Source organism: Brevibacterium gallinarum, from assembly GCF_014836885.1.
GTDB lineage: Bacteria > Actinomycetota > Actinomycetes > Actinomycetales > Brevibacteriaceae > Brevibacterium > Brevibacterium gallinarum.
The window spans coordinates 1-57,525 of record NZ_JACSPY010000006.1 but is presented as its reverse complement, the minus strand read 5'-3'; the positions used below and the strand labels follow the sequence as shown (position 1 = coordinate 57,525).

Annotated in this window: 48 protein-coding genes and 1 pseudogene (1 of these 49 only partly in view); 17 read left to right on the top strand and 32 right to left on the bottom strand. The window is 67.1% G+C overall.

Annotated elements, in window-relative coordinates; genetic code table 11:
- Positions 1-374 carry the 3' portion of a mycothiol transferase gene (locus H9634_RS07585; RefSeq protein WP_191726099.1) on the top strand. It extends 235 nt beyond the left edge of the window, so only the last 374 of its 609 coding nucleotides appear in the window; its start codon lies off the left edge, out of view; its stop codon occupies positions 372-374.
- A 52-nt stretch (positions 375-426) separates the two neighbouring features.
- On the top strand, positions 427-1,659 hold the full coding sequence (locus H9634_RS07580) for a molybdopterin molybdotransferase MoeA (RefSeq protein ID WP_191726098.1): 1,233 nt from the start codon (positions 427-429) through the stop codon (positions 1,657-1,659).
- A gap of 19 nt (positions 1,660-1,678) precedes the next feature.
- On the opposite strand, the gene H9634_RS07575 is transcribed toward H9634_RS07580, so the two are convergent.
- The 9 genes from H9634_RS07575 to H9634_RS07535 all read right to left on the bottom strand — a co-directional run bounded on the left by H9634_RS07575 (position 1,679) and on the right by H9634_RS07535 (position 12,047).
- Positions 1,679-2,494, bottom strand: coding sequence for an SDR family oxidoreductase (locus H9634_RS07575; protein WP_191726097.1), 816 nt, complete (start codon positions 2,492-2,494; stop codon positions 1,679-1,681).
- Between the two features lie 155 nt (positions 2,495-2,649).
- Entirely contained in the window at positions 2,650-3,255 is a 606-nt protein-coding gene (locus tag H9634_RS07570) for a M23 family metallopeptidase (RefSeq protein WP_191726096.1), read from the bottom strand.
- Between the two features lie 47 nt (positions 3,256-3,302).
- On the bottom strand, positions 3,303-4,178 hold the full coding sequence (locus H9634_RS07565; protein WP_191726095.1) for a peptidoglycan-binding protein: 876 nt from the start codon (positions 4,176-4,178) through the stop codon (positions 3,303-3,305).
- Between the two features lie 244 nt (positions 4,179-4,422).
- Positions 4,423-5,169, bottom strand: coding sequence for an IclR family transcriptional regulator (locus H9634_RS07560; RefSeq protein ID WP_191726094.1), 747 nt, complete (start codon positions 5,167-5,169; stop codon positions 4,423-4,425).
- Position 5,170: 1 nt separating this feature from the next.
- Entirely contained in the window at positions 5,171-6,562 is a 1,392-nt protein-coding gene (locus tag H9634_RS07555) for a formimidoylglutamate deiminase (RefSeq protein WP_191726093.1), read from the bottom strand.
- A complete protein-coding gene (locus H9634_RS07550; protein WP_191726092.1) occupies positions 6,559-7,824 on the bottom strand; it encodes an allantoate amidohydrolase in 1,266 nt (421 codons plus the stop codon). Before H9634_RS07550 ends, H9634_RS07555 begins: the two co-directional genes overlap by 4 nt.
- On the bottom strand, positions 7,821-9,410 hold the full coding sequence (hutH, locus tag H9634_RS07545) for a histidine ammonia-lyase (RefSeq protein WP_191726091.1): 1,590 nt from the start codon (positions 9,408-9,410) through the stop codon (positions 7,821-7,823). The genes H9634_RS07550 and hutH overlap by 4 nt, the downstream gene beginning before the upstream one ends.
- 11 nt (positions 9,411-9,421) lie before the next feature.
- The gene (gene hutI / locus H9634_RS07540; protein ID WP_191726205.1) at positions 9,422-10,639 is read right to left on the bottom strand and encodes an imidazolonepropionase; all 1,218 of its coding nucleotides are present in this window, start codon (positions 10,637-10,639) and stop codon (positions 9,422-9,424) included.
- A gap of 226 nt (positions 10,640-10,865) precedes the next feature.
- On the bottom strand, positions 10,866-12,047 hold the full coding sequence (locus H9634_RS07535) for a hypothetical protein (protein ID WP_191726090.1): 1,182 nt from the start codon (positions 12,045-12,047) through the stop codon (positions 10,866-10,868).
- A 310-nt stretch (positions 12,048-12,357) separates the two neighbouring features.
- On the opposite strand from H9634_RS07535, the gene H9634_RS07530 reads away from it, so the two are divergent.
- The 4 genes from H9634_RS07530 to ribA are packed head-to-tail and all read left to right on the top strand — an operon-like array spanning position 12,358 to position 15,800.
- A complete protein-coding gene (locus H9634_RS07530) occupies positions 12,358-13,212 on the top strand; it encodes an LPXTG cell wall anchor domain-containing protein (protein ID WP_191726089.1) in 855 nt (284 codons plus the stop codon).
- 32 nt (positions 13,213-13,244) lie between these two features.
- Positions 13,245-13,724, top strand: a complete 480-nt coding sequence (locus H9634_RS07525) for an SRPBCC family protein (protein WP_191726088.1) — start codon at positions 13,245-13,247, stop codon at positions 13,722-13,724.
- Positions 13,724-14,434: a CDP-alcohol phosphatidyltransferase family protein gene (locus H9634_RS07520; RefSeq protein ID WP_318245046.1), complete on the top strand. Its 711-nt coding sequence runs from the start codon at positions 13,724-13,726 to the stop codon at positions 14,432-14,434. Before H9634_RS07525 ends, H9634_RS07520 begins: the two co-directional genes overlap by 1 nt.
- A 10-nt stretch (positions 14,435-14,444) precedes the next feature.
- Positions 14,445-15,800 carry a GTP cyclohydrolase II gene (gene ribA, locus H9634_RS07515; protein WP_191726086.1) on the top strand — a complete coding sequence of 452 codons (1,356 nt, stop codon included), beginning with the start codon at positions 14,445-14,447 and terminating at the stop codon, positions 15,798-15,800.
- 1 nt (position 15,801) lies between these two features.
- On the opposite strand, the gene H9634_RS07510 is transcribed toward ribA, so the two are convergent.
- From H9634_RS07510 to H9634_RS07495, 4 genes are read right to left on the bottom strand one after another with little or no spacing between them, the layout of a single operon-like run.
- Positions 15,802-16,707, bottom strand: coding sequence for a lysylphosphatidylglycerol synthase domain-containing protein (locus H9634_RS07510; protein ID WP_191726085.1), 906 nt, complete (start codon positions 16,705-16,707; stop codon positions 15,802-15,804).
- Positions 16,704-18,542 (bottom strand): glycosyltransferase family 4 protein, encoded by a 1,839-nt coding sequence (locus H9634_RS07505; protein WP_191726084.1) that lies wholly within the window; start codon positions 18,540-18,542, stop codon positions 16,704-16,706. The genes H9634_RS07510 and H9634_RS07505 overlap by 4 nt, the downstream gene beginning before the upstream one ends.
- The gene (locus H9634_RS07500; protein ID WP_191726083.1) at positions 18,539-18,958 is read right to left on the bottom strand and encodes a 6-pyruvoyl trahydropterin synthase family protein; all 420 of its coding nucleotides are present in this window, start codon (positions 18,956-18,958) and stop codon (positions 18,539-18,541) included. Before H9634_RS07500 ends, H9634_RS07505 begins: the two co-directional genes overlap by 4 nt.
- Before the next feature lie 10 nt (positions 18,959-18,968).
- A complete protein-coding gene (locus H9634_RS07495) occupies positions 18,969-19,943 on the bottom strand; it encodes a zinc-dependent alcohol dehydrogenase (RefSeq protein WP_191726082.1) in 975 nt (324 codons plus the stop codon).
- 240 nt (positions 19,944-20,183) lie between these two features.
- On the opposite strand from H9634_RS07495, the gene H9634_RS07490 reads away from it, so the two are divergent.
- Positions 20,184-20,576 carry a hypothetical protein gene (locus H9634_RS07490; RefSeq protein WP_191726081.1) on the top strand — a complete coding sequence of 131 codons (393 nt, stop codon included), beginning with the start codon at positions 20,184-20,186 and terminating at the stop codon, positions 20,574-20,576.
- A 9-nt stretch (positions 20,577-20,585) separates the two neighbouring features.
- On the opposite strand, the gene H9634_RS14875 is transcribed toward H9634_RS07490, so the two are convergent.
- On the bottom strand, positions 20,586-22,319 hold the full coding sequence (locus H9634_RS14875) for an ATP-binding protein (protein WP_191726080.1): 1,734 nt from the start codon (positions 22,317-22,319) through the stop codon (positions 20,586-20,588).
- 298 nt (positions 22,320-22,617) lie between these two features.
- A complete protein-coding gene (gene hutU / locus H9634_RS07480) occupies positions 22,618-24,384 on the bottom strand; it encodes a urocanate hydratase (protein WP_191726079.1) in 1,767 nt (588 codons plus the stop codon).
- A gap of 618 nt (positions 24,385-25,002) precedes the next feature.
- Between hutU and H9634_RS07475 the strand changes: the two genes are divergently transcribed.
- Positions 25,003-25,167 carry a hypothetical protein gene (locus tag H9634_RS07475; protein ID WP_191726078.1) on the top strand — a complete coding sequence of 55 codons (165 nt, stop codon included), beginning with the start codon at positions 25,003-25,005 and terminating at the stop codon, positions 25,165-25,167.
- A gap of 236 nt (positions 25,168-25,403) precedes the next feature.
- Here the strand turns inward: H9634_RS07475 and H9634_RS07470 are convergent.
- From H9634_RS07470 to H9634_RS07450, 5 genes and pseudogenes are all read right to left on the bottom strand, one after another.
- Positions 25,404-25,580, bottom strand: a pseudogene (locus tag H9634_RS07470) (LUD domain-containing protein); the annotation flags it as partial.
- Positions 25,581-25,728: 148 nt separating this feature from the next.
- Positions 25,729-27,168, bottom strand: a complete 1,440-nt coding sequence (locus H9634_RS07465; RefSeq protein ID WP_191726076.1) for a hypothetical protein — start codon at positions 27,166-27,168, stop codon at positions 25,729-25,731.
- A gap of 372 nt (positions 27,169-27,540) precedes the next feature.
- On the bottom strand, positions 27,541-28,182 hold the full coding sequence (locus H9634_RS07460; protein WP_191726075.1) for a LutC/YkgG family protein: 642 nt from the start codon (positions 28,180-28,182) through the stop codon (positions 27,541-27,543).
- The gene (locus H9634_RS07455) at positions 28,179-30,056 is read right to left on the bottom strand and encodes a lactate utilization protein B (RefSeq protein ID WP_191726074.1); all 1,878 of its coding nucleotides are present in this window, start codon (positions 30,054-30,056) and stop codon (positions 28,179-28,181) included. The genes H9634_RS07460 and H9634_RS07455 overlap by 4 nt, the downstream gene beginning before the upstream one ends.
- Positions 30,053-30,859 carry a (Fe-S)-binding protein gene (locus H9634_RS07450; RefSeq protein ID WP_191726204.1) on the bottom strand — a complete coding sequence of 269 codons (807 nt, stop codon included), beginning with the start codon at positions 30,857-30,859 and terminating at the stop codon, positions 30,053-30,055. The genes H9634_RS07455 and H9634_RS07450 overlap by 4 nt, the downstream gene beginning before the upstream one ends.
- A gap of 416 nt (positions 30,860-31,275) precedes the next feature.
- Here H9634_RS07450 and H9634_RS07445 point away from each other — a divergent pair, with 416 nt between their 5' ends.
- The 6 genes from H9634_RS07445 to H9634_RS07420 all read left to right on the top strand — a co-directional run bounded on the left by H9634_RS07445 (position 31,276) and on the right by H9634_RS07420 (position 40,543).
- A complete protein-coding gene (locus H9634_RS07445) occupies positions 31,276-32,940 on the top strand; it encodes an L-lactate permease (RefSeq protein WP_191726073.1) in 1,665 nt (554 codons plus the stop codon).
- Between the two features lie 10 nt (positions 32,941-32,950).
- Positions 32,951-33,691, top strand: a complete 741-nt coding sequence (locus tag H9634_RS07440; protein ID WP_191726072.1) for a FadR/GntR family transcriptional regulator — start codon at positions 32,951-32,953, stop codon at positions 33,689-33,691.
- A 73-nt stretch (positions 33,692-33,764) separates the two neighbouring features.
- Positions 33,765-35,303, top strand: a complete 1,539-nt coding sequence (locus H9634_RS07435; protein WP_191726071.1) for a DUF3375 domain-containing protein — start codon at positions 33,765-33,767, stop codon at positions 35,301-35,303.
- The gene (locus tag H9634_RS07430; protein WP_191726070.1) at positions 35,290-35,988 is read left to right on the top strand and encodes a DUF4194 domain-containing protein; all 699 of its coding nucleotides are present in this window, start codon (positions 35,290-35,292) and stop codon (positions 35,986-35,988) included. The genes H9634_RS07435 and H9634_RS07430 overlap by 14 nt, the downstream gene beginning before the upstream one ends.
- Positions 35,985-39,341, top strand: coding sequence for an ATP-binding protein (locus H9634_RS07425; protein WP_191726069.1), 3,357 nt, complete (start codon positions 35,985-35,987; stop codon positions 39,339-39,341). The genes H9634_RS07430 and H9634_RS07425 overlap by 4 nt, the downstream gene beginning before the upstream one ends.
- Positions 39,338-40,543 (top strand): Wadjet anti-phage system protein JetD domain-containing protein, encoded by a 1,206-nt coding sequence (locus tag H9634_RS07420; RefSeq protein WP_191726068.1) that lies wholly within the window; start codon positions 39,338-39,340, stop codon positions 40,541-40,543. The genes H9634_RS07425 and H9634_RS07420 overlap by 4 nt, the downstream gene beginning before the upstream one ends.
- Positions 40,544-40,547: 4 nt before the next feature.
- On the opposite strand, the gene H9634_RS07415 is transcribed toward H9634_RS07420, so the two are convergent.
- Both H9634_RS07415 and H9634_RS07410 read right to left on the bottom strand, forming a co-directional pair.
- A complete protein-coding gene (locus H9634_RS07415; protein ID WP_191726067.1) occupies positions 40,548-40,784 on the bottom strand; it encodes a hypothetical protein in 237 nt (78 codons plus the stop codon).
- 71 nt (positions 40,785-40,855) lie between these two features.
- Complete coding sequence (locus H9634_RS07410) at positions 40,856-41,512, bottom strand: C39 family peptidase (RefSeq protein WP_191726066.1); 657 nt, start codon at positions 41,510-41,512, stop codon at positions 40,856-40,858.
- A gap of 338 nt (positions 41,513-41,850) precedes the next feature.
- Between H9634_RS07410 and H9634_RS07405 the strand changes: the two genes are divergently transcribed.
- Positions 41,851-42,444 carry a Panacea domain-containing protein gene (locus H9634_RS07405; protein ID WP_191726065.1) on the top strand — a complete coding sequence of 198 codons (594 nt, stop codon included), beginning with the start codon at positions 41,851-41,853 and terminating at the stop codon, positions 42,442-42,444.
- A gap of 13 nt (positions 42,445-42,457) precedes the next feature.
- On the opposite strand, the gene H9634_RS07400 is transcribed toward H9634_RS07405, so the two are convergent.
- The 10 genes from H9634_RS07400 to H9634_RS07355 all read right to left on the bottom strand — a co-directional run bounded on the left by H9634_RS07400 (position 42,458) and on the right by H9634_RS07355 (position 53,497).
- Positions 42,458-43,669 (bottom strand): type II toxin-antitoxin system HipA family toxin, encoded by a 1,212-nt coding sequence (locus H9634_RS07400; protein WP_191726064.1) that lies wholly within the window; start codon positions 43,667-43,669, stop codon positions 42,458-42,460.
- Positions 43,653-43,895, bottom strand: coding sequence for a helix-turn-helix domain-containing protein (locus H9634_RS07395; RefSeq protein ID WP_191726063.1), 243 nt, complete (start codon positions 43,893-43,895; stop codon positions 43,653-43,655). The genes H9634_RS07400 and H9634_RS07395 overlap by 17 nt, the downstream gene beginning before the upstream one ends.
- Before the next feature lie 115 nt (positions 43,896-44,010).
- Positions 44,011-45,606, bottom strand: a complete 1,596-nt coding sequence (locus tag H9634_RS07390) for an N-acyl-D-amino-acid deacylase family protein (protein WP_191726062.1) — start codon at positions 45,604-45,606, stop codon at positions 44,011-44,013.
- Positions 45,607-45,659: 53 nt separating this feature from the next.
- On the bottom strand, positions 45,660-47,216 hold the full coding sequence (locus H9634_RS07385) for an ABC transporter substrate-binding protein (protein WP_191726061.1): 1,557 nt from the start codon (positions 47,214-47,216) through the stop codon (positions 45,660-45,662).
- A complete protein-coding gene (locus H9634_RS07380; protein ID WP_191726060.1) occupies positions 47,213-48,070 on the bottom strand; it encodes an ABC transporter ATP-binding protein in 858 nt (285 codons plus the stop codon). The genes H9634_RS07385 and H9634_RS07380 overlap by 4 nt, the downstream gene beginning before the upstream one ends.
- Positions 48,067-49,176 (bottom strand): ABC transporter ATP-binding protein, encoded by a 1,110-nt coding sequence (locus tag H9634_RS07375; protein WP_191726059.1) that lies wholly within the window; start codon positions 49,174-49,176, stop codon positions 48,067-48,069. Before H9634_RS07375 ends, H9634_RS07380 begins: the two co-directional genes overlap by 4 nt.
- Entirely contained in the window at positions 49,173-50,171 is a 999-nt protein-coding gene (locus H9634_RS07370; RefSeq protein WP_225210714.1) for an ABC transporter permease, read from the bottom strand. Before H9634_RS07370 ends, H9634_RS07375 begins: the two co-directional genes overlap by 4 nt.
- Positions 50,168-51,112 carry an ABC transporter permease gene (locus tag H9634_RS07365; RefSeq protein WP_191726058.1) on the bottom strand — a complete coding sequence of 315 codons (945 nt, stop codon included), beginning with the start codon at positions 51,110-51,112 and terminating at the stop codon, positions 50,168-50,170. Before H9634_RS07365 ends, H9634_RS07370 begins: the two co-directional genes overlap by 4 nt.
- A gap of 100 nt (positions 51,113-51,212) precedes the next feature.
- Positions 51,213-52,793 (bottom strand): N-acyl-D-amino-acid deacylase family protein, encoded by a 1,581-nt coding sequence (locus H9634_RS07360; protein ID WP_191726057.1) that lies wholly within the window; start codon positions 52,791-52,793, stop codon positions 51,213-51,215.
- Between the two features lie 545 nt (positions 52,794-53,338).
- Positions 53,339-53,497 (bottom strand): hypothetical protein, encoded by a 159-nt coding sequence (locus H9634_RS07355; RefSeq protein ID WP_191726056.1) that lies wholly within the window; start codon positions 53,495-53,497, stop codon positions 53,339-53,341.
- Positions 53,498-53,511: 14 nt separating this feature from the next.
- On the opposite strand from H9634_RS07355, the gene H9634_RS07350 reads away from it, so the two are divergent.
- Both H9634_RS07350 and H9634_RS07345 read left to right on the top strand, forming a co-directional pair.
- Positions 53,512-53,733 carry a hypothetical protein gene (locus H9634_RS07350; protein ID WP_191726055.1) on the top strand — a complete coding sequence of 74 codons (222 nt, stop codon included), beginning with the start codon at positions 53,512-53,514 and terminating at the stop codon, positions 53,731-53,733.
- 114 nt (positions 53,734-53,847) lie between these two features.
- Complete coding sequence (locus H9634_RS07345) at positions 53,848-57,324, top strand: DEAD/DEAH box helicase (protein WP_191726054.1); 3,477 nt, start codon at positions 53,848-53,850, stop codon at positions 57,322-57,324.
- Positions 57,325-57,525 lie beyond the last annotated feature (201 nt).

Here is a 57,525-nt window from a genome sequence, read left to right as displayed (position 1 = left end):
ACCCGCAGATCGGCGCGCAGATCGGCCTGTCGATGATGCACACCGGAGCCGAGGTGCCGGCTGAGCCGGATCTGCAGCGGCTGCTGGGCATCGTCGACGGGCGCATCGATGAGATCGCCGAGGTCGTCTCCGAGCTCGATCTCGACGCCCGCGTGCCGAATCCGCACCCGGCCTATCTGCCTGACGTCGACTCATTCAGCAACCGCTGGGTGATCCACCACATCATCACCGAGATCGCCCGGCACGCCGGGCACGCCGATCTCATCCGTGAGGCGATCGACGGCAGGATCGCCTACGAGCTGAACTTCTACGCCGACGGCGGCACCGTCGAGCAGTGGCAGCAGCAGGCGGCACAATGGGGGCTGCCCGGCTGAGGCGCTGGCCGGGATCATGTGCGGCCGGCCGGGGTCATGTGAGAATGACACCATGACCCACCCCGACTGGGCCGAGGCGATCACCATCGCCGCCAGTGCCGGTGCCTCGACACTCCAGCCGACCGCAGCGCAGCCGCTGCCTGCGTGCCTGGGCCGGGTGCTCGCTCACACGCTGACAGCCGGCCGCGCGATCCCGCATTTCGACTCCTCGGCGATGGACGGTTTCGCCGTGTCCGGCCCACCTCCTTGGCAGCTCGAGGCGAGCACCGCCTCGGGAGCGGATGCCCACGCCGCATCCGGCGCCCGTCCGCTGACGGCTGGGTGGGCGCGGCCGATCCTCACCGGCGGCGCGGTGCCGGCAGGCACCACGAGCATCGTGCGCTGCGAACACGCCGAGGCGATGGGAGCCGACGCGGCCGGACAGACCGGGCTGCGGCTGCGCGCTGATGCCCCGGCAACGGATCTGGCGCCGGCGCGCAACATCCGGCGAGCCGGCCGGGAGACCCGCGCCGGTGAGGTGCTGCTGGAAGGCGGGCGGGTGCTCTCACCGGCCGATCTGGCCTATGCGGCCGTTGCCGGACTCGATGCGCTGCCGGTGCGCAGGCGGCCGCGGGTGGCGCTGCTGATGACCGGAGACGAGGTCATCACCGCAGGTCAGCCAGCACCCGGGCAGGTGCGCGACACCTTCGGACCGGCGCTGCCGGGACTCGTGGCAGGCCTGGGCGGAGACGTGATCGACGTGCGGCGGATCGCTGACGATGCGCAGGCGACCCGGGTCGCCCTCCGCGAGGCGCTGGCGGCCGCGGATGTCGTGCTCACCACCGGCGGGACCGGACATTCGGATGCCGACCACGTCAGGCGGGAGTCAGCACGCTTGGCCAGTGAGCTGCTGTTCCCGGAGCTGGCGATGCGGCCAGGACATCCGACGACGTTCGCGCAGCTCGGTGGGCACCCGGGGGCCTGGCATGTCGGGCTGCCGGGCAATCCGCTGGCGGCGATGACGGCGATGCGCGTCGTCGTCGAACCGCTGCTGTGCGGGATGCTCGGCAGCCCGCTGCGCCCGGCGCGTTCGGTGGAGGCTGCCGTCGAGGTGCGGCCGGTGCGCGTGAGCACACTCATGCCGGCCCGCCAGCGTGACGGCGGCCGTTGGGAGCCCTGCGATGCCCGCGGGTCGAACATGCTGCGCGGACTCACCGAGGCTGACGGGTTCCTCACCGTGCCGACTGCGGGTCTGTGCGCCGGCGAGCAGGCTCAGGTGCTCGACCTGCCGTGGCCGCAGCGGTGAGGGTTCGGCTTCGCTGCCCTCAGCGCTGGGACTGCGGGTCGTTCCACGACCAGATGTCATCACCGCGCAGCACCGCATCGGCACCGCCGTCGCAGTAGACCGTCTGCCCGGTCGTGTGGGTCGTCGCGGGGCTGGCGAGGAACAGCAGCAGGGTGGCCACCGACTCCGGCGGCTGATGGTAGTTCAGCGGCATCGGCACAGACTGGTCGACGAACGCGCGGCTCTCCTCGGTGGCCAGCAGCTCCTTCGTCATCGGGGTGAGCACGGTTCCGGGCGCCACCGCGTTGAGCGGGATCCCGGCCCCTGCCCACTCGTCGGTGACAGAGGCGCGGCGCAGCCACCGCGACAGGGCGCGCTTCGATGCCGGGTAGACGGCGTAGGCGGTCTGCTGATCCTGGCTGGTGTAGGCCTCGGCCCGTTCGAGGGCGAGCGCCTCGTCGCCGGCGAGCAGCGCCTCGACGAGCTCGGCAGGCGCTGGCTGCAGCGAGGCCATCGAGCTGACCGCGACGACGCGCGGCGCTGCGGATTCCGCCAGGGTCGGGCGGAGGGCTTGGAGGAGTTCGACGACGCCGAAGTAGTTGATCGACAGCGTCTTGGGAATCGGTGCGGCGATGCCGGCGCAGGCGATGACGGCGTCGATGCGTCCGTCAGCTGCCGCGACCGCCTGTTCGGCAGCCTGGGTCCGGCCCTCCGGCGTGCTGAGATCCGCGATGACATCGGCATCGCGCAGATCGACGCCGATGACCCGGTCCCCCTGCTCGCGCGCCAGCTGCGCTGTCGCGGCTCCGATTCCTGAGGCTGATCCGGTGATGACGACGGTGCGCTGCGTGCTCATGGCTCTCCTTGTGAGCTGGTGGGGGTGGTATCTGTCACGCTATCGAGCCGGCACCTGTCCGGCAATGCGCGCAGGCCGGGGCGATACTTCTGCGCCCGCACAGCGGACAGCGCCCCGGCTTCGCAGCCGGGGCGCTGACGCGGATTCAGCAGCGGTCACTGCTGGCCGGGGTCCGAGGGGCACTGGTCGGTGCGCTCGAGGCTCTTCTTGCCGTATGGGTAGATCGGCTTGCCGCTGGCGAAGTTCGACTCCTGCACAGCGCCGTTGTGCTTCTGCTCGTAGTGCAGGTGGGCGCCCTGCGAGCCGCCGGTGTTGCCAACGCGGCCGATGAACGTCTTCGCATCGACGGTGTCGCCTTCGGAGACCTCGAAGGACTTCAGGTGCGCGTACAGGGTCTTCCAGCCGTTGCCGTGGTCGATCTCGATGTACTTGCCGTACGAGGTGTTGCCCAGATCGCGGACCTTGCTCACGGTGCCCTTGGCGGAGGCGAACACCTTCCAGCCCTCGGCCGGGCTGTGCTGGAAGTCGACCGACTTGGCCGGGTTGTGTCCCTTCCACGTCGCGGCCGTCCACGACTCGCCGCAGGGGAACGGGACCTGGAAGCTCGGTCCGGCGGCCACCGCCTCGGGCGCGGCGTCCGGGGCTGCCTGCGCGGCTGGGGCCAAGCCGCCGAACATGGCGGCGGCAGCGGCGAGTGCGCCGGTGCCGAGCGCGAGGCGGCGGGTCAGCGGGATGCGGGTGTGCTGGGTGCGGGGATTCATCAGGTGTCTCCTTCGAGATCAGAGTTCGGTGTCGGGGTGCGTGCTGGTCAGCTGCTGCGCTGGTACTCCTCCCAGGTCTGCTTGGCGACGTTCGGTCCGTTGTCCGGGCCGTGCTTGGTCAGCCCGTCCATACCGTTGTAGTAGTCGAAGATCTGCCGGTTGCGGTCCTTCTTCCACACCGAGGAGTCGAGGTCGGTGTCGGAGATCGCGACGGCGTGGATGTGCGGGTCGAAGGTGCCGACGCCGGTGCGGTCCCAGGCGGCGAAGCCGACCTGGCGCAGCGCCGTGACGGCCTTGGCGCGGTCGTCTGTCGACAGGTTCTTCGTCGCGGCGTCGAGCGCACCCCCGCCGTCATGCGTGCCGGCGGACGCGTCGGCGCCGTCGGCCTCGTAGGAGCCCTGGGTCAGGTGCAGGTCGACGCCGGAGATCTTCTCGGCTTCGGCCAGCATGTCGGCGGTGCGCTGGTTGAGCGTCTGCCCGTCGACGGTGGTGCGCTTGCCGAGGTCGATGGTGTTCGTGACGGCGAATCCGCCCTTCTCACCGAGCTTCTTCATAGTGCCGGTGCCGGGCAGCCCGTTGGCGGCCTCCCCGGAGGCGCCCTGGGACTTCTGCCAGGCGGAGTAGGCGGTGACGGTCGCCGAGCCGAAGTGCCCGTCGACGTGCTTGGCGTCGAGGTGCTTGGCATCGGCGAGCGCCTGTTCGACGGCCTTGACCGAGGCGGCGGCCCCGTCGGTCGGGTCGGTGCCGTTCTTGGCGGGGTCGAGCTGGGCTGCCAGCACGACCTTCTCCATGTCGACGGTGGTGGCGGCCGTTGCCGGCTGCGAGGCGGTCGCGGCGAGTCCGGCTCCGAGGAGCACGGCTGCGGCGGTGCCAGCTGCAGCGGCGATGGGTGTGCGGTGGGTGCGTGCTGCATGAGCTCGCATCGGGAAACAGCTCCTTGAGGGGTGGGGGATCAGCTGTGCGCGCCGAACTGGGGAACCCGGGTTCGCGGCCCGGGGTGTCCGACGTCTCACACGCTAAGCACGCGCCTGCTGTCAGCTCCACCCGGAAGCGGGGTCTCTGAGCGTCTTCACACGGTTCGCCAACGCCACCTTAGGCCAACCGAGAATCGGAATGAACACGCGTCCGCCCTGGTCAGCAGGTGACGCCGGCCCTGCAGTCGGCGTGTCAGCGCAGCCGTGAGGTGATCGTATCGGCTGCGGCCTTGACACGGTCGGTGACCTCGCGTAACCGCGCATCGCTCTGCTCATCATCCGGGATGCTGACCCCGACGCCGGCGACCGGCCGGTCGAGCACATCGAATACCGGCGCGGCGATCGTGCACACGCCCGGGGTGATCTCCCCGCGTTCGAGCGCAAAGCCCTGCTGGCGGGTCTGGGCGAGCTGGCCGAGCAGCTGCCGCATCGAGGTGGGCCCGGCACCGGTGCGGGAGACGAAGACGTCCTCGCCGCTCAGCAGCGCGAGCACATCGCGTTTGGGCAGCGCGGACATGATCGCCCGGCCGGTGGCGGTCAGGTAGGCCGGCATCCGCACGCCGGTGGCGGTGATGACGGCCACGGATTCGACCGACTGCTCCTTGAGCACGTAGACGGTCTCCCAGCCGCGCAGCACCGCCAGCTGCGCAGTCCCGCGGGTCGCCTCGGCCAGCTGGCGCACGATCGGGGCCGACAGCCGCTGCAGCGGATTGGCCCGCACATAGGCGCTGCCGAGTTCGGACACGCCGGCGCCGAGCATGTACCCGCCGCCGGTCTTCGTCACCAGCCCGAGCTCTTCGAGCACCGAGAGGATCTCGTAGATCGACGAGCGCGGGATCGACAGCGAGCGCGCCATCGCACCTGCGGTGACCGGCCGGTTCGATCCGGCCAGCGCGCGCAGGATTGCGACCGCGCGGCGCAGGGCTGGGACTTCGGCCATCTCAGTCCCCGAAGTCGAAGGCCCGGTAGGCCTCCCGGTAGAGCTCACCGACCGGCCCGAGGCTTGCGTGCACGCCGTGCTCTGCGACGAGCCGGCCGGCGGAGAACACGTGGGTGACATCGGCGGCGGTGCCTGCGAGCATGATCTGCTCGCCTGCGGATCCGTAGGTGCGCGGGGTGTCGGCGGCGATGACGGCGATGTCGGCCGGCTGGCCTGTGGCCAGGCCCGCGCCCGAGGCGGTGGTGGCCGCGGCGTTCGAGTCGCCTAAGTGCAGGGACCGGCTGCCGCCGGAGGTGAGTGCGGCGAGCAGTTCGGCGGGGCTGAAGCGGCCGCGCTGACCGGAGCCGAGCCGTTCACCGGCTTCGAGGCCGCGCAGTTCCAGCAGCGGATCGAGGGTGACGTGCTGGTCGGAGCCGAGGCTGATGACCGCGCCGGCGTCGGCGAGTGCGCGGGCTGGGCCGATGCCGTCTGCCAGATCGGCTTCGGTTGTCGGACACATGACGATCGTGGAGGCGGCCTGGCCGAGCAGCTCGATGTCCGCATCGGTCAGGTGGGTGGCGTGAACGGCTGAGAGCCGGTCGGTCACAACCCCGGCGTCGGCGAGCAGCTGCGTGGGGGTCTTCCCGTAGGCCATCCGGCAGGCGTCGTTCTCGGCCGGCTGTTCGGACAGGTGGACGTGCAGCGGGCCGTCGAGTGCGGTGAAGGCCGGCAGGGCTGCGGCGGGCACAGCGCGCACCGAGTGGATCGCAGCACCGAGGGTCACCCCGCCGGTGACATGGGCGGGGAAGTCGGCGGCCAGGGTCTCAGCCAGGGCGGTGTGGCGCTGCAGGTAGCCGTCGATCGTGCCGTCGCCGAAGCGCTGCTGCTCGGCACCGAGCTCCTCGCCGATCGCACCGGTGAGGTAGCAGGTGTCGAGGAGGACGAGCCGGATCCCGGCATCACAGGCGGCCTGGGCGAGTGCGCGCTCCATGGCGTGCGGCTCGGCATAGGGTGTGCCGCCGGGGGCGTAGTGGACGTAGTGGAACTCGCCGACTGCCGTATAGCCGGCGGTGACCATCTCGGCGTAGATGGCACGCGCGGCCCGGTAGTAGTTCTCCGGGTCGAGCTGGCCGGCCACCCGGTACATCACCTCGCGCCACGTCCAGAAGGTTCCACCGTCGCCGTGGGTGCGGCCGCGCAGCAGCCGGTGGAAGGCATGCGAATGGGCGTTGACGGCGCCGGGGATCGCGAACCCTGCCAGCTTCTGGTTCACCTCGGGTCCGGCAGCCGCGCCAGGGTCGGCACCCTCCTCGATGGCGGTGATGATGCCGGTGTCGTCGATGCTGACCCGCACGTCGCGGGCGTACCGGCCAGGTGCCAGCCAGGCGGCTTCGAAGTGCAGCGAGCGGGTCATGACGCCGTGCCGGTGTCGAGGCCGTGGAGGAGTTCGGCGGCGAGCACATCGGCCAGTGCCTGGGCACCGGCGCGGGCATCGTCGTCTTCGCAGGCTTCCTCCGGGGCGTGGGAGACGCCGGTGGGGTTGCGCACGAACAGCATCGCCGAGGGCACGTGTGCGGCGAGGATGCCGGCGTCGTGGCCGGCGCCGGTCGGCAGCAGCGGCGCATCTGGCAGGACGGCGCGCAGCCGGTCGTTGAGTTCGCGGTGGAAGTACGTCGTCGGTGAGTAGGATTCGCGGCTGACGTCGAGGCCGACCTCGACGCCGTTCTCCCGCGCACCGGGGCCGGCGGCCTCGGCGGCACGCTCCTTGCCGCGGGTGGTGATGGCGTCGAGGACTTCGGAGACGACGTCGTCGGAGTCATGGCGGATGTCGAGCCAGAAGTCCATCGCCGAGGCGATGACGTTCGTGCCGCCGGGGTGGATGGAGGTGCGTCCGACGGTTGCGACGGCCTCGTCGAAGCCGTCGGCCAGTGCCGGGATGTCGCCGATGAGGCGGCTGGCGGCGGCGACGGGGTCGGCGCGGTGGGCCATCGGGGTGGTGCCGGCGTGGTTGCCCTGGCCGGTGAAGCGGAAGTGCCAGCGGCCGTGGCCGACGATCGAGGAGCCGATCGCCACCGGCTGGTCGGTGTTGATGAGGCCGACGCCCTGTTCGACGTGCAGTTCGATGAACGAGCCGATCTGGGCGACGCGGTCCCGGTCGGCGCCCATGCGCTGCGGGTCGAGGTCGTAGCGGGTGACGATGTCAGCCAGCGTGTCGCCGTTCTGGTCGGTCAGCGCCAGGGCATCATCGGCGGCGACGGCGCCGGTCAGCAGCCGGGATCCGAGGCAGGCGAGCCCGAAGCGGGAGCCCTCCTCTTCGGGGAACACCGCGAGGGCGAACGGCCGGGTGGGCCGGTCGAAGGTGCCGCGGGCCTTGAGTTCGTCGTAGGCGGCCAGCGCCGAGGCGACGCCGAGCGGGCCGTCGAACTGGCCGCCGCCGGGCACCGAATCCAGATGCGAGCCGGTGACGACGGCGTTCTCACCCGGGGCGGTCGCCCAGGCCCAGACGATGCCGTTGGCGTCGATCTCGACATCGAGGCTGCGGCGCTCGGCTTCGGCTGTGAACCAGTCGCGCAGCTCGCGTTCGATCGGCGAGTAGCCCGGCCGCAGGTAACCGGGCCCCCGCGGGTCGGTGCCGATCGATTCGATCTGGCCCATGAGGCCGGTGACGTCGGTCATGACTGTTCACTCCGTCCATTCAGCACGGTGCCATCGGTGTCGGTGAGGGTATGCGTCAGGCCGGCCACCGCCTCGGCGGCGGCGCTGACCTGGCCGGAGGCGACGAGCTCGATCGCATCGGCGAGCTCCGGTGAGAGGAACCGGTCCGGGCCGGGGCCGGGGACGGTCTGGCGCAGCAGGCTGATGACCGCGCCGGTGACGGCGGCCGGGTCGGCCTCGCGCAGGTCGGTGGCACGGGCGGCGGCGTAGAGTTCGATGCCGAGCACGGAGGCGAAGTTCGTCACCGCGGTGCGCAGCTTCCGGGCGGCCGACCAGCCCATCGAGACGTGATCCTCCTGCATGGCAGATGAGGGGATCGAGTCGACGCTGGCAGGGGTGGCCAGGCGCTTGAGCTCGGAGACGAGGGCGGCCTGCGTGTAGTGGGCGATCATGAGCCCGGAGTCGACACCGGCGTCGTCGGCGAGGAAGGGCGGCAGGCCCTCGTTGCGGGCGACGTCCATCATCCGGTCGGTGCGGCGTTCGGCGATGTTGGCGGCATCGGCGACGGCGATGGCGAGGAAGTCGAGCGCGTGGGCCAGCGGTGCGCCGTGGAAGTTGCCGTTCGAGGACACCGAACCGTCAGGCAGCACGACGGGGTTGTCGATGGCTGAGCGCAGTTCACGGGCGGCGACCTGGGCGGCGTAGGCGGCGGCATCGCGAGCGGCACCGGTGACCTGCGGGGTGCAGCGCAGCGAGTAGGCGTCCTGGACGAGGTGGGTCGAGTCGCGGTGGCTGGCGACGATCGGCGAGCCCTCAAGCGCAGTGAGCATGTTCGCTGCCGAGGCGGCCTGGCCGGGGTGGGGGCGCAGCGGCTCGTGCAGATCGGGCATGAACACCCGGTCGGTGCCCAGCTGCGCTTCAACGCTCATCGCGGCGGTCAGGTCTGCGGTCGTGAGCAGGTTCTCGATGTCGTGCAGGGCGAGGATGAGCATGCCGAGCATCCCGTCGGTGCCGTTGACGAGCGCCAGGCCCTCCTTCTCGGCGAGTTCGAGCGGTTCGATGCCGGCTTCGGCGAGGGCGTCCGCGGCCGAGGCGGTGGTGCCGTCGGGTCCGTGGACCTCGCCTTCACCCATTGCCACCAGTGCGCAGGCCGACAGGGGCGCGAGGTCACCCGAGCAGCCCAGCGACCCGTATTCGTAGACGACCGGGGTGATGCCGGCGTTGAGGATCGCGACGTAGGTCTGGAGGGTCTCCAGGCGCACACCGGTGCGACCGGTGGCCAGGGTGCGGGCACGCAGCAGCATGAGCGCGCGCACGACCTCGCGTTCGACCGGGGTGCCGACGCCAGCGGCGTGCGAGCGGATGAGGGACTTCTGCAGCTGCGCGCGCAGATCGTGGGCGATGTGGCGCTGGGCGAGCGCACCGAAACCGGTGGAGACACCGTAGACCGGGCGCGGCGCCTCGGCCAGCGCCTCGACTGCGGCACGGTTGGCGGCCACGGTCTCAGCCACCGCCTCGGGCACGGTGACCTGCGCGTCATGGCGGGCGACAGCGACGACGTCGGCGAAGGTCAGCGCATTGGGTTCGAGGGCGACAGAAGCAGTCATGTGGGTGCCTTTCAGGATGGGTTGACGGCGATCGGGCGGCCGGCGCGGTGGACTTCGGCGATGAGGTTGACGCCGGGCCGGTAGGCCAGGTGCCGGTAGCTGGGGGCGGTGAGGATGGAGAAGTCGGCGCGGGCGCCGGGGCTCAGCCGGCCGATGTCGGAGCGTTCGAGTGCGGCGGCGCCGCCGGCGGTGGCCGACCAGACGGCCTGTTCGACGGTGAAGTGCATGTCGCGCACGGCCAGGGCGATGCAGAAGGGGATCGAGCTGGTGAAGCACGAGCCGGGGTTGCAGTCACTGGCGATGGCGACGGTGACGCCGGCGGCGTGGAAGCGGCGGGCGTCGGGGTAGGGCTGGCGGGTGGAGAACTCGACGCCGGGCAGCAGGGTGGCCACGGTGCCGGCCTCAGCGAGGGCGGCAAGGTCCGCGTCCGAGGCGAAGGTCGCGTGATCGGCCGAGGCGCAGCTGTGTGCGGCGGCCAGTTGCAGCGCCCCGCCTGCGGTGAGCTGGTTGGCGTGCAGGCGCGGGCGCATGCCGGCGGCGACGCCGGCGTCGAGGATGCGGGCGGTCTGGTCTTCGGTGAAGGCGCCCTCTTCGCAGAACACGTCGATCCACTTCGCTTTGCCGGCGGCGGCCGGGATGATCTCATCGATGACGAGATCGACGTAGCCCTCGGGGTCGTCCTTGTACTCCGGCGGGACGACGTGGGCGGCGATGAGGGTGGACTCATCGGTGTGGCGGTTGATGATGTCGAGCTGGCGGATCTCGTCGTCAAGCGTGAGCCCGTAGCCGGTCTTGATCTCGAAGGTCGTGGTCCCGGAGTGCTCGGCCTGGCGCATGAGCATCGTGAGGTTGTCTTCGAGTTCGGCGTCGCTGGCCGCGCGGGTTGCGGCGACCGTGGTGGCGATGCCGCCGGCGGAGTACTTCTGGCCGGCCATCCGGGCGGCGAACTCAGCGGAGCGGTCACCGGCGAAGACGAGGTGGTTGTGGCTGTCGACGAAGCCGGGGATGACCGCGCCGCCCTTGGCGGAGATCGTCGTGTCACCGGCAGGGGCGTCAGCAGCTGGGCCGACCCAGCTGACGGTGTCGCCGTCGATGAGCATCGCGGCGTCGGTGATGACGCCGAGGCGTTCGTAGCCCTCCGGCGCCGAGGTGGTGGCTGGGTCTGCGGTGGCGGCTGACGGGTCGTTGGTCACGAGCTCCGAAATGTCGGTCACGAGGATGGTGCCCATGGTTTCCCTTCTGCGCTGGCCGGCGGCGTCATCGCCGTGGTCGTTCGGCGTCTGGCCGCGTGGATGGCGCGCACACGGCAGTCGTCTCCAGAGTGCCACCGCGAGAGGTTTCCAGGCACCGGACTCACTCCATTATCGTCCGGTATTTCGGATTCGGGAACCAGGCGCTGGGCCCCGGTGGATCTCCGGGGCCCAGCGCTTCAGGGCCACGTCAGGGTCTGGCGGTTCAGGCTCGGCGGCGGCGCCCGGCCAGTGCTGCGGCGGTGCCGATGCCGACGAGCGCGATCCCGAGACCCAAACCGAGGGCGACATCGGAACCGGTGCGCGGCAGTGGCTTCCGGTCATCGTCGCGCGGTGGGCCGGGCCGGTCGTCATCGCGCGGCGGGCCCGGCTGATCCGTCGGCTCGCCGGTCGGCCGGGGCACATCGGACTCCGTGGCAGTGGCCGTCGGAGTCGGAACCTCGGTCTGCGTCGGCGTCGGCGAAGGAGTCTCCGTGTCCGTGGGGGATGGTGACGGAGTATCAGTCTCTGTCACCGACGGGCTCGGCGACGGGGTCTCCGTTTCGGTCGGTGATGGCGAAGGAGTATCAGTGTCCGTCGGCGACGGTGATGGAGTCTCGGTGTCTGTCGGAGTCGGTGATGGAGTCTCCGTCACAGTCGGTGACGGTGACGGAGTTTCAGTTTCAGTTGCGGTCGGTGACGGGGACGGCGTCTCAGTCTCTGTTGCCGTTGGCGATGGGGACGGGGTCTCGGTTTCAGTTGCCGTCGGGCTCGGCGACGGCGTTTCCGTGTCAGTGGGCGCGGGTGACGGAGTGTCCGTTGCGGTCGGAGTGGGCGAAGGCGTTTCCGTCTCAGTCGGGGTCGGCGACGGACTCGGCGCCTCCGGGATGACTGCGAGGTTGTGCAGGAACACTGCTCGCTGCGACTCGTTGCCGCTCTCAAAGGGCAGGCGATGCAGAATCTTCACCTCGTGGACCTCGCCGACGTCACCAGTCAGCTCGATCGCCGGACCGACGCGGCGCACCTTCGGATCGCCGTCGTACGGCTCACCGTCAGCGAAGAGGTCGCCGAACCGGTACTCCTCGGATTCGACACCGTCGACGACGATCGTGATGAGGAAATCGCTCGGGTTCCCACGCGAGGCCGTGAGTTCAGCGAGATCGCGCACGGCGATGACGACATCGAGATTCTGCACGTTCGTCGTCGAGTGCCGGATGAATGTGATCTTTGTGTTGGGCCTGCCGCCCGGCCTGACGATGACGCCGTCATTGCTGCGCGGCACGGGCCCGTCGGGCTCGACCTCTGTGAACGTCTGACCGTCGGCGGAGTAGGTGACCTCGGAGTTGGCGACACCCGGCTCTGCCAGTGCGGGACTGGGCATCATCGCCATGAGCACAGCCAGGAGCACTGCACCAAGGGTTGTGAATGAGGATTTCAGCGTCGTCACCGCAGTCTCCGATCGTCGCGCGACTCAGATGAGGAGCGCCACGCCCGAAACAGGTGCACCAGCGTGACGCCGGTCACGTGCGACGCTAGCACCGATTCCATGCCAATTCACATAAACAGCCGGAAATTCGCGCACATGCATCCATATGACTTTGTCTACTGATCAGATGCGGAGAAAGATGTGGTATCGGGCGTAGCGCCCACCCATCACCACACCCGCAGAGGCGACCGCCGCCTCGGGAACACAACAGTAAGGACACACCCACATCATCATGAAGAAGATCCCCGCACTGCTGGTGGCCGGCGCCGTCACCGCAGCCCCGTTCGTCGGCACCGCCGCAGCCCACGCCGCCACCCCGGTCGACACCTCGGGCCCGGAGCAGGAGCAGAAGCGCGAGCTGACGTTCAAGCTGAAGTCCCAGACCATCAAGGACGACTCGACCTACGGTCTGGTCGAGGAGTACCGCTTCGACGTGACGAACTCCGGCGACGTGCCCGCCGACGGCACGCTGCGCGCCTTCAACGACAAGGACGAGAGCTACATCGACGACGAGGGCCAGGAGATGTGGCTGGCCTGCGATTGGATCTTCCCCGGCCTGGAACCCGGCCGCACGATCACGTGCACGATGCAGGTGCGCATCGTCGATTCCGAGCTCGCCGCCGGCAAGACCGATCCGCAGCAGGTGCACTTCCGCGGCTTCAAGGGCCAGGAGGAGGCCTTCACCGGCTTCACCACCGAGTCGCTGCCGATCCCAGAGGAGTTCCTGTCCGAGGACGAGGGCGATGACTCCGAGAAGGACGAGGACGCACCGGGTGAGGATGAGACCGACGCACCGGAGGAGACCCCGGCACCCGAAGACGACGCCACGGACGACGACGGCGCTGGCGACAAGAAGGCCGATGAGGACAAGCAGGCCGACGACGCCGCGGATGAGGACGAGAAGTCCAATGACGCCAAGGCCGGTTCCGATGGCGCGAACAAGCCCGATGATGCCAAGCGGGCCAGCGGCACTCTGCCGCGCACCGGCAGCGAGACCACCGCACTGGCAGCCGGTGGCGCCGCCCTCCTCGTCATCGGCGGGGCTGCCGTCGCGGTGACGATGCGCCGCCGCGCCGACCGCGGCTGAGAAGCCCCCGCGTCCCGGCATAGGCTGGGACGATGACCCTCACAGCGCCGCGCCGGTACCGCTTCGTCTCACAGTGGCACATCCCAGCTGAGACGGATCGGTGCTGGCAGGCGCTGTGCGCTGTCGACGGCTGGCCGGGCTGGTGGCCCGGCGTGCGCGAGGCGCAGCTCTTCGCCGCCACCGGCACGATCGCCCCGGGCACCCGCGCCCGGATCATCGTCGGCAGCCCGCTGGGCTTCCACCTCGACTTCCTGCTGAGCCTCACGACCGTCGCTGCCCCGCACGCCGCTGAGCTGGCCGTCAGCGGGGACCTGTGCGGCACCGGGACGTGGCGTGCCGTGCCCGAGGTGTCGGGCACCCGGATGACCTTCGAGTGGGCGGTGGCCTCGCGCCGGGTCGCCGTCAACGCCTGCAGCCCGCTCGCCGGGTGGGCGCACCGGCATGTCATGGCCGCAGGCGAGCGCGGGCTGCGCGAACTCCTGTCCCCTCGTACAGGCTCAGGCGGGTGCTGATGCAGCGGTTCATCGTCATCATCATCCTCGCAGCCGGCCTCGCTGTGGCCGGGTGGCTGGCGGCCTCACCGGTGCCGATCATCCTGGCCGCTGGTGCCGGGATCCTCGGCGCCTGGCCGGTGCTCGCCTGCCGTGAGGCGACCACCGCCTCGGGAACGGCCACCAGCTGGCATTGGGCCGACTGCGTCACCTGCGTGCGGCTGGCCATGCTGCTCATCGTCATCGCCGCCATCGCCGTCCACCCGGGACCGGGTTTCGGGTGGCTGGCGGTCGCGATCGCGATCCCGATGCTCGCTCTCGACCTCGTCGACGGGCTCATCGCCCGGGCGACCGCGACGACCGCAGCCGGCGCTCGATTCGATGAGCGGGTCGACGCGACCGTCGTGCTTGTGTTGTCGGTCGGGCTTGTGCCGCTCTACGGCGCCTGGTGTCTCATCAGCGGGCTGGCGCACTTCGCTTTCCGGGCAGGTGCGGCGATCCGGCCGGCCTGGAATACCGAGCTGCCGCCGTCGTGGCGGCGCAAGACGGTCGCGGCGTTCCAGGGCCCGCTGCTGCTGGCCGCCGGCTCCCCACCGGGTCTGGCGGTCCCGGCGTTCGGGTGGGCGTGCGCGATCGCGGCCGTGGCAAGCCTCCTTGTCTCCTTCGCCCTCGACATCATCGCCCTCGAACGCGGCCATGCCGCTGACCCGGCTGACGGCAACCCGGCCTAGACTGTCATCCATGGCCATCTCCGAATCCGGCACCACGCTTCACCAGCGGGCACGCACGATGCTGCCCACCGATCACGGTGTGTTCACCACCTACGCCTTCGACGCCGGCGGCACCACGCACGTCGCGATGGTCGCCGGCGACCCGTCTGCCGCAACCGCCCCGCTCGTGCGGATGCACAGCGAGTGCCTCACCGGCGATGCGCTCGGTTCGCATCGCTGCGACTGCGGCGACCAGCTGCAGGCGGCGCTGGCCGCGATCGCCGACGCCGGCTGCGGTGTGCTGCTCTACCTGCGCGGCCATGAGGGCCGCGGCATCGGACTCGGGCCCAAGCTGGAGGCCTATGAGCTGCAGGACGCCGGCCTCGACACCGTCGATGCCAACCGGCGCCTCGGGCTGCCCGATGACGCCCGCGACTACACCGCCGCCGCCCAGATGCTCGAAGCTCTCGGCATCACCCGCGTCCGGCTGCTGTCGAGCAATCCGACGAAAGCCGCCGCACTGGAGGATCTCGGCATCGAGGTGACCGAGCGGCGCATGCTGCCGGTCGCCGACCGGCCGGAGAACGCCGGTTACCTCGACACGAAGCGCCGCCGCATGCACCACGACCGCCCGCGCGCCGTGCCCGAGGCGCCGGTGGCGGCCGCCCAGGCGACCGGCACCTCGGGCCCGGACTACGCTGCGATCACCGCCGGCGCCGAGGTGGTCGCCCAGCTCGCACAGAGCGCCGACGGGTTCATCGCCGCCCGGAGCGGGGATGCCGCATTCGTCTCCGGGGAGGCCGACCGGGCGCATCTGCACCGGCTGCGCGCGGCTGTCGCCGCAGTCGTCGTCGGCGCGCAGACCGTCGTCGCCGATGACCCGCAGCTGACCGTGCGCGCGGTCGCAGGTGAGAACCCGGTGCGCGTGCTGCTCGACCCGCACGCCCGGATCCCAGCCGACCGGCGGGTGCTCACCGATGGGGCAGCGGAGACGCTGTGGCTCGTCGGTCCCGCCGCCGAGGTGCCGGCTGACCTGGCAGATCATGTCACCGTCGCCCGGCTGCCGGAAACCGGTGACGAACCGGTCTCACCTGCTCAGGTGCTGGCGGTCGTGCGCGAGCATGTCCCGGGTGCGGTGCTCATCGAAGGCGGCGGCCGGACGGTCTCGGACTTCCTGGCCGCCGGTGTCCTCGATCGGCTGTTCCTGACGCTGGCGCCGGTGCTCATCGGCGATGGGGTGCCGGGACTGCGGTTTGCCGGTTCGCCGGTCATGGCCGAGGCGCTGCGGGTGCCGTTCCGCAGGCACCTCTTCGATGCCGATGTGTGCACCGAGTTCGTCCTCAGCCACACCGCCCAGCAGAACACCTCGGGGCTGCTGGAGAGCTGATTCAGCGCGGCCGGCGCAGCCAGTGCCACAGCAGCACGGCCAGCCCCGGCAGGGTGGAGACGGTGGCGAGCAGCCCGTAGGCGGTGGCCGCGCTGACCGCGGCTTCGGCCTGCAGGGCCAGGGGCCCGGCGAGCAGTCCGACGGACAGTTCGCGGGCACCCCACCCGCCGACGCCGACCGGCAGGCTCATCGCCGCCAGCCCGATGATCGCCACGATCGGTTCGATCCCGCCGCCCAGCGCGCGCATGGCCACGAGGAAGAGTGCGACGAGTGCCGCCACGCTGGCCGCAGAGGTCGCCCACACGATGAGCTGCCGACGGACCGGCATGCCGCGCATGCACACGAACGCGGCGATGAGACACGCGAGCGACACGGCCGCAGCCGCAGCACCGGCGGCGAATGCGGATGCCGAGTGCTGGAAGAGGATGGCCGCGGCGGCAGCGAAGAGCAGCGTCGTCGCGCTCAGTCGTTCGGCCCCGATCGCGATGAGCGGTGAGAGCCAGCGGCGGCTGCCGCGGTCGCGGTAGACCGCTGCCCGCACGGCGTCCCCGGCCAGCCCGCCGGGAAGCACCATGTTCGCAAGACTGGAGGCGTAGCAGTCGGCCAGCGCCCGCCGGTAGCCGAGTTCGATGCCGCGGGAGCCGGCGAGCAGGTGCCAGCGCATCGCCTGCGCGCCGGTGGAGATGGCCCCGAGGCCGAGCGCAGCGAGGATGCTCACCGGTCCGAGCGCGGTGAAACCTGCGGCGAGCGCCTGCGTGCCGATGAGCCGGGCGGTGATGACGAGAAGCACGACGCTGGCGACGACGGCGAGCACCCGCATCCACGGCCTGGCCCAGCTGCGGGCGCGCCGTGGCGCGGTCTGCCGAGTCTCGTGGGCCGCCGCCGAGGTGTCGGGCACCTGGGTCATCGCTCCTCCCCTGGTGTGGTGGGCAGGATGAGCAGGTCGCGGTGGTCGACGGTGACGGTGAGGCTCGCATCTGCCAGGCGATCGTTGAGCCAGTCGGCGAAGAGATCTGCGCTGGCGGGTTCGTATTCGGTGGCGGCGGTGATCCGGTCGGTGAGGAACCGGGTGAGGAAGGCGTGGTCGTCGGCGGCGTTCAGCTGCCACGGGCTCGCTGTCGTCTGGACTGTCATGCCGGCGGCTTCAGCGGCTGTCTGCAGGTGGCCGGCCGCGTCGGCGCCGAGGCGTCCCTCGCGCTGCTGGTGGGCGGCGAAGGCGGCGGCGATGTGCGCATCGGCCGGGTGGACGGGGTCGAGGTGCCAGTCGCCGGTGATGGTGAGCAGGAACAGGCCCGGTGCCCCGGTGGCGGCCAGGGTGTCGATGAGGGCGGTGGCATCGGCCGGGCGCAGCACGTCGAGGACGGCGCTGCCGGTGATGAGATCGACGGGCCGGCCGACGCCGAGCAGGCGGGGCAGCTCGGCGATCGGGGCACGGCAGGTCTCGGCGCGGCGTTCGGGGGCCTCAGCGATGCGGGCGGCGGCCTGGGCGAGAGCGGTCGGGTTGTCGTCGATGAGCAGCCAGTCGCGTTCGGTGACCCCGCGGTCGCCGAAAGCTGCATCGAACCACAGCGCCGAGTTGCCGGTGCCCGCGCCGATGTCGCAGATCCGCAGGCCCGGGCCGCCGTCGGGCAGGGCGGCGAGGGCGGCGTCGATGAGCGGCAGTGAGGCGGTGCGGGCGGTGTTGTCATAGGCGATGCGCATGTCGAGCCAGTCGCCGCGCTCCGGCGAGGATGGGCCGGCACTGTGTCGCTCTGCCGCGGCGTCGACGGCGGCCAGCAGCGCGGCCGCTGTCGTCTCCCAGCCGGGCAGATCCGCACGGGCCTGCTGTGCTTCCGCCCGCAGTCGGGCGCGCTCGTTCTCGTCGCCGAGCCACCTCTTGAGCGCTTCGGCCCAGGCGGCCGGGTCCGATGGCAGTGCCCGGCCTGCCTGCAGGGCCTCCTCTGCCCCGGTGCCGGCGGTGACGAAGGCGGGAATGCCGGCAGCCGCCGCTTCGGTGATGACCATCCCGTAGGTCTCATGGACCGAGGGCAGCACGAGCAGATCGGCTGCCGCGAGGGCGGCGTCGACGCCGGATGCGTCGAGTTCGCCGGTGATCTCCCAACTTCCGGCCGGCAGACCCGCGAGTGCTTCGCGCAGCTGCTCGGCGTAGTCCGGTTCGGTGATCGGGCCGGCGAACACGCAGCGCAGACCGGCATCCGGCATCACTTCCGTAACGTCGGCCAGTGCTCGGGCGAGCAGCAGCTGGTTCTTGCGCTCCTCGACCGAGGCGAGGCACAGCAGGCGGGTGCCCGCCGCCTCGGGAACGGTGAACGGACGCGGCACGGTGCCCGGCCGGGCGACGGCAGCACCGAGCCCGTAGAGCTCGGCGATCTCGCCGGCGGCATGCTGACTGGTGACGATGATGCCATCGGCGGCATGCAGGCAGGCGCGCTCACGTGCGAAAGCCTCGCCGCCGCCTCGTCCCCGGGGCAGATGGACGAGCTGCAGCAGCGGGCCGTCATGCTCGGGCGGGGTGCTGAGGGCGCAGCCGAGCAGCCCGTCGAGGACCACCGGGCCCTCCAACTCGGTCAGCAGCGCGTGCACACGGGCCTCATCATGAGCCGTCGGTGCGGGCCAGGACCCGGGCACCGCGTGCAGGGCGATCTGCCCGGCGGCGGCATCGGTGACAGCACGGTTGTAGCGGGCCCCGCCGGAGGCCCGGCCGAGAGCCGGTTCGACGAGGTGGACCGGCCGGGAGCTCATACCTGCCGGGGCCCGGGATCGGCCGGATGCAGGGTGGGTGCCGGCGGGACGGTGTAGGTGACCCGCGCGTTGGGGTTCTCGTCCAGGGTCACGGCGATGCTGATGTCGGGCCGGTCGGCGAGTGCTGCGCGCAGGCGGGAACCGATGTGGGCGGCGATGACCTCGGTCGTCGAGATCCTGCCCGCGAAGTCGGGGTGCTCGTCGAGGTTGGCGTACCGCAGCGGGTCGAGGGCTGCAGACAGGATCTCACCGGCCCGGCCGATGTCGAGCACGACGCCGTGGGAGTCGAGTTCGGCGGTCTCGAAGTGCGCCTCGACGCCGAGTGTGGCACCGTGCATGTGCTGCGCCGGGCCGAAGAACGGGTCGGGCAGGCTGTGGGCGATCATGATGTGGTCGTTGATGCTCAGGCGGAACATGGCTCTCCTCTCAGCCGGGCAGGCTTCGGTAGTCGACGATGTGGCACAGGCTGGCGGGGTCGGTGAGCACGCGGTCCATGACGACCGGCAGCTCGGACCAGTCGGTGGAACCGGTGATGAGGGAATCGAAGCGCTCGTCATGCAGGGCCTCAAGCGCCTGGGCGAGCCGCTGTGCGCGGGTGCGGCGGGCGCGCTGGCCGGCGGCGACCTGCCCGACCTGACTGGCGATGATCGACAGGCGGCGGGCATGGAAGTCCGCGCCCAGCGGCACGCGCGGGGCGTCGGTGCCGTACCAGGAGGCTTCGACGACGGTGCCGTCGTCGCCGGTGAGGGCCAGCGCGGTGGTCAGGCCGGCTTCCGCTCCCGAGGTGTGGATGACGATGTCGCAGTCGCCGCTGGCCTCATCTGGGGTCGCGGTGGTCAGGCCGAGACTGGTGAGCATGTCACGGCGTGCGGCGTCGGTGTCGATGACCTCCAGGCGGTCAAGTCCCATCCGGTCGGCCAGCAGCGCGGTGGAGGTCCCGATCATGCCGGCGCCGATGATGGCCACGCGGTCGCCGAAGCGCGGCGGGGCCTGCCACAGGATATTGATTCCGGTCTCGGCCGCCCCGGCGAGCAGCGCACGCGAGGTGGGCACCGCCTCGGGCACGGGGTGGATGTCAGCCGGGCCGACAATGTGGTGGGTGTGGTGCGGCAGCAGCCCGAAGACGCGCTGGCCGAGCTGGTCGGCTGAGCCCTCGTCGATGGTGCCGACGGCCAGATACCCGTAGGAGACGGGGAAGGGGAAGGTGCCGCGCTGGGCGGGGGCGGCCATGAGGCCCGCGACGGAGTCGGGGACCCGGCCTTCCCACACGAGGCGTTCGGTGCCGCGGGAGATCGCCGAGGCGGTGGTGCGCACCCGCAGCTGATTACCGGCGGCGTGCGGTTCCTCGACCTCGCGCCAGCGGCCGCAGCGTGCCTCTTCGATCCAGAATTCCCAGGCCATGGTCCCAATGTACGCGCTCGACCTGCAGGTGCGCTCCGTACCGGCACGTCGGCTTTCCGCAGGTGGGGGGGCGCGGGCGTGCGGGGAAAGTTAGCAAAGCTGTTCATGGTTCGCGCGTCTGAAACCATGAACAGCTTTAGTAACTTTTCGGATCGTCGGCTCTGCTCCGGTGAGTCTGCTGTGAGCGCCGCCGAGTTACGGTGCGTCGTCCCCGCTGCGGAGCATCCCGGATGCCCGTTCATGCTCGCGATCTTCTCGATATCCTCGCCTCACTGCAGCGCGCCGACGAGGCCGCGCCGCTGTACGCGAAGTACGCGCGGCACAGCCCGGTCGCGTCGCTGCTTCACTCTCCGCAGCGACGGCGAAGAGCATCACGAGGAGGACCGGCCGTTTCCTGCCAGCCCGCCGATCCTCGGTCTGCTCTCTCCTCTCGATCTGCCCATCTGGGGCGGGGAGACGAGCTTCTATCAGCCGCTGGCGACTGAGCGGCTGTCACCGGCCCGCGTGAAGATAACGTTCGGGCACCGGGAGGAAGCAGCGGAGTTCGGTCATGTCATCATCGACCTCGATGACGGAATCGCGGAAGACCTCCTCATCAATGGCATCCACTATGTGCGGGCATCTGGCGCCTGAGGAAGCGGCTCAGCTGTCGGGTTCAGCAGGGAGCAGGTAGGCACGCAGCTTTGAGGTGGGCGGCGCCGTCGGCACAATGACTCCTTCTTCAGATAGTGTGCGCAGCAACGGTCGGAGCGAGTTCACCGGTTTCTCCAACTCAGCCGAGATTTCACGAATCGACTTTGAGGTCGACGTGTCGAGCACATCGATGATCTCCTGCTCCGCGGTGCTCAGTTGCCTGCGCGCATGCCTGTGTTCGGGAGACAGTTCAGCCAGCTCGTAGGGGCCATCACCCAACCCTGTGATGAGCCCATCGCCTTGCAGAGTACCGAGGATTGACCGCGCTCGGTCAGAATCGATATCGAGCACTTGCCGAATTCCGTCAACCGAGATTGCGTCGGAGTGGCGGATGAGAGCAAGCACAAGGTTCTCCTCTTTGGTGCGATCTGCGCCAGGAATCGAATCGAGCCAGTCCCGCGTCTCCGGCGAGAGCAGACCATGCCGCTGCAACGTCACTTTCACCGAGTCGAGGGTCGCCTCGTACACCGGCACAGGGAGCCCGTTCTGCAGCATTTCAAAACGCATACGGGGGATTCCGCTTCCCTGGTTCTCGGCGATGGGTCCTTCGCCTTCTCCACGAGGAGTGACCCGCAGCAGCTGGCTGAGCACTTCATTTCGCGACGCTGACTGACCGTCACCCAGATTCAACTCAGTACGATCACCCCACAGACCTCCAGGATTGGTGATCTCAACTCGATCCGGGAAGATGTCGACGGCAACCTGCCGTCCGGTGACGTACTCGCTGTAGTCGCGGTGCATGACCGCATTGGTTATTGCTTCGCGCAGAACCTCTTCGGGGATCTCGGGCACGTCGTCGGCACCCACGCCGGACACCACCCGCATAGTCCGAAGATTCGCCAGCACCCGAGCCACAGCGTCACCGACAGCGTAGGGAATGGGCCCGTCACACACGTGTCTGTCAAGGAATCGGAGGGCAGTCGAACTCCCCTTCTCCCTCGTTGGATGTACGGCGACATCGATAGTCAGCTGCGGGAACTCCTCTTGCGGGAAGAAACCGAAAGTGAGGTAACCCGCAAACGTAGGCGTGCCGTCCGAGGTTACAGCTTTGATTCGCCGCAGCCGGCTGCGCAGGTCCTCCACACCGTCCAACGCCCGTGATCGGCTTCGCTCCAGAGACCGAAAGGTCGACTGAATGATCTCGGGGTTGAGATCATCTATCGCGGTTCCGGGCACAGGCTGGTGGTCGATACCGCGACGCGTCCATTTCTGCTGCAGCTCATGAATCTCGTATGCCGACAAGTGTTTGTCCTTATCGGCTACGCGCTTGTAGCTGCCAGCGGAGATGCTCTTGCGCGTCTCGAAACATGGGCCCTTAGCGTCGAGCTGCGGGTCAAGCGATGCAATCTCGAGCAGCACCACCGCCGCCCCGTCAACTGTGCAGATGTCGACGTCGTAGCGAGGCACCGGCTCGACTTGAGGCTGCTGCCCTGCGCTGGTGCCCAAGCCCGATTCGACCGCATCAAGGATCTTCTGAGCTTCAAAGCCCTCTGCGGGCGTGAAGTTGTCAGCTTCGCTAAGCCCCAGGATCACGACGCCACCCCGAGTATTGGCGAATGCAGATACCGACTGCCACAGCGATTTCGGCAGACCACCACTCGCCGCCTTCACCTCAACACGACCATCGTCCGACCCCTGCTGGCGGAGTCGTTCGACGATCGCCGCAACCTCTTCATCACTCACAGCATCAGTGTAGGTGAGTTGTCGTCACTTTTCTACACTGATCGCCTCACTTTATAGAGTGACGAGAGATAAATCTACACTGACGGCGTCACTTACATACAGTGACGACATCAGTTTCTACACTGAACCTAGAGTGATGCCGCCCGCCGCGCGAGCTCCATCCGGCCGGCGCCGGATGAGCGGCATGCTGAAAAAGTATGCTGAAAAATGTGTAGAGCCATTCATATCTGCAGGTCCGCAGAATATGAATGGCTCTACAAACTTCTCTCCAGAGGCGTCGGTGTGCGCCTCGGCGGTGTCAGTTCGAAGCGGACTCCTCGTCGCGCTTGTCGAGCTCCGGGTTCATCGGGATGCGCATGTGGCGCTCCTTGGCGACCTCGACGGCGCGGTCGTAGCCGGCGTCGACATGGCGGATGACGCCCATGCCCGGGTCGTTGGTGAGCAGGCGGGTGAGCTTCTGCTCCGCCAGCTCGGTGCCATCGGCGACCGAGACCTGACCGGCGTGGATCGAACGGCCCATGCCCACACCGCCGCCGTGATGCAGCGACACCCAGGTCGCGCCCGAGGAGGTGTTGACCAGGGCGTTGAGCAGCGGCCAGTCGGCGACCGCATCGGTGCCGTCGAGCATGCCCTCGGTCTCGCGGTAGGGCGAGGCGACGGAGCCGGAGTCGAGGTGGTCTCGGCCGATGACGATCGGGGCGGAGACCTTGCCCTCGGCAACGAGCTTGTTGAAGAGCACACCGGCCTGGTGGCGCTCCTTGTAGCCCAGCCAGCAGATGCGGGCGGGCAGGCCCTCGAACTCGACGTACTCCTCGGCAGCGTCGAGCCAGCGATGCAGCGACTCGTTCTCGGGGAAAAGCTCCTTGAGCGCCTGGTCGGTGACCTTGATGTCCTGCGGGTCACCGGAGAGCGCGACCCAGCGGAAGGGCCCCATGCCCTCGCAGAACAGCGGGCGGATGTAGGCCGGGACGAAGCCGGGGAACTCAAAGGCGCGATCGTAGCCGGCCTTGCGGGCCTCGTCGCGGATCGAGTTGCCGTAGTCGAAGACCTCAGCGCCCTTGTCCTGGAAGCCGACCATCGCAGCGACGTGCTTGGCCATCGACTCCTCAGCCCGCAGCGTGAACTTCTCCGGATCCTCATCAGCTTCGGCCTGCCAGTCCTCGAGGCTGACACCCAGCGGCAGGTAGGACAGCGGATCGTGAGCCGAGGTCTGGTCGGTGACGATGTCGACGGGCACGTCGCGAGCGAGCAGCTCGGGGACGATGTCTGCGGCATTGCCGACGAGGCCGACGGACAGCGCGCGCTTCTCTTCTTTCGCCTTGAGCACCTTCTCGAGAGCGACCTCGAGGTCTGTCTCGACCTCGTCGAGGTAGCGCTTGGACTGGCGGCGGTCGAGGCGGGACTTGTCGACGTCGATGATGAGGCAGGCGCCGCCGTTGAGGGTGACCGACAGCGGCTGGGCACCGCCCATGCCGCCGCAGCCGGCGGTGAGGGTCAGCGTGCCGGCCAGGGTTCCGTTGAAGCGCTTGCGGGCGACGGCGGCGAAGGTCTCGTAGGTACCCTGCAGGATGCCCTGGGTGGCGATGTAGATCCAGGAGCCGGCAGTCATCTGGCCGTACATCATGAGGCCTTCAGCTTCGAGGTGGCGGAAGTGCTCCCAGTTGGCCCAGTCGCCGACGAGGTTGGAGTTGGCGATGAGCACCCGCGGGGCCCATTCGTGGGTGCGCAGCACACCGACCGGCTTGCCGGACTGGACGAGGAGGGTCTCATCGGCTTCGAGGTCGTCGAGAGTCTTGACGATCGCGTCGAAGGCCTCCCATGAGCGGGCGGCACGGCCGGTGCCGCCGTAGACGACGAGGTCTTCGGGACGTTCGGCGACCTCGGGGTCGAGGTTGTTCATCAGCATCCGCTTGGCGGCTTCGGTCGACCAGGTCTTGGCGGTGATCTCGGTGCCGCGCGGAGCGCGCACGACGCGTTCGGGGTCATGGCGGGTGAACGTCTGCTTCGCGGCTGCTTCCTTCGCAGCTGCGGTGTCTGGGGTTTCGGATGCGTGTGACGTCGTCATGCGTCTTCCTTCGGCTCTCGGCTGCGCCTGCGATCAGGCACGTGGGATGGGAATGGTTCTGCTCCCAGTCTGCGCGCAGGCGTGCGCAGCCGAAAGTGAGCCGAAGCACGATCTGTCCGGAATCTCGGACAGGGAGACATCATATGCAAGCGAACCACACACCCGCGCGCCCTGCCCGCCGACCGAGCAGCGGCACCCTTCCTCCTAGTCAAATCTCAACACAACCCGAGAGTATTCTCCGAATGCAACTGCCAAGACGCTGACATTTCAACTGTCCAGTAACGTGTCTCACACCACTCCCGTGCCAGCTCCACCAGCGAAAGGTGGGGCGATGAAGCTCACCCTCCAACCGCCAGGGAACACCTCTCACGACGTCTTTCGAGCAGCGGCGCTGAGCACCATCGTGTCCTGCTCTGACAGCGGTACGGGCGTGTGCTCTTCGAAGAAGAGGACATTGAGGACCACCGGCACCGCTGGCGCCGACGCCATTGAGAAGATCACGTGCGTGTAGACAGCTCTGCAGAAGCAAGACCCTCTGCGGAAAAAGGACCTGAACCACAGGCTGTCCGGCAGGCACAGTCCAAGCATCTCAGGGAGTGGGCATTCAACTGCGGCACCATGATCATCGCCGCAGCAGGCATCTGGTTCGTCTCGCTCGGCGGCGACAGGCCCGCAGTGCTCAATGCACTGATCTTCCTCGCATTCGCCGTGCCCATCCAGGGGGTCTTCTCGTACCTCGCTTACCGAAAAGACCGACGCAGATCGACTCACCCGCCACAGTGAGACGACCCGGCAATGGGATCAGATCGCTGCGGAGCACAGAGACCCCGATGATACCGCTCGCAGCCACCAGCGCGACCGAATCGCTCACGCGGCCCGCACCTCGGGTACGGCAACTGAGGCGCTGCGCACGAAGCATGTGAAGGCGTGGGCGTTCAACTGCGGCGTCATGCTCATCATCGCCGCGTTCATCTGGTTCATCTCAACCGGAGACGAACACCGGCTCTGAGTCCTGAGACTCAGTCGAGGATGATGATGTCGACCTGCCGCAGGCCGTAGACGCCTTCGACGCGCTGGAGTTCGATATCCGAGGTCGCCGACGGCCCAGAGAACATCGTCACCGGCCGCGCATGATCGACCCGAGCCAGAGCCTCGGGAACGATCTCAACGATCGAATCCGCCGGGACGATGCAGATACTCTCGCGCGCTGGCGCGGTAATGACAGTCCAACGCAGTGCACGCGTCACGATTCCAGATGCGTGCACTGCGCTGGCCATGCAACTGCGCTAGCTCAATCGGGCGGTGGTCATGCGCAGGATCTCAGCATCGAAAGACTACGATGGGTCAGCTTCGTCGCCGAGCGATTGTCACTCCAGCGGCACCTACGATGATGAACACTGCGGCGAGACCGACTGTCTGCCATGCGTCAAGACCAGTCCTAGGCAGCCTACGCTTCTTGCCGCCGTCGTCGCCTGGACGCTCGGTCGGCTCGTCGGTCGGTGTCGGGCTTGGCTCGTCGGTCGGTGTCGGGCTTGGCTCGTCGGTCGGTGTCGGGCTTGGCTCGTCGGTCGGTGTCGGGCTCGGCTCATCGGTCGGTGTCGGGCTTGGCTCGTCGGTCGGTGTCGGGCTCGGCTCTTCGGTCGGTGTCGGGCTCGGCTCAGGCTTCGCAGAGATATCAATCGTCCAGAAGCCGCTGAAGGCCCGCGCCTTGGGTGCCCATGGCGAGCGTCCGGCATCGAAATGCACGCGGTATGTGCCCGGCTCGCTGAAAGTAACAGTAGATCCATCGACCGTCGCTACAGCTCCCGCGTCGCTGCCGCTCGTGTCCGTCACTTTTGTGACATCGAGAATCTTCTTCTCAAAATCGACGGTCTCAAAGTTCACCGGGGTTCCAACAACTCCAGGTGCGTGCGTCAAAGTTTGGCGATGGGCCTGAAGCTTGTAGGGATCCTGGCTGTTGAACTGTTCGATGGGCGTGATGTCACTGATGTGATTGTCGTAGAGGCGCAGGTACGAAAGCTTGGGCAGGTCAGTGAGCTTCGCGATGTCGTCTGCTGTCAGCGCACGATTGTTGAGAAACAACTGGTCGAGATTCTGCAAGCCGTCGATCGGGGTCAGGTCTAGCGCTTCGCTCGTGCCGGCTGGTCCGGACGCCCACAACCGTTGCAGATTCGGCATCTGCGCCACTGGTTCGAAGGACTGCAGTGGAACACTGCTGGCATAGATGGTCGTCATCGTATCCTTCGAGCTCAGCAATGGCGACAAGTCCTTCACCTGCTGAAACTCGATGTTGAGGAAGGATAGCTTATTGAGCTTTCGGAGTGGCTCAAGTGTCGTGATCGTCTCTGGCCCCTTTTTCGGTTCCCGGTGCAGACCCAGAAACGTCAGACCGGTCATTCCAGAGACGTCCGACGGGATGGCTGAAATCCGGTTGCCGTCAAGGTTCAGCAACTGAAGCGATGCGAGTGAGGTCAGCTGATCAAAGTGTGTGATGTCGTTGTCAGTGAAGGTTGCCTGCCGCAGGTTAGTGGCGTGGTCCATTCCGTCAAGTGACTGAATGCCCATTTTTTGGCAATCGAGTTTCGTCACCTTCGCCAGATCTTCTGACGTGATCTCAGCGTCAGGCTCGCGGTTCCCGCCGAGTGTTTTATTGATACAAGCTTGAAGTTGCGGATCGGAGATCACAGAGGCTGCCGTCGCAGGGGCTGCCGAAACTCCGGAAATCAACCCAACGGACAGCAACACGGCACCAGCCCGCCGGATACTCAACTTGAGACGAGACATTGGACATCCCTCACTGTAGAAGCTCTAAGGCGGCGCAAAGTCAACGCTCGCCTGACACTCAGTGTCCGAGCGTACCACCACTGGCAACCCGCTTCAATGCTGCGCCTCCTCTAAGAATGCGTGGGCGGTTAACGGAGAGCAGCCCGAACAGCTACGGCCCGACAAACTGCATGCGCCTCCCCTCAATCACGCCACGCGATCCGATGACGCCAGCGCATCTTTTCCGACTTTCCGGAGAACTCATACCTTCGAGTCGCAAAGCTCATGCCTCCCGGTCAGCAGACTTCTCGTCACCGCCGCATCCGTCACGCCTGCAGACCCGGCGTCGACTGCGTCCCGGCAGGGCCCCATCCGAGTTGTATCGCATAGGCCTCAGTCGAGGATGATGATGTCGACGTTCCGCGGGCCGTGGACGCCCTCGACGCGCTGAAGTTCGATATCCGAGGTCGCCGACGGCCCGGAGAACATCGTCACAGGTTGCCCGTGATCGACGCGAGCGAGCGCCTCGGGAACGAGCTCGACGATCGACTCGGCCGGCACCACGCAGATGTGGTGGTCGGGGATGAGGCTGATCGCGCGCCTGCCCTCGGCGGGGCCGGCGTTGAGGAACACGGTTCCGGTCTCCGCGCACGAGACGGTCGAGGAGGTCACGACCGCATCAAGTTGGTCGAGCTCGGCGTGACTGAGCGGCGCCTCGGCTGTGTCGACGATCCGCTCGCCGGCAGAGCCGTCGCGGGGCAGCCAGTCGGCCGGGAAGCCCTCGGGCACGACGAAACGGCCGCTTTCGCCGAGGAGTTCGGCGATCCGCCCGGCGACCGTCTCGCTGGTCTCGGTGAAGGCGCGGGCCTTGTAGTCGACGATCCGGTCGATGAACATCTCGCGCACCGTCTGCGCATCGGCGCTGCTGTGCTGCCGGTAGTCGCGCACGGGCGTGGCCGGCTGCGGGTTGTCGGTCAGCGCCGAACGGATGCGGGCGAGGATCTCGGCCTTCGCCGAGGTGGTCTGCTCACTCATGCTCTCTCGCCTTTCATCGGTTCGTCGGCCGCGCCCGAGGCGGTGGTCGCCGAGGTCTCGGTGCCGCGGGCATAGTCGGCCACAGTATCGCCGGTCGCGTCGTGCTGCTGGATGGCCGCCCGTTCGGCGGCCATGAGCCAGGTGTAGTCATCGGCTGGGGCGGCGAAGCGCTCATGCAGTTCGGCGGCCCTTCCGCGGTTGGCTTCGATGAGGGCTGCGATATTGGCCCGCTGTTCAGGGGTGCGGCGCACCGGTGTGCTCGGGCGGTTGCGCTTCCACCAGTGGCGGAAGGACTGCGCCGGGGGCGCGTCGATGATCCGGTGTTGGGTCCAGCCGCCGATGAGGCCGGGCAGTAAGGAGATCTTCCCGTCCCTGCCGCCGAGGATCCTGCCCAGCGGCAAGCCCCGTTCACCGATGCTCAGCAGCCTGGGCTTGGCGAAGGCGGTCTTGGCGGCAGCCATGAGCGCATCCATCTGATCGGGCACCCGGCGCGTCACCGCACCGACGATGCGCGCAGCCCCGGTGCGGGCGGCCGCGCTCAGGCGGGCGCGCCGGGAGGCGCCGGAAGCAGAGGTGCCGGTGGCAGGTGTCTCGTCCACCGCCTCGGGCGCGGTGCTGCGTGCGCTGTGGCGGGCCTCGACGTCAGCGCCGCGCAGGTGGATGAGCACGTCGGGGATGTTGATCTTGACCGGGCAGACCTCGTAGCAGGCCCCGCACAGGGACGAGGCGTAGGGCAGCGAGTTGTTCGCCGCGGCCTCGATGCCGGTCATCTGCGGGGACAGGATCGCGCCGATCGGTCCCGGGTAGACCGAGCCGTAGGCGTGGCCGCCGGCTCGTTCGAAGACGGGGCAGACATTGAGGCAGGCCGAGCAGCGGATGCAGTGCAGGGCCTGGCGTCCGACCTCATCGGCCAGTGTGGCGGTGCGGCCGTTGTCGATGAGGATGACGTGGAGGTTCTGCGGGCCGTCGCCGGGGGTGACGCCGGTCCACAGAGAGGTGTAGGGGTTCATCCGCTCACCGGTCGAGGAGCGCGGCAGCAGCTGGAGGAAGACCTCCAGGTCGGCGAAGCGCGGCAGCACCTTCTCAATTCCCATGAAGGTGATGAGGGTCTCCGGCAGGGTCAGGCACATGCGGCCGTTGCCTTCGGATTCGACGATCGTGAGCGTGCCGGTCTCAGCGATCCCGAAGTTCGCCCCGGAGACGGCGACCCGGTTGTCGAAGAACTTCGCGCGCAGCCGCTGGCGGGAGGCTTCGGCCAGATCGGCGGGTTCGGATGTCAGGTCCGGGCGCACGCCGTCGATCTCGCGCAGGAAGATGTCGCGGACCTCGTCGCGGTTGCGGTGGATGGCCGGCACGACGATGTGGGAGGGTTTGTCGCCGCCGAGCTGGACGATCTCCTCGGCCAGGTCGGTCTCAACGGCGGTGATGCCGTGGTCTTCGAGGAATTCGTTGAGGCCGGTCTCCTGGGTGGCCATCGACTTGATCTTGTTGACCTCGCTGACCCCCTGCTCCTGAATGAGGCGCAGGGCGATCGCATTGGCCTCATCGGCGTCGCGGGCCCAGTGGACGTGGCCGCCGGCAGCGGTGAAAGAGGCCTCGAACTGCTCGAGGAGTTCCGGCAGGTTGGCCAGCACGTTCTGCTTGATCGCCGATCCGGCGGCGCGCAGCTGCTGCCAGTCGGGCATTTCGCTGACCACGGCGGCGCGCTTGCCGCGGATCTTGTGCATCGCGAAGTTGAGGTTGCCGCGCAGGGTCGCGTTCTCCAGGTCGCGGGCCGCGCCCGAGGTGAAGGGTTCCTCTGCGAAGAGGTTGCCGCGGCCGTGGCGGACGGTGGGCATGCCGAGGCTGACGGTGGTGGGGCGAGTGGTGGTCATGGGCAGCTCCTTCCGCCACCGGAGACGGCGACGTCGCCGGAGACCTGCAGGGGGTTCTCGCGGGTGCTCGCGAGGATCTCGGCGAAGTGGACGGTGGTGATGCCGGTCTTCTGCTTCTGGGCGGCGCCGCCGATGTTCATCAGGCACGACACGTCACCGCCGGCGCAGATCGAGGCGCCGGTGGACTGGATCGCTGCGACCTTGTCGGCGACCATCGCCCCGGAGGTGCCGGCGTTCTTGAAGGAGAAGGTGCCGCCGAAGCCGCAACATTCCTCCAGGCCGGGCAGTTCGGCGTAGTCGATGCCGGCGACGGTGCGCAGCAGATCGGACTGCCGGGTGCCGAGCTTCATGTGCCGCAGCCCGTGGCAGCTGGAGTGGAAGGTCACCCGGTGCGGGAAGTAGGAGCCGAGCTGGCTGGCGGCATCGGTGATGCCGAGGACGTCGATGAGCAGCTTCGAAAGCTCGAACGTCCGCCCGGCGATGGCCTCCGCCACCGCAGCGCAGGCTGGGTCGCCGGCGCGGCGGGCGATGTCGGGCTGCTGGTGCTGCAGGGACACGACACACGAGGCGGAGGGGGCGACGGCGATGTCGTAGTCGTAGTCGGAGAAGGCCTCGACGTGGTTGCGCACGATGTCGTAGGCATCTGCGAAGTAGCCGGAGTTGACGTGCATCTGCGAGCAGCAAGTCTGCTGGGGCGGGAATACGACCTCGTGGCCGAGGCGCTCGAGGATCCGCACCGTTGCCTCGGCGACCCGCGGATACATCGCGTCGACGATGCAGGTGGGGAAGATCGCGATCCGCAGCGCGGCCGGCGCCGGTGCTGCGGCCGGCGCCCGTGTTGCGGCCTGCGCAGGTGCTGGGGTCTGCGCCCGTGTCGGGGTCTGGGCTGACGGTGCAGCACCGGGCGGGCTGGGCCGGGTGGCCGATGTCATTGTCTACTCCCCTCTGGCGTCCCGCCTGCCGGCGGGAGCTCGGCTGCAGCACACGCACGGTTCCGGAGCGAGGTCGGTGCCCGGAGCGGCTCTGGTGAGGTGCTGCTGTGTGTCATCGTACGCCTCGGATCTGACACGGATTTGTGCTCGTCCCGAACGTGTGTAAGCTGTGGTCCTACCACATGCTGTAATCTAGCACACAGCACCGGCATGGACCACGTTCACTGCTGAACGCACCTCACTGCACGCGCCTGCAACCGCGCGCCCTCCCCTCTCAAGGAGTCCCCGTGGAGAACTTCACCGCAGCCACCGACGCCGTCGGCGGGTCGCTGGGCCTGTCCGCCCTCGTCGCCCTCATCCCCCTTGCGACCTTCTTCGCCATGCTGCTCGGCGTCAGAGCCCGCGCCCACACCTCGGCGCTGGCCGCCCTGACCGCAGCACTGCTCGTAGCCTGGCTCGGCTTCGACATGCCGCTCGGACTGGCGGCCCTGTCCGCAACGCAGGGCGCCGCCTTCGGGCTGTTCCCGATCGTGTGGATCATCGTCATGGCGCTGTGGTTCTACGAGCTGACCGTCACGTCCGGCCGCTTCGAGGACCTGCGTCTGCTCTTCGACCGGATCGGCGGCGGCGACCTGCGCATCCAGGCGATCCTCATCGCCTTCTGCTTCGGCGGCCTGCTCGAAGCCCTCGCCGGTTTCGGCGCCCCGGTCGCCATCACCGCGACCATGGTCATGGCCCTCGGAGTGGCACCGCTGCGCGCGGCCATCGCCGTCCTGCTCGCCAACACCGCACCGGTGGCCTTCGGGGCACTCGCAATCCCGATCACCACCGCAGGCTCGCTGACCGGTGAGGACCCGGCGGCGATCGGTGCGATCGTCGGTGTGCAGGCCCCGTTCGTCGCCTGGATCGTGCCCTTCGTGCTGCTCTTCGTCCTCGACGGACTGCGCGGCATCAAGGACGCCTGGCCGGCAGCGCTCGTCATCGGCCTGTCCTTCGGCATCGCCCAGTGGTGGTCGGCGACCCACTTCTCCTACGAGATGACCGACATCGTCGCCTGCCTCGCCTCCCTCGGCGCAGCCGTGCTGTTCCTCAAGGTCTGGACCCCGCGCGATGACGCCGAGGTGCGCGAGCGCCTCGGCGTCACCGCACCGGCGAGCGCCGCCGAGCTCAAGCCGGTGCGCGTGTGGATGGCCCTGCTGCCCTACCTGCTCGTCGTCGCCTTCTTCGCCGTGGCGAACATGTGGAAGCTCGGCATCGACGTCCCTGCCGCCCTGGCGTCCACCACCGTCGAGATCCCGTGGCCGGAACTGTCCGAGCACCTGCTCACCGCCGACGGCTCGGTCGTCGCGGCCACCACCTACAAGCTCGCCTGGCTGTCCTCACCGGGCACCATCCTGCTCATCACCGGACTCGTCGTCGCCGCGATCTACACGATCTTCAGCGAACACGACCGCTACCGCCTCGGGATGGGTGCCGCACTCGGACTCATCGGCACCTGCGCCTGGCGGATGCGGTGGGCGGCACTGACGATCGCGGCCGTGCTGGCGCTGGCCTATGTCATGAACTTCTCCGGCCAGACCGTCTCGATCGGCGCCTACCTCGCCTCCCTCGGCGCGATCTTCGCCTTCCTCTCCCCGATCCTCGGCTGGCTCGGCACCGCCGTCACCGGCTCCGACACCTCGGCCAACGCGCTGTTCTCCAACCTGCAGCACACTGCGGCGACCAATGCCGGGATCGACCCGAAGCTGCTGCTGGCGGCCAACACCTCGGGCGGGGTCGTGGGCAAGATGATCTCCCCGCAGTCCCTGGCGATCGCAGCGACGGCGGTGCAGATGGAGGGCAAGGAGTCCGAGATCTTCAAGAAGGTCATCCCGTGGAGCATCGGGCTGCTGTTCGTCATCTGCGCGCTCGTCTTCCTGCAGTCGAATGTGCTCGCGTGGATGCTTCCGTAGAATTCATCAGATGAGCCCCGAACGCCGTGCGCCCGCGAAGTCCTATGCCGCCATCCTCGACGCTGTCGAAGACCGGCTGCGCTCAGGGCAGCTGCGCATCGGCGACCGGTTGCCCTCGGAGCGGGCGCTGGCCGAGGAGTTCGGCATCTCCCGCAACTCCGTGCGCGAGGCGATCCGCATCCTCGACGCCCTCGGGCTCGTGCGTTCGGGGGTCGGTTCAGGCCCGAGTGCTGGGGCGATCGTCATCTCCGAACCCTCGGCCGCTCTCGGCTGGGGGCTGCGGATGCACCTGGCGTCGAGCTTCCTGCCCGTCGTCGACATCGTCGCGGTGCGCCGGCTGCTCGAAGCCGACGCCGCTGCCGCTGCCGCCCGGCGTGACGTCGCCTCCGATCCCGAGGCGGGACAGACTCTTGCCCGTGCCGCTGAGATCCTCGATGCGCTCGATGACCCCGATCTGCCCGATGAGACGTTCCACGAACTCGATGCGCAGTTCCACCTGACGATCACCTCGCTGGGCGGCAATGAGGTGACGACGACGATTCTCGGCTCGCTGCGCCAGGCGACCGTCGGCTATGTGCAGGAAGGGGTGCGGCTGCTGGCCGACTGGCCGCAGGTCAGGCTGCGCCTGCAGGAACAGCACCGGCAGATCCTCGCTGCTGTGGCCGGCAGCGACCCGCAGGCTGCCGCGGACGCGGTCACCGCGCACGTCGAGTGGTTCTACCGGAGGGCCTTCGAGCACCTGGAGGGGTGATGCGCCCGGGCGCTGAAGACCGGCAATCCACTCCCGCCGTCAGCACGATTGACATCGCTTTACGATGGATGCCATGAGCGTGCTGGCAGAGGCGCAGGCGAACCGCCGCCTGATAGCAGAGGACCCCACCTGGTCTTTCCTACGCAGCGACAATGTCTGGTTCGCCGCTCCGATTCTGCGCACGCACCTGACCGGCAGCACGATCCGGATGGCTGCCAGTGACCTGTTCGACCTCATCGATGCCGACCTCGATGCCCTGAGATATCAGGGTCATACCGTGATGGGCACGGCCCGCAGCTACTGCGAGCAGTGGCGGCGCGACGGAATCCTCATCCGCCGCAGCGTCGAGACCAGTCGCGAGGAGACCTTCGAGCTGTCTCCAGCTGGGCACATCGCCCTGCAGTTCGTCGACCGGCTCGATTCGGACCGCACCTCGGTAACGCAGTCCCGGCTGGCGACGATCCAGAATCGGCTCCGCCAACTCGTGCGCGACACCGACCCCGATGTCGAACGGCGCGTCGCTGCACTCGAAGCTGAGCGTGAGCGCATCGACGCTGAGATTGACGCCGTCCGATCAGGAGAGGCGCTGCCGGCTGGCGCGGCGGCTGCTTCCGAATCGGCACGCGACATCTCCCAGCTGGCTTCCGAGCTGCCGACTGACTTCGCTCGCGTGCGCTCCGAACTGGAAAGCATCAATCGTTCGCTGCGCACCCAACTCGTGGAGGAAGCCGGCCACCGAGGAACGGTGCTGTCCGACGTGTGGCGCGGTGTCGACCATCTCGCTGAATCCGAGGCAGGCCGGTCGTTCGACGGCTTCGCTTCGATGCTTGTCGATACCGAGGCGGGTTTGGAGTTCGAAACGAATATCACGGAGCTGCTGGGCCGGGACTTCGTCGATCACCTCGACCCCGCGACAGTGACGTTCCTGCGCCAGCTCGTCCCGATGCTCCAGGACCGTGCTGCAGAGGTCGATGATGTCATGACGAACCTGACGCGGTCGCTGCGCCGTTTCGTGCAATCGAGCGAATTCGCCGAAGACCGCAGTGTTGCAGCGGCCATCCGATCCGCACGGTCCTTGGCGGTGCAGGTCGCCGCCGAGGTGCCGGTGTACGAACGACTGAGCGTCGCGATTGCCCGGCCGTCTGTCGAGCTGCGCTCCGTCGGCTCCTTGCGCCTGCATGATCCGGCTCTGGCTCGCGTCGAGGATGAAGTCGAGTCACACAACACGGGAACCCTCGATGCAGCCGCACTGCGCTCCCTCGCGAGGGAAGCCGATATCGATATGAAGGAGCTTGCTGAGAACGTCAACGCCACGCTGTCCGCTCACCGGGCGGGTCAGCTGCCTTCTGCCCAGGAGGATCTGCCGGGAATCGGAATCGGCGATGTGCTCGGATTCCGTCCGGCCACGCAGGGGCTCGGCAGCGTCATCGGACTCATGGATCTCGCGCTGCGCTACGGCAGCAGCGAACCCGATGAGCATGAGATGCTGCGCTGGGTGTCGGTCTCCGGTGCCGAACGCAGCGCCGAGGCGCTCTGCTACCGCTTCACCGAGCCGATCCCGGCCCTCAGACGCATCCGTCGCAAACCTGAAGGAACGCATGCCCAGCTCTGATATCAGTCGTGACGCACCTGCCGTTCCCGAGGCGCCGGCACGGGAGCCGGAAGTGAACCCGGACCAGCTATGGGAGTACGACTCTGGAACTCTGAGCGCCGATGCCCGGCGCGCACTCGTCCGGCTCGTGCAGGGACCCTACGTCTCCAGCCAATCCCACCCGGCGCTGTGGCGGGCGACCCTCAACGGTGAGACGGTGCTGCGCTCGCGACTGGCTGATATGTTCTTAGACCTCATCGTCGATGAGGAGAGCGGGATCGCGTTCGTGCGCAATGTCAGCGCACCGGAAGCAGAAGCGCCGGCAGTAGTGCGCACTCACCAGCTGACGCTGCTGGACTCCGCTCTCGTGCTGCAGTTGCGTCATGAGCTGCTGCGCGTGGACCGCGGAATGCGGGCAATCATCGGCGAAGAAGAGGTGCGAGACGCGCTCAGCGTGTTCGCAGCCAAACAGGACCTCGACGACGTCATGTTCGCCAAGCGCTTCAACGCTTCGTTCAAGAAGCTCATCCAGTACGGCATTCTGCAGGGCACGCACACCGAAGGACGCTATGAGATCTCACCGGTGCTGCGTCTGGTCTTCGGTTCCGAGCAGATCCATGCCCTGACCGCAGAGTACCAGCGGATCCTCGGCGAAAACACGTCACAGCCGGACGGCGCCGCAGCTGAGGACGGTGATGAGTCATGAGCAGCGATGCGCTCTTCGATATGCCGGAGCAGCCGCCGGCCCCGGTGCCGGCGGTGGCAGCGACGGCACGCCGCCAATGGCGTCTCAGCCGGCTGGAGGTGATCAACTGGGGCACCTTCTCCGGCCACCATGCCGTCGATGTTCCGCCCTCGGGCCTCGTCTTCACCGGCGATTCGGGCTCCGGCAAGTCCTCGCTTCTCGATGCGATCTCCACTGTACTCACACCTCGGGTGAAGCTCCGCTACAATGCCGCCGCGCAGGACCAGTCCGTGCGCTCCTCCGACCGCACGATTGTCAGCTATATGCGGGGCGCCTACGGTGCAGCCGAGGCTGATGACGTCGATGAGATCCGCACCACCTACCTGCGCACCGGCGCGACCTTCTCCGGCGTTCTGCTGCGCTTCGACCGGCCGGGAGAGGAACCGGTCCTGCTTATCAAGCTCTTCAAACTCAACGCCGGGCAGATGACGGCCAGTGACGTCAAGGAGATCTGCATCCTCACCCGCTCCGATGCCGTGCTGCCGGACTTCAGCAGCTACCTGACCGGTGCGGTGGCGGTGCGAAAGCTGAAGAAGGACTTCACGTCCGCATTCGTCACCGACAAGCACTCCGTATTCCAGTCGCGGTACCGCGCTGCGCTCGGCATCGCCTCGGACGCAGCGATGAACCTGCTCCACCGCACGGTCGCAGCGAAGAACCTCGGCAGCCTTGACGACCTGTTCCGGATGTACATGCTCGGTGAGCCCTCGACCTTCGCGATCGCCGATCGCGCCATCGAACAGTTCACGCAGCTGTCCGACGCGCACGAAAGCGTCGTCACCGCACGCCTGCAGCTGCAGGCGCTGGAAGAGATCTGCGCTGACGCAGACGCCTATGACGAGGCGACGGCCCGAAACACGGAGATCAGCTCCCTGCTCGCCGGGCTCGACCAGGTGGCCAGTGCTCTGACACGTGAACTCGCCGAACAGGAGCGCAGGAGGGCGCGCCGGCGCCTGTCGGCAGCCGAAGCCGCCCTCGGGAAGGCACGCGCGGATGTCGAGGAGGCAACCCGCGATGCGGATCTCGCCCATGCTGCGCTGCTGGAGGCCGGCGGCGGTGAACTCGCCCGGCTCGACGACCAGCTGACGGCGGCCAGACAACGCCAGGACCACGTAGACCGGCGCCGCAACTCGCTGGCCCAGCGACTCCAGCGCGCCGGAGTCACCACCCTGCCGCAGACGGCCGAAGAGTTCGACGAACTGCTCGAACAGCGGTCCGACCCAGCTGAGGAAGCTCAGCGCACCCGTATCCAGACCGCCGAGCACGAAGCGGCCGAACGGCACCGGCAGGCAACGGAGCGGCTGGCGGCGCTCAGAAGCGACCTCGAGGCCGCCAGAGCAGAGAAGTCCAACCTCGACAGACCGCTGCTGAACGCCCGGAAGCTCTTGGCTCAACAGCTGAATCTCAGCTATCAGGCACTGCCGTTCTGCGGTGAGCTAATGGAAGTGCGCGGGGAAGAAGCCACCTGGCGAGGTGCGATCGAACGGCTGCTCGGTTCACTCTCACGCACGATGCTCGTCGACTTCCGTTACGCCAAGCAGGTTGCCCAGACACTCGACTCCATGCATTTCGGAGTGCGGATCGTCGTGCAGGCCGTCCACAGCTCCAGTCCTACTCCCCCACCCATCAGCGATTCCCGGTCCCTAGTGCACAAGGTTGACGTCCGCAGTGATTCGCCGTTCGCTGCGTGGATGCATCACACGCTGTCCACCCGATTCGACTACACCTGTGTCGATGAGTCTGCCGAATTGGCGGAAGCGGAACGCGGACTCACTCGGGCCGGACAGGTGAGACGGCCGGGAGACCGGTTCGAAAAGGACGACCGCACACGGGTCGACGACCGCAGCCGATGGGTGATGGGCTTCAGCACCGTCGAGAAGGTCACGGAGCTGCTCGAAGCCATCAGCGCCGAGCAGAAGAAAGTCGCGGAGACCAAGGACCGGCTCATCCGGGCCATCGACCAGCGCAATGCCGATGCCACCAGGCGCAGCATCCTCGACGAGCTCGCTGATACGCCGTGGTCGGAGCTCGACGCACGGGCAGCACAGGCTGCAGTCGCTGCCGCCGAACGGCGCCTCGAGCAGGTGACCCGCGGCAACACCGATCTGCAGGCAGCGCAGGAGCTCGTCAGCACCGCGACCGCCGCCCGCGAAACGGCCCGGGAAGCTGAAAACGCTGCGCAGACCGACGTGATCGAGCTCAAAAGCGTGCTAACGCGCCTCGATGAGGCCGTTGCCCGGGCAGCGGATGCCGGTGGTGGGCCCGAACCCAACGCGGCTGTGACAGACACCCTGCGCTCCCGGTTCTACGAACGCCGGCGTCGGCTGAGCGTCGATGACATCGCCACAGTGAAGAACACCATCGAACGGCAGCTGCGCGAAGTCCGTGATGAGGTCCAGAAGCAGCAGCACCGCGCAGAGGCCGACTTCGAACGCCGCGCCCACTCCTTTCTCAGCCAGTGGCCGGCATTCAGCGCTGACGTCGAGCGCTCGATCCGCGACCGGGACGAATACCGTCGGCGGCGCACTACTCTGCACAGCGACGGGCTGCCCGCACATGAGAAGCGCTTCCTGGAGATGCTGCGCACCCAGTCCACCCGCAATATCGGCACGCTGAATGCGCAGATCAGCCGCGCCTTCAACGAAATCAAGGAGCGCATCCACCAGGTGAACCAGTCGCTGAGCGGCAGCCAATTCGACCGCGGAAGGTACCTGACGATCAAACCGAAGGAGCGCCGCAGCGCGGAAGTCCAGACATTCCTCACAGAGCTGCGCGAGATCACCACCGATGCGATGACATCCCTGACACCGGAAGCCGCAGAAGAGAAGTTCGCGCTCATCAAGAAGGTCATCGGCCGCCTCGGCTCAGCTGAACCAGCTGACCGGAGGTGGCGCACCGCCTGCCTCGACACTCGTCGGCACGTCAGCTTCCTCGGCGTGGAGACTGATGCGGGCGGCGAGCCGATCCGGGCCTACGAATCCTCCACCGGACTATCCGGCGGACAGCGTCAAAAGCTCGTCGTGTTCTGCCTGGCCGCTGCCCTGCGCTATCAGCTGACCGATTCCGCCGAGGAGCTGCCGGAATTCAGCACCGTCATGCTCGATGAAGCATTCGACAAGGCCGATGAGACCTTCGCCCGAATGGCACTGGAGACCTTCGTAGACTTCGGTTTCCAGCTCATCCTCGCCACACCCAAAAAACTGCTGCCGATCCTCGAAGACTACGTGGGCGCGGCCGTCAAGATCGACATCAGCGACAACCGTGACTCGCGTCTGGCCGCTCTTCAGTGGGAGCAGAGCGGGGAACCGGCGTGAGTGCGCGCCGCCGATCCAGCGCGCCGCACAGCATGGTCTCACCCGACCAGGCGCGCGAGGCAGTGGCTGCGAAGTTCCGGCTGCACAAGCGGGCGTGGGCGCTCGGTATGGCAGAAGCCGACGTCTCCCTGCCGCTCAAGCCGCCAGCAGAGCCGCACACCAGCGCGAAACTCGATGCGGTGATGTCGTGGATCCGAGCGTGGGAGACTGCTGGCGCGCAGCTACCGGAGCATGCGCACCTCGACTGGGTGCGCCGGCGGTGGCGCACCTGGGGACGGCAGCGGCTGCCGGTGCGCCTGCGGTTCACCACACCCAAGGCGGTCGCCGCCTGGGCAGATAAGCTGCCGGAATGGTGCCAGCTCACCAGTGCCGCCGACATGCTCGCGAAGTGGGCTCAGGACGCGGTTCCTCTTCCTGTGCTGCGCCGCGTCCTCGGCGCCGCTGCCGAACTCAGCGCCGACGACCGTCAGCGGCTGCTGGCTGTTCTCACCTGGCTGCGGGAGAATCCCCGCTCGGGACTGTTCATCCGCGAGCTGCCGATCGTCGGCATCGACACGAAATGGCTGGAGACGCATCGGGGCATCGTCTCCCCGATCATCACCTCGCTCACCAGTGAGAGCAATCTCGGTTTCCGCACAGCCGAACCGCGCATACGCGTGCGGCTCCTCAGCACCGATGGCCGACCGCAACTGTTCGCGGGTCTGCGCGATGTCGAAGCTCCAGCGTCTGAGATCGCCCAGATGCCGGTACGACCGAAGCTCGTCATTGTGACCGAGAACCTCGCATCGTTCCTCGCGCTGCCAGCAGACGGCCGGTGGGGAGATGCAGTAGCCGTGTTCAACCCCGGCTACTCCGCATCAGTGGCTGCCCGGCTGCCGTGGCTGTCCGGTTCGCGTGTCCTCTACTGGGGAGACATCGACACACACGGCTTCGGGATCCTCAATCGCTTCCGCACCCATTGCCCGCACACCGAATCGGTGCTCATGGACAGCCGCACGCTCATCGATTTCCAGCATCTGGCCGGAACAGAGCCAGCTCCGCTGCGTGTTGCCCCCGAACATCTGGAGACCCTCACAGCTGGTGAGCGCGAGATGGCGGCGCAGCTGCACGCCAGCGGCTTCCCGCGTTTAGAGCAGGAGCGGATCGAGTGGTCCTACGTCCTCACCGCCATCGATACGACAGCAGCACGCGTCCTCAGCTGAACACTCACCGCTCGCGGTCGGATTCCTCGCGGCGGGCCATACCTCGAGGCGCGGCGGGCACGAACAGCGCGAAGAGCGCCAGCCCAGCGGTGAGCACCGCGGCGATCTGCACGAGTAGCTCCCAGCCGGCCGCTGGCTCCTCGGTCCACGGGCGGATGACGAACAGCGCGTAGACGCAGGCAGCGCAGCCGAGCAGCACCCAGGTTCGCCACCTGTGTGCGAGCGCGCGCCGGATGTCCATGTGCCGACCATAGCGAAAGGCGGTGGCCGGCACAGGTGCCAGCCACCGCCTCGGGCGCGGTGTCAGAGGGGTCAGCCGGTGTAGCCGCGGCCGCCTGCCATGAGCGCGACCTGGTCGGCCGGCAGCCAGTACTCGCCGACGCCGCCGAAGTTCGCCGGGTCGGCGATCTTCACTTCGCGGGTGTCGGCGTTGTATCCGACGACGGTGAAGAAGTGGTAGATGAGGCCCTGGTCCTTGGGGTACCAGTCCGGGGAGGCGCCGGGGCCGGCCATGATGTCGACGATGACCGGGTGGCCGCGGTCGATGTCATACTGCACGTCATGCCAGAACAGGTCCTTCTGCTCCTGGGTGGGCTCCTCGCTGATCCACTTTGTCTCGTAGAACGTCGTGTTGAGCCGGGCGTTCATCACCTGCTCGATGGCGCCGAAGTTCGTGCCGGCGGTCGTCGTGCCGGCCTGGGCGGCCAGGTCGTTGGCCGAGACGTCGTGGCCGAAGGCCGAGAGCGCGATCCGCATGGCAAACGGCCCGCAGTTGTAGTAGTCGTCCTGCTGCTCCCAGCGGTAGTCGAGGACCTTCTCACCGGCCTGGGTCTCGGCCTGGGTGGCGACCGCCGCCGAGGCGGGGGCTGAGCTGGCGGCCGGGAGCACGGCGGCTGAGGTGCCGAGCAGGCTGCCGACGGCCAGGGTGCCGGCGACGACGAGGGTGGGGATGGTGCGTGCGTGACGCATGGGGATCTCTCCTTGGGTGGGGCATTCGAGGGGTGGGCTGGGTGTGCTGTGTTCAGCTGGGGTGGAGGGGATGGCCGAACAGCTCACATATTCATCGAAGCAAGACCCGATGCCGGCGTCAATGGATTCGGCACTGGACCTTTGGGGTAGGCCTGCACGAAGGTTGCAGTGAGCCTCAGCCGCTGAATGACGGTGATGTGCTCACCGTTCGGCAGGTCACCTTGGACGAAAGTCACAGCCCACAATGCGGCTCCGGTGATCAACGGGCTGGTCAGGGCGGTTAAGCTGGTACCAGGCGAGACATCAATGGAGAGCTCGCCGGCGAGAGGAGCTGTGCCATGCGCACCGCACGTGAAGTGCTCGCCTGGCTGAAGTTCTTGCAGCCGGGTGTGACCAAGACTCAAGCCGATCTGCTGCTCGTGTGCGCGCAGGCCTGGTGGCTGGCGTGGCATGAGGAGCCGCTGTTCGAAGATGAGACGGCGATCGGCGAATACGGACCCTATGTGGCCGCTGCCCATGACGGATTTCCGCAGGCGATGCCCAGGCGTCCCGACCTCGACCTGCGCGAGCAGCTGGAGTTCGAGGCGATCATCGACCACTACATGCGCCTGCCGGCCACCAAGCTCGTCGAGCTCGGCCGGCTGGCTGTCGGCGGCCGCACGAGCGGGACGCTGACGCTCGGTGAGCTGCGCGAGATCGCCACGCGTGAGGCAGATGCCTGGGCTGCGGCCGGCGCCGAGGCGGCGGCCAGGGTGCCGCAGCGGCCCACCTCGGATGACGTCGAGTCAGCCGAGCAGCGCATCAAGGCCAAGGAGCTGCGCCGCCAGATGGCGATGCGCGAGCCGACCTTCGGCGGCGGTGGCGAGTCCCCTGCCGCGACGGCGGCCTTCCAGGAGCCGGTGCTGCGCGATCCGCTCGTCGGCGAGCACTGAGGCGAGCCGAGGGTCAGCGCTCAAGCAGCCGCTGAGTGCGCTGCCCGATCAGCTCCTGCAGATCAGGCGAGGCTGAGAGATCGGGCGTCTCCGCCTCGACAGCTGTGCGGATCTCCTCGAGTGCCTCGGTGACGATGCGTTCGGCATCGCTGAGCTTCCACGAGGAGAGTTCGCTGACGAGGCTGCTGTGCGTGACGTCGGCCAGCCGGTAGTGCCGGTCGACCGTCAGCGCCAGCCGGCCGTCGGAATCGCGATGCTGAGCCATCGGCACCATGTCGTAGGCGGGAGCCAGCGTCGTCTTCTGGTCTGGCAGATGCATGAGACCGAGGTTCTTCGCGTGCATGTCGAGGTTCCCGATCGCGCAGCACAGGACCACCTGGCGGGCCAGCCGGATGAGTTCTGGCCTCGGGCAGCGACGGCGGACGGTTTCGGCGATCCGTTTCAGCGTCACCGCTCCGCCGACCTCCTGGTATTTCTCATCGCCGGCGGCACCCAGCGCCTGGTTGAAGTCCTCCTGGTGGAGCCGCTCACCGCGAGTGTCCCGGTCGAAGCGCTCGATGACGAGCGCTGGCAGCTCTGCGAACGCCGTCAACTCGACTCGGTAGTCCGCCAACCCGATGGCGCGGGCCAGGCGCCAGCCGTATTCCTCATCGCCGATGACCGTCGGATGCGCCGAGAGGCTCGGCTTGATGATGTGCGTTGAGGGATAACCGCCTGCGACGCGATGCCACCGGCCGTCTCGCTGCGCCAGGACGATCTTCGGCTGCACCCCGGCCAAGGAGGTTCTGCCCGACCGCCGGCTGTTCGCCAGCGGGTCGGACATCGGGCTCTCGAGCAGCGACCGGATCTCGCGGTCGCTGACCGGAGTGTTTTCGGGCGTCGGCGGTTCACTCGGGTCGTCGACGTCCCAGATCTGCACGGCTCCTGCGATGTCTCGTCCGTAGCGGGCGAGGAATGCCGGCGTATCGCCTCTGCGGAGACCGCTGCGCTCAAGCATCCAGGTCAGGATGTCCCCCTCGGGCAGCAGCTCGTTGAAGAAGTTCCGTCGCCTGGCGGCGTGGTGGCGCGGTGGTCGATCAGTCAGCGGGACGGCGACTGAGAGCACATCGCTGTTGATGCCGAAGCGGCTGATGGCTTCTGCACTGGCCGTGAAGTCGAAGTCCTGCGGCCCCTGCGCATCGATGTGGCCGACGATGAGACCGTAGAGCTCAACTGCCAGGCGCATCGTCGATCGTCCATTCTGCACGCAGGGTGACGCCGCACTCCTCCAGCAGGGTGAATAGCCGTTCGGCGTAGAGGGTGTGCTTTCCGGATTCCATATCGGAGATGGCACTCTGCGCGATACCTGAGATCCGGGCGAGGTCTCGCTGGGACCAGCCGCGGTCCATCCGCGCAGCTTGGATCGTCTCCCCCAGGTCCTCTGGGGCGATGATCCTCGACCAGCGGTCCATGGGCACCTCCGGCTGTCGCAGCGAATTGATCAGATAAACCAGATCATACCAGCATGATCGAGAAATTCAGATCAGCTGAGTTCGATCTGGATTTTGAGATCATGTTCTCCCGGCCTCAGTGTCGGGCTCTGAGCATGGTTCCATTCCGCCGTCCGAGGTAGGTGCCATCTCTCACCACCTGTTCGCCGCTGACCCATACAGAATGGATTCCCGACGGCGAGCGCATCGGGTCGTCGAAGGTCGCGTGGTCCTTGAGGCCCTCGGCGTCGAAGATGACGAGGTCGGCACAGCTGCCCGCTGTGATTCGGCCGCGGTCAGGCAGGGAGAAGATGTCTGCGGCCAGCGAGGTCATCCGCCGGATCGCCTCTTCGATGCTCATCAGCTTCTCGCGGCGCACGTAGACGTCGAGCATGCGCGCGAAGGTTCCATAGCCTCGCGGATGCGGTTTGCCACCTGTTCCCACCGGCAGGCCGTCGGAGCCGATGGCGGTGTACGGGCTGCGCAGCGCTGTCTGCACGTCTTCCTCGCCGATGCCGTGGATGATCATCGTCGCCTTGAGCTGTTCGTCGATGAGCAGGTCGGCGACAGCATCGAGAGGATGTTTGTCCTGTTGGGCTGCGAGCGCCGCTAACGACAGGCCCTCATATCGGTGGCTGCCAGTGCTGGCGATGACGATGTGCTCCCAGCCCGTCGAGCGCACATGGCTTTCGAAGCTTCCGGATGGTTCGGCGATATCGTGTGCCATCCGGGTACGCTCACTCGGTGAGGCAAGCCGTTGTAGCAGGGCGGGCGCCCCGCCGTCGTGGGCCCATGGCGGAAGCACAGCTGTCAGCATCGTCGAGGAGGCGGTGTAGGGGTAGACATCGTGGGTGACATTGAGTCCTGTGGCGCGATGGCTGTCGAGGGTTTCGATGATGTCGCCCATCTGCCCCCACAGGCGTCGGCCGGCAACCTTGAGGTGGGAGACGTGGCAGCGCACACCGGCTTGCGAGGCGACGCTCACCGTCTCCTCAATGCTCTCGCGGACGCGGGACGATTCGTTGCGCATATGACTGGCGTATACGGCTGTTGATGGCATGACGGAGGCGAGTTCGGTGATCTCTGCGGTGGTGCTGAAGATTCCCGGTGGATAGATGAGTCCAGTCGTGAGGCCGGCCGCACCGCTTTCGAGCGCGCGGTAGAGCTGGTCTTTCATCACCGTCATCTCAGCTGGCGTCGGTGCGCGCTCGTCGGATCCCATGGCGGCGACCCGCAGCGTGTTGTGACCGGCGAGAAAGGCGAAGTTGGTGATGAATCCTGAGTCTGCAGCCCGCTTGTGGAGCTCATCGAGACTCTGCCAGTCGAAGTCGAGCGGCGGGAAGATGCGCTGGGCCAGGGTAGTGAAGTCATCGACGAAGGCCGGGTTGATCGGGGCGAGCCCGAAGCCGCAGTTGCCGTTGACCTCGGTGGTGACGCCCTGGAGGATCTTCGAGGTGTCGTCCAGGTCGATGAGCGGGGAGCTGTCGGAATGGCTGTGCACATCGATGAACCCCGGCGCAATGCACAGCCCCGTCACGTCGATCGTGCGGGCAGAGTGCGTCATTCCACGGAAGCGCCCAGACGGTGAGATCGCAGTGATTTTGTCACCGGTGATGAGCAGATCCAACAGCTGGCCAGCGCCTCCTGTGCCGTCGTAGACGGTGGCTCCGCTGAGCACGGTTGACTGCGCCATTCCCTGTCCGTTCCTCCTCTGGCTGCCGGCCGGCGATTCACCGGCGCGTCAGGTCATTTGGTCATATGGGCGTTCCAGAGCACGATGCCGGCACCGGGGACGAACTGCACTCCTTCGGCATCGACCGAGGCGCCGACGATGGTGCGCTTGTTGCCGTATTTGATGATCGGCCGGTATTCGTAGACCCGGGTCTGGAGCCGGTCGTTGGCTTCAGCTGCCGCCTCGTCGTCGGCGGCGAACGTCAGGTCGTTCATGGCTTCGCTCAGCTCATCGTCATCAGTCCAGCCGGGCCACGATCCGAGCAGGAACACCTGTGTGACCGGTACGGCGTTGACCGACCACCCGGTGGTGAAGAGCTCGAAGGCGTTCTCGTCAGCGCGCATGCTCAGCAGCGTCGCCCAGTCGACGACGACCATCTGCGTGTTGAAGCCTGCCTTCTTGAGATTCTCTTCGACGACGACGGCCGAGTTGTAGTGGTCTTCGTACTCACGAGACGTGAGGATGCGAACCGGCTCGCCGTTGTATCCGGCTTCCTCCATCAGCTTCTTCGCCAGGTCCGGGTCCTGCTGGTTGAAGAGCTCGAGGCCTGCTTCGGTGTAGAACTGCTGTCCGGGCAGACTGATGGCTCCGTTGACGTCGTAGAACTCCTCGGCGGCGAATGCCGCGAGCTGGATGTCCTCGTGGTTGAGAGCGGCCGCCACAGCGTTGCGCATCGTGTTGTCGGCCATGATGCCGGCTTTCTTGTTGAAGGCGACGCCGTTGAAGCCGTTCTCACCGATGATGGACTGCAGGGTCGTGTCCTTTTCGAGCAGTCCGGAGTTGTCGAACGGGATGCCGGCCGCAGCGTCGTATTCGCCGGTCTGCAGGCCGGCCAACCGGGTGGAGGAGTCAGTCACGAGATCGATGATGAGCGTGTCGGTCTTGGCTTCTCGATGCCCCGCTAGTCCGCTCGACTCCCCTTCTGGGGACTGATAGTCCTCGAATTTGTGCAGCTGGATGTACTGGTCCGTTCGCCATGTGTCGAACACGAATGGCCCGGTTCCGACGAACTCGGTCAGACCCTCCGCCGGAGTTTCGTCGAGGATCTTCTTCGGCATGATCGCGGTCATCTGGCCTGGGTCGGAGAGGAAGTACAGCAGCGTGTACATCTTCTCGGGCGTGTGCACGGCAACTTCGCGGTCTGAGACGACTTCGACGTCGGCTCCTTCGAAGAACTGCTGGCCGACGCCTGAGATCTCCATCCACCGGTCGAGGCTTGCTTGGACGTCCTCGGTCGTCACCGGATCGCCGTTGTGGAACGTGAGCCCCTCCCGAATGGTGAAGGTGGTGGTCTTCCCGTCGCCGGATTCCTCCCAGGATTCGGCGATGTGCGGCTGCACCTGGAAGTCGGCATCCTGCGTCAGCAGCGGCTCGAACATCAGGCGGGCCACCTCTGCGGTTGCCGTCGCGGTGCTCAGCAGCGGGTCGAGCAGCGGTGGCTGGGCGTTGAGCGCGTAGTGGAATTCCGACGTCGGGTCGCTCGGTTTGGCTCCGCAGCCGCTGACAGCCAGCACAGCTGCGGTGGCGGCTATCGCCAGAACACGCATGAGGCGTGGTCGGTGCGTGCTCATCGCGTTCCTCCCTCGCCTGCGGTCGCGCCCGAGGCGGTTGCTGCCGCAGCTGCTGCGCGCGGATGGGCGTGCGGGATCGAGTCGAGCAGCTTCTTCGTGTATTCGTCCTTCGGATGTGCGAAGAGCTCGTCGACCGGGGCTTCTTCGACGAGTTTGCCCTTGCACATCACTCCGATCCGGTCAGCGACGTAGCGGACGACGGACAGGTCGTGTGAGATGAACAGGTAGCTGAGGCCGTGCTCCTCCTGGATCCGGTTGAGCAGGTTGAGGATCTGCGCCTGGATCGACACGTCGAGAGCGGAGACGGCTTCATCGCAGAGGATCACCTCCGGGTGCGTCACAAGTGCGCGGGCGATGCCGATGCGCTGCCGCTGGCCGCCGGAGAACTCATGCGGGTAGCGCACCAGGTGCTCTTCACCGAAGCCGACCTCCTCGATTGCCGAGACGATGCGCTTGCGGCGTTCGGCCTTGTCGCGGATCCCCTGGATGACAAGCGTCTCGTTGAGGATCGAGCCGATGCGCTTGCGCGGGTTGAGCGATGAGTTCGGGTCCTGGAAGATCATCTGGACCTTCGAGCGGTAGGACTGCTGTTCGGCGCGGCTGAACTCGCTGATCGGCTGACCGTGGAACACGATGTCCCCCGATGTCGGTTCGATGAGCGCCTGCAGCATCCGGCCCGTTGTGGACTTGCCGCATCCGGATTCGCCCACGAGGCCGTAGGTCTCTCCGGGCTGAATGGAGAAGCTGACGCCGTCGACGGCATGGACTTCTGACGTTTTGAAGCCGATCGCATTGCGCAGCGTGAAGGTCTTCGTCAGCTCACGCGCTTCGAGCACTGGCGCGTTCTCGGTCATCGTTCGCCTCCTTCTGCTCTGTGGTCTCCCGTTGGCGGCGCGCTCTCACCGTCGTTCGGCGCGCCCGCCTCGGCGTCGATGAGACCGTCGACTGCCTTCCAGCAGCGCACCGACCGGCCAGCGGCGATCTCCGTCAGCTGCTGTCGGTTCTCCCGGCAGGCGTCCTCCGCGAAAGGGCAGCGTGCAGCGAACCGGCATCCGGCTGGAACGTCGTAGAGAGTCGGCACGCGTCCGGGAATGGTCGGCAGCGGCTGCGTGCGATCGGTGTCCACTCCCGGCGTCGAAGCCAGCAGCCCGCGCGTATAAGGGTGCTGGGGGTTGTCGAGGATGTCGCGGACCGGTCCGGCTTCCACAGCTTCTCCCAGGTACATCACCATCACGCGGTCGCAGACCTCTGCCACGACTCCGAGGTCGTGGGTGATGAGGATGGTGGCCATGTCGTGCGCCCGGCGCAGATCGTCGATGAGCCGCAGGATCTGAGCCTGAGTGGTGACATCGAGGGCCGTCGTCGGCTCGTCGGCGATGAGCAGCGCCGGTTCGCAGATGAGCGCCATGGCGATCATGACGCGCTGGCGCATGCCTCCGGAGAGCTGATGGGGGTAGTCGTTGATCCGTGCGTGCGGGTCGGCGATGCCGGTCTGTTCGAGGGCATCGATGGCATGCTGCTTCGCAGCCTCCTTCGACATCGGCTGGTGGATGAGGATCGTCTCGATGAGCTGCTGGCCGACGGTGAAGACGGGGTTGAGCGAGCTCATCGGATCCTGGAAGATCATCGAGATGCGGCCGCCGCGGTACTGCCGCATCCGGCTCTCGCTGACGGACAGGAGATCTGTGCCGTCGAATTCGACGGTGCCGGAGTAGTCAGCGGTCTTCTCATCGAGCAGACGCATGACGGACTCTGCGGTCACGGACTTCCCGCAGCCTGACTCGCCGACGATCCCGAGCACCTCGCCGGCGTCGACGTGGAAGTCGATGTCCTCGACAGCAGTCACATCGCCCTGCTCGGTCGCCAGCCGTGTCGTCAGCCCGCTGACCGTGATCACGCGGGCCGGCGCCTCGGGATCGGTGGCGCCGTGGGCACCGTTCGGTTCGACTGTCGTCGTCATTTCCGTCCACCGCCTTTCCGCACGGCTTTGCCGGTGTGCGGGTCGAAGAGGTCGCGCAGGCCGTCGCCGAGGAGGTTGATGCCGAGCACGGTGAGGATGATGGCCGCACCGGGCACGATCGTCATCCACGGGTTGTTGAAGATCAGGGTCTTGCCGTCGAGCAGGATGTTGCCCCACGACGGTGCTGGTGGCGGCACTCCGGCGCCGAGGAAGGACAAAGCGGCCTCGGTGATGATCGAGTCAGCGAAGATGAAGGTTGCCTGGATGATCGCCGGGGAGACGACATTGGGCGCCATGTTGAGCCAGATGATGCGGTTCGATGAGGCGCCCTGGGCGCGCAGCGCTTCGACGAAGGTCTGCTCCTTGACCACCAGAGCGGACGAGCGTACGACGCGCGCGACGTAGGGCGTGAAGACGACTGTCAGCGCGATGACGACATTCGAGGTCTTCGCACCGAGCACGGCCATGAGCGCGATAGCCAGCAGGATGGCGGGGAAGGCCATGAAGCCGTCGCAGATCCGCATGAGGATCGCGTCGGCCCACCGGAAGTAGGCCGAGTACATGCCGATGATGTAGCCGATGACGGTGGAGAGGATCGCGACGGCGAAGCCGACGAACAGCGAGACCCGCGCTCCGTGCAGCACGCGCGAGAGCAGATCCCGGCCGTAGTTGTCGGTGCCGAGAAGGTAGTCGCCGCTGGGGCCCTGCAGTCGGTCCTGGATGTTGAGCTCCAGGGGACCGCGGGAGATGACCATCGGGCCGAACGTCGTCAGCAGCACGATGATGACGACGATGATGCCGCCGGTCATGATGAGGCCGTTGCTCGTCACCCTGCGGAAGACCAGCTGCCGCATGCTCAAGCGCTCGAGGCCGACGGTCGAACCGGGCTGCGCTGCGGAGGATCCTCCGGCCGGTCCCGAGGTGCCGGTGGTCTCGCGGGTGAGGCCCGCCTCGGGTTCGGGGTGCTGTGGTGTGGTGTGGGCTGGTTTCGTCATGACAGTCGCACCCGTGGGTCGAGGAAGCCGTAGAGGATGTCTACGAGCAGGTTGATGAGCATGTAGGACACCGTGATCATGAGTACGACTCCCTGGATGACCATGAAGTCTCGGCGTTCGACCGAATTGACGATGAGCTGTCCGATGCCCGGGATGTTGAAGACCGTTTCGACGACGGCGGCACCGGCGATGAGGGTGCCGATCGACTGGCCGACGACGGTGAGGATGGGGAACGAGGCGTTCTTCAGCCCGTGTTTGTACACGCGGCTGCGTTCGGACACGCCTTTGGCCAGAGCCGTCTTCATGTATCCGGCGCGGAACACGTCGAGCATCGATGAGCGCGTCATGCGGGCTGTCAGTGCGGCCTGCATCGCTCCGAGGGCGAGCGCCGGGAGGATGAGATAGCGCAGATGGGTGCCGAGCCCTTCTTCCAGGCCGCGGTAACCGGCGACCGGCAGCCAGCCGAGCCAGCCGGCGAAGATGAGCATGAGGAAGAGGCCGAGCAGGAAGCTGGGTACGGAGATGCCGAGCAGTGAGAAGGCCATGAAACCCTGGTCGACAGCTGTGCCGCGTCGGCGTGCGGCGATAATGCCGGCGGGAATGGCGATGATGAGCGCGACGACCTCGGCGAGGATCGCGAGCGACAGCGTCGGCCCGAGGTGCTCCATCAGGACTGACGTCACGGCTGCTCCCATGAAGTGGGAGTACCCGAGGTCACCGGTCAGCGCGCCGCCGAGCCACGCGAAGAACTGCACGACGAGCGGTCGGTCGAGCCCCATCTCGGAGCGCAGCGCTTCGACCTGGTCGGAGGTGGCGTTGGGTCCGAGCATCACCGAGGCCGGGTCACCGGGGGTGAGATGAACGAGGGAGAAGACGACGATCGCAACGACGGCGAGCACGGGGATGAGCGCGAGGATGCGCTTGACGATATAGCTCAGCATGTCGCGACTCCGAGGGGATCAGTCGAGTGAAGTAGATCACATACTGGCATTGTCGTCGCAGGTGGGGCAACCGCTGCGCGGTTTCGTTGCCGCGTCGTTATCACAGCACACTCCCACCCTGGCCGCGCACGAGTCGACCATTCCGGGAAGCGAACTTGCCGCCGACGATGACGTCATCGACACCCGTGGAGAGCTGCCATGGGTCGTCGAAGGTGGAGCGGTCAGCGACGGCATCGAGGTCGATGACCGCGATGTCGGCAGCCTTACCCTGTGCAAGGACCCCTCGGTCGTCGAGCTTCATCCGGGAGGCCGGCAGGGACGTCATCTTGCGGACCGCCTCTTCGATGCCGAGCAGACCGATATCGCGCACATAGTGGCCGAGCACTCGCGTGAACGTTCCGAAGCTGCGCGGGTGGGGTCGGCCGGGCCCTTCCGCGGCGAGCTGGTGGCCGTCGGAGGCGACGGCCACCAGCGGGTGGGCAAGGGCAGCGCGGACGTCGTCTTCGGACATCGAATGGTGGATGATTCCGACGGCTCCGGCGTGGGCGGCGAGCATGCGCAGGGCGGCTTCGGCTGGATCGCACCCGTCCTGCTCGCCGATCTCGGCCAGGCTCTTGCCTACGACCCACTCGTATCCACCGGGGCCGTCGGGACTGACGGCGGCGATGACGACGGCTTCAGCGCCGGAGCGTCCGTCGATGGTGCCTGCCAGAGCCGCGCGGATGCGGGCTCGCTGCTCCTGATCGGCCAACCGGTTCGGCAGACCATTGCGCCCGTCTTCGAGCGACCAGTCAGGCAGGAGCGACGTCAGGGTCGTGCTTGAGGCCGTGTACGGGTAGACGTCAGCGGTCACGTCGACGCCGGAGGCGTGCGCCTGCTCGATGAGGGCCAGCGCTTCGGGCACGAGGCCGTAGTTGTGGCGGTCGGTGGCCTTGAGGTGGGAGATCTGCAGCCGCCCGCCTGCGTCGGCGACGGCGGTGATCGATTCGCGGACAGAGTCGAGCACGCGGTCGGCCTCGTCCCGCATATGGGTGGAGTACAGCAGGTCGCATTCGGCTGCTGCTGCAACAATCTCCGCTACTTCGTCAGGCTGCGCATAGGCACCCGGGGCGTAGATGAGGCCGGTGGAGAATCCTCGGACGCCGGCATCGGCGGCGGTGCGGACGCCATCGATCATGTGCTGCCGCTCGTCGGCAGAGGCAGGTCTGGAGGCATTGCCCATCGCCATTCGACGCAGAGCTGAGAACCCGACCTGGAACGCGGTGTTGATCTCAAGTGGAAGCGCAGCGGTGGCGGCGAGGAACCCGGCGGCATCGGTCGCTTGAGTCGCGAAGACCGGGCTGAGGTGACCCCACGTGCGCCGCACCTCATCGAGGTTGGGAGCTGGGAACGGGGAGGATCCGCAGTTGCCCAGCAGCAGCGTCGTCACGCCTTGGCTGATCTGCGACGGCGCTTCCGGGCAACCGTGAATTGTGAAGTCCGCGTGGTTGTGCAGGTCGATGAAGCCAGGTGTGACAATCCGGTTGGAGGCATCCACCGTCTCGGCCGCGCTCTCTGCAGGGATGGCGCCGGGTGCAGCTACGGCGGCGATCTTTCCGTCTTTGATACCGAGGTCACCGGGTTCGGCCGGTGCTCCTGTCCCGTCGACAACCATGCCGCCTACGATCCTGATGTCGAACATCCCGCTGCTTTCCCACGACCGCATTGCCGTGCTCATCCGATTCGTGCGCCTGACTCGGCACTTATTGTGATGCGCATCACTGTTCGATCACCGTACGGCAGTTCCGGTAAACCCCGCGAGTGTTCTCACCTGAAGAGACGGCAGCTTCTTCAGCCGCCTGAAACCGCAAGCGATCAATCACGCTGAACCGAGCATGGGCGAGCAATTCAAGAAATCTCGAATCCAGGTGTGCAAACTCAGAGATCCGTGTTACCGTTGTCGCAGAATCTTCTTCTGCTCTTTGACATCATTCTGATGCGACCGGCAGACAGATTCCACATCATTCGCTGTCGCTTATGACATCGCCTGAATGAATTGAAAGGAGGCGGGCACGATGATGATCTTCACCACGCTCACGGCCACGGGAGCTGCCGATCGCGGCAACCCGGCGGGCAGCCGCCGCGTCCCGCCTCGCTTCTCCGCGTAGAACTCGGCGCCAGGCACACAGCGAGCACCACCTTCCGACGACCTGCGGAAACCGTTCCGCACGCATCGTCGCAGATCTGTCATTCATCGACTTCGTCACCATTGAGAACACAGATCAATGGATGATCGAATGCCATGAATTGCCATTCACTGCTGTCTTCCTGAAACGCGCCGACTCCCTTTCTTTTCATCACTTCCGTTTTCGACGGCAGGCTATTCGCCCTGCCCGAAATGGTCATCCAAGGACTTTCTCATGTCATTTGCTCATGCATATCCGATACACCGCCGGTGGGTCATCTTCGCTGCCGTTTCGGTGCTGCGGTGGGCCCGTCGCAAGCCGAAACCCCGCCCAGCACCCAGCCACGTCGAACTGCACCGCGCAGCAATCCTGCAACGCAAGGTCAGCGATCAGGTGGAACGCGAACGCCACGCCGCCCAGCTGCGAGCCCTGTCGATCCACCGCCCGATCATCTGATCACCTCAACCGCGACAGCCCTGTCGTTCCACACCACGTGTGCGAACGACAGGGCTGTCCACAGTTCGACTGCTGTCGCACGGTGATGTCTGCGCCTCGTGGCACGATGGTTCCGTGATCTCGAAGCTGCCGCGCATTCTCGCTCCTGATGTCGATGAGTACCTCACCGATGTCATGGCTGAGCGCGGTCGAGACTATGCCGAAGACCAGCGCGTGCGCCGTGTGAGCTGGGATGCCGAGCATTCGACTCTCAGCGGGGAGGTCGTCGGCAGCGGTTCGAACATCTACCGGGTCCGGATCTGGCTGACCGAAGCTGCGCTGAGCGAGCCGAACTGCTTCGAGCCGGCCAGCAGCGACTGCAGCTGCCCTGTCGGCTACGAGTGCAAGCACGTCGGCGCCGTCCTTTACTCCATCGCCGATTACGGCGACAGCGACGACACCGCAAGCCCGCGCACGGGCCTTGAACATGTAGTGCCGTCACGCGCCGCCTCTCCACAACGTCCCGACGACTGGCGTGCCATGCTGACAGAGCTGCAGGTCCGCCGGCGCGCACACACAGCACGCCCCGAGGACACACTGCTGGCGATCGGCTTCGACATCGAGCGGACCACCACCAGCCGCTGGTTCCACGGTCGCCACCGCAGCCCACTCGCCAGCGCCGATGTCGTCAACCTCTCCGGTATCGACCTCGGCAGCCTCAGCGTCACCCTGCGACCGCTGCGCCGCGGTGCTCGGAACAACTGGATCAAAGGCGGGCTCGGCTGGCGCAACTTCACCCGCGGCCTCGCCGATCCGCCCGGTATCCGCCGCGACCACACCGCGGTACTCAGCCAACTGCACGCTCAGAACACCACCCGCAGCTACACCTACGGCAGCGACCCCGACACCGCCGTATTCTCTGCCTTCGACCCCTCCCTCGTCTGGCTGCTGCTCGCCCGCGCTCAGGACACCGGCATCGAGCTGACCGGCCACGGCGTCGTCTCCGAAGTGCGGGTCGTCAGCTCCCATTCCCCACTCACCCTCACCACCGCCTCGGGAACGGAGAAGACGACCGAGACCGCCGACGTCATCGTCGACGTCGTACGCCAGCCCGGCGGCTACGCCTTCACCGCCCTCATCGACTTCGCCGGTACCGTCCCCGACCACGTGTTCCGCGTTGGGGAGAACGCCATCGCCTTCATCGACCGACTGCCGGGCAACACCCTCCGCCTGACCCTGGCCGAAACATCCACCCCAGTCTCCGAACCGCTCGGTGAGATGCTCGCCTCCCGCACGACGCTCAGCGTCCCCGATCACGACGCCGAGGTGTTCTTCACCGAGTTCCTCCCCGAACTGCGGGGGCTGGCCACGCTCACCAGCCACGATGCCTCGGCCGAGCTGCCGGAGTTCCGGGACCCGCGCCTGCACGTGGAGGTTGAGTTCGAGCCCAAGCAATCCCTGCTGCTGACCTGGTCGTGGGAGTACTACGGCCCCAAACGCCGCCTTCCGCTCGCGCACAATCGCTGGCACCACCGGGAGCCGGACCTCGAGCGCGCCGTACTCGAGGAGATCCGGCGGATCTGGCCGACGGCCGCCACCGTCGATGAGGAACATTTGATCGGAATCGACGCTGCCCAGTTCGCAGTCCGGGCGCTGCCGCGACTCGAGGACCATCCCGAGGTCGTCGTTGAGATCAGCGGCGAGCGCGTCGACTACACCGAGCTCACCGCGCCCCCGCAGGTGCGGGTGACGACTGAGGCGACCGACGACCGCGACTGGTTCAACCTCGCCTTCGAAGTCACGATCGAGGGCAAGAGGATCCCATTCGCTCCCCTGTTCGCCGCCCTCGCCCAGCACAAGTCGCATCTGCAGCTTGTCGACAACACGTTCTTCTCCCTCGACCATCCGGCCTTCGACAGGCTGCGCGAACTGCTGCAGGAGGCCGAGGCACTCGGCGAGTGGGAGCCTGAGCGCTCGAAGATCAGCCGCCACCAGGTCTCGATCTGGGATGAGCTCGTCGAACTCGCCGATGAGGCGGTCCCCGCGCGTGAGTGGCGGGAGTCGATCGGCCGGCTCGGTTCGCTGGAGGAGCTTCCCGCGCCCGAGGTGCCGGCTGGGGTGCGTGCCGAGCTGCGCGGCTACCAGCTCGATGGGTTCCGGTGGCTGGCGTTCCTGTGGGAGCACAGCCTCGGCGGGATCCTCGCCGACGATATGGGCCTGGGCAAGACGCTGCAGACTCTGACCCTCATCACTCACGCTCGCGCGCGAGCCGCGGAGGCCGGTGAGACGATGCCGCCGTTCCTCGTCGTTGCCCCGTCATCGGTGGTGTCGGTGTGGCAGGCTGAGGCCGCCCGCTTCACCCCGGACCTGAAGGTGGCAGTGCTCGATACGACGACGCACAAACGCAAGCAGCCGGTCGCCGAGGCGATTGCCGAAGCCGATGTCGTGCTGACCTCGTACACGATCTTCCGCATCAACGGCGAGGAATTCACCGCACTGCCGTGGGGCGGTTTCGTCCTCGATGAGGCACAGTTCGTCAAGAACCAGACCGCCAAGACCTACCGCGTCGCCCGGGAAGTCCGCTCCCCGTTCACGCTCGCGATCACCGGTACGCCGATGGAGAATTCGCTGACGGATCTGTGGTCGCTGCTCTCCCTGACAGCACCGGGCCTGTTCGCCTCACCGGTGAAGTTCAAAGAGGAGTACGTCAAGCCGATTGAGAAGGGCGCTGCGCTTACTGCAGAGTCCGGCGTCCTCACTTCTGCGGACGACGATGCGGCGGTGCAGGAGCGGCTCAATGTCGGACGGCAGGCTCGCCTGGAGCGGCTCCGTCGGCGGGTGCGGCCGTTCATGCTCAGGCGCACGAAGGACCTCGTCGCCGCAGAGCTGCCGGCGAAGCAGGAGCACGAACTGCACGTGCCTCTCGAACCCAAGCACAAGAAGCTCTATGACCTGGTGCTTCAGAGAGAACGCAAGAAGGTCCTCGGCATGGTCGGCGATCTCGACAAGCACCGGATGACGGTTTTCCGGTCGCTCACCCTCCTGCGGATGCTCGCGCTGTCACCCCAGATCGTCAGTGATGAATACGCCGATGTGCCCTCCAGCAAGCTCGAAGCGCTGTTCTCCGGCCTCGATGAGGTGCTGAGCGAAGGGCACCGGATCATCGTCTTCTCCCAGTTCACCTCGTGTCTGCGACTCGTCGCCGAGCGCCTCGATACCGCTGGCATCGACTACGCCTATCTCGACGGCAGCACACGCAACCGCAGCGAGGTCATCGACGGTTTCCGCTCCGGCACCGCCCCGGTGTTCCTCATCAGCCTCAAGGCCGGCGGGTTCGGGCTCACGCTGACCGAAGCGGACTACGTCTTCCTCCTCGACCCCTGGTGGAATCCCGCCGCCGAGGCGCAGGCGATCGACCGCACGCACCGGATCGGGCAGACGAAGAATGTCATGGTCTACCGGCTCGTCGCTGCCGGCACTATCGAGGAGAAGGTGCTGGCCCTGCAGCAGAAGAAGGCCCGGCTCTTCGACACCCTCATGGATGACGGACGCGCTTTCAGCACGGTGCTGACTGCCGACGATGTCCGCGAGCTGTTCTCTCCTGCAGACTAGGCACAGCCTCTCGATAGACTGCGTGTGAGCCGGTCCACAACCCCCGATCGACTCCAGTCGATCGACTGCATCGCGCAACTGCGCGAGACGGCTCATGGCTACGACTGCCTCTAGGTGTAGTTCCTCGGGAGGTTGTGAACGGGATTTGAGGTCAGAGAAGACCCCCGGTATCGAGGTGGGTAACGACACGCACCCTGACCC

Bases quoted from the DNA above. Each gene is read 5' to 3' on its own strand.
- H9634_RS07425 (WP_191726069.1), top strand. From the start codon at position 35,985: ATGAGCAGCGATGCGCTCTTCGATATGCCGGAGCAGCCGCCGGCCCCG.
- H9634_RS07510 (WP_191726085.1), bottom strand. From the start codon at position 16,707: ATGACCCAGGTGCCCGACACCTCGGCGGCGGCCCACGAGACTCGGCAG.
- H9634_RS07560 (WP_191726094.1), bottom strand. From the start codon at position 5,169: ATGGCCGAAGTCCCAGCCCTGCGCCGCGCGGTCGCAATCCTGCGCGCG.
- H9634_RS07555 (WP_191726093.1), bottom strand. From the start codon at position 6,562: ATGACCCGCTCGCTGCACTTCGAAGCCGCCTGGCTGGCACCTGGCCGG.
- H9634_RS07530 (WP_191726089.1), top strand. From the start codon at position 12,358: ATGAAGAAGATCCCCGCACTGCTGGTGGCCGGCGCCGTCACCGCAGCC.
- H9634_RS07575 (WP_191726097.1), bottom strand. From the start codon at position 2,494: ATGAGCACGCAGCGCACCGTCGTCATCACCGGATCAGCCTCAGGAATC.
- H9634_RS07495 (WP_191726082.1), bottom strand. From the start codon at position 19,943: ATGGCCTGGGAATTCTGGATCGAAGAGGCACGCTGCGGCCGCTGGCGC.
- H9634_RS07565 (WP_191726095.1), bottom strand. From the start codon at position 4,178: ATGCGAGCTCATGCAGCACGCACCCACCGCACACCCATCGCCGCTGCA.
- H9634_RS07525 (WP_191726088.1), top strand. From the start codon at position 13,245: ATGACCCTCACAGCGCCGCGCCGGTACCGCTTCGTCTCACAGTGGCAC.
- H9634_RS07415 (WP_191726067.1), bottom strand. From the start codon at position 40,784: ATGGACATCCGGCGCGCGCTCGCACACAGGTGGCGAACCTGGGTGCTG.
- H9634_RS07400 (WP_191726064.1), bottom strand. From the start codon at position 43,669: ATGCGCCTGGCAGTTGAGCTCTACGGTCTCATCGTCGGCCACATCGAT.
- H9634_RS07500 (WP_191726083.1), bottom strand. From the start codon at position 18,958: ATGTTCCGCCTGAGCATCAACGACCACATCATGATCGCCCACAGCCTG.
- H9634_RS07365 (WP_191726058.1), bottom strand. From the start codon at position 51,112: ATGCTGAGCTATATCGTCAAGCGCATCCTCGCGCTCATCCCCGTGCTC.
- H9634_RS07435 (WP_191726071.1), top strand. From the start codon at position 33,765: ATGAGCGTGCTGGCAGAGGCGCAGGCGAACCGCCGCCTGATAGCAGAG.
- hutU (WP_191726079.1), bottom strand. From the start codon at position 24,384: ATGACGACGTCACACGCATCCGAAACCCCAGACACCGCAGCTGCGAAG.
- H9634_RS07455 (WP_191726074.1), bottom strand. From the start codon at position 30,056: ATGACCACCACTCGCCCCACCACCGTCAGCCTCGGCATGCCCACCGTC.
- H9634_RS07580 (WP_191726098.1), top strand. From the start codon at position 427: ATGACCCACCCCGACTGGGCCGAGGCGATCACCATCGCCGCCAGTGCC.
- H9634_RS07430 (WP_191726070.1), top strand. From the start codon at position 35,290: ATGCCCAGCTCTGATATCAGTCGTGACGCACCTGCCGTTCCCGAGGCG.
- H9634_RS07380 (WP_191726060.1), bottom strand. From the start codon at position 48,070: ATGACCGAGAACGCGCCAGTGCTCGAAGCGCGTGAGCTGACGAAGACC.
- H9634_RS07490 (WP_191726081.1), top strand. From the start codon at position 20,184: ATGCTCGCGATCTTCTCGATATCCTCGCCTCACTGCAGCGCGCCGACG.
- H9634_RS07360 (WP_191726057.1), bottom strand. From the start codon at position 52,793: ATGTTCGACATCAGGATCGTAGGCGGCATGGTTGTCGACGGGACAGGA.
- H9634_RS07385 (WP_191726061.1), bottom strand. From the start codon at position 47,216: ATGAGCACGCACCGACCACGCCTCATGCGTGTTCTGGCGATAGCCGCC.
- H9634_RS07390 (WP_191726062.1), bottom strand. From the start codon at position 45,606: ATGGCGCAGTCAACCGTGCTCAGCGGAGCCACCGTCTACGACGGCACA.
- H9634_RS07395 (WP_191726063.1), bottom strand. From the start codon at position 43,895: ATGGACCGCTGGTCGAGGATCATCGCCCCAGAGGACCTGGGGGAGACG.
- H9634_RS07440 (WP_191726072.1), top strand. From the start codon at position 32,951: ATGAGCCCCGAACGCCGTGCGCCCGCGAAGTCCTATGCCGCCATCCTC.
- hutI (WP_191726205.1), bottom strand. From the start codon at position 10,639: ATGGGCACCATCCTCGTGACCGACATTTCGGAGCTCGTGACCAACGAC.
- H9634_RS07355 (WP_191726056.1), bottom strand. From the start codon at position 53,497: ATGACCATTTCGGGCAGGGCGAATAGCCTGCCGTCGAAAACGGAAGTG.
- H9634_RS07550 (WP_191726092.1), bottom strand. From the start codon at position 7,824: ATGACCGACGTCACCGGCCTCATGGGCCAGATCGAATCGATCGGCACC.
- H9634_RS07410 (WP_191726066.1), bottom strand. From the start codon at position 41,512: ATGCGTCACGCACGCACCATCCCCACCCTCGTCGTCGCCGGCACCCTG.
- H9634_RS07460 (WP_191726075.1), bottom strand. From the start codon at position 28,182: ATGAGTGAGCAGACCACCTCGGCGAAGGCCGAGATCCTCGCCCGCATC.
- H9634_RS07520 (WP_318245046.1), top strand. From the start codon at position 13,724: ATGCAGCGGTTCATCGTCATCATCATCCTCGCAGCCGGCCTCGCTGTG.
- hutH (WP_191726091.1), bottom strand. From the start codon at position 9,410: ATGACTGCTTCTGTCGCCCTCGAACCCAATGCGCTGACCTTCGCCGAC.
- H9634_RS07465 (WP_191726076.1), bottom strand. From the start codon at position 27,168: ATGTCTCGTCTCAAGTTGAGTATCCGGCGGGCTGGTGCCGTGTTGCTG.
- H9634_RS07370 (WP_225210714.1), bottom strand. From the start codon at position 50,171: ATGACGAAACCAGCCCACACCACACCACAGCACCCCGAACCCGAGGCG.
- H9634_RS07505 (WP_191726084.1), bottom strand. From the start codon at position 18,542: ATGAGCTCCCGGCCGGTCCACCTCGTCGAACCGGCTCTCGGCCGGGCC.
- H9634_RS07475 (WP_191726078.1), top strand. From the start codon at position 25,003: ATGATCATCGCCGCAGCAGGCATCTGGTTCGTCTCGCTCGGCGGCGAC.
- H9634_RS07570 (WP_191726096.1), bottom strand. From the start codon at position 3,255: ATGAATCCCCGCACCCAGCACACCCGCATCCCGCTGACCCGCCGCCTC.
- H9634_RS07375 (WP_191726059.1), bottom strand. From the start codon at position 49,176: ATGACGACGACAGTCGAACCGAACGGTGCCCACGGCGCCACCGATCCC.
- ribA (WP_191726086.1), top strand. From the start codon at position 14,445: ATGGCCATCTCCGAATCCGGCACCACGCTTCACCAGCGGGCACGCACG.
- H9634_RS07350 (WP_191726055.1), top strand. From the start codon at position 53,512: ATGTCATTTGCTCATGCATATCCGATACACCGCCGGTGGGTCATCTTC.
- H9634_RS07405 (WP_191726065.1), top strand. From the start codon at position 41,851: ATGCGCACCGCACGTGAAGTGCTCGCCTGGCTGAAGTTCTTGCAGCCG.